The following is a 55,247-nucleotide window of genomic DNA, read 5'->3' as shown; positions in this document are numbered from 1 at the left end:
AGCGGCAGGCATCATCCCCGCCGTCCTCAAGTACTACGTCGACTTCGTGCCGGGAGCGGACGACGACGGCGTGGTCCGGTTCCTGCTCGCCGCCACGGCGATCGGCTCCCTCTTCAAGAAGAACGCGTCCATCTCCGGCGCCGAGGTCGGGTGCCAGGGCGAGGTCGGCTCGGCATGCGCCATGGCGGCAGGTGCCCTCGCCGAAGTGCTGGGCGGCACGCCCGAGCAGGTGGAGAACGCCGCGGAGATCGGGATCGAGCACAACCTCGGGCTCACCTGCGATCCCGTGGGCGGTCTCGTGCAGATCCCGTGCATCGAGCGGAACGCCGTCGGGGCGATGAAGGCCATCACCGCTGCCCGCATGGCGGTGCGCGGCGACGGGCAGCACCACGTCTCGCTGGACGTCGCGATCAAGACCATGCGGGACACCGGCGCGGACATGATGGACAAGTACAAGGAGACCGCGCGCGGCGGCCTGGCCCTGAACGTCGTGGAATGCTGAGGACGGTCGGCACGCTGTGACGGTCCTGCCCCTCCGCGTCGAGGTGATCCCCGGGGAGAACCTGGTGGAGAAGCTCCGCGCGTACCTTCCCGCCCCCGCTACCGTCACTGTCACCTGCCTGCCCCAGCACGGTCCGCGGGCAGCAGTGGACCTGGCGGTCGGGCTCGCCGCTGCCGGGTACACGGCCGTCCCGCACCTGGCCGCGCGGTCGGTGGCGGATCGGACGGAGCTCGGCGATCACGTGGACCGGTGCCTCGACGCCGGGATCACGGACGTGTTCGTCATCGGCGGTGACGCCCCGGTGGCTGCGGGCCCCTACGCCTGGAGCGGCGCCCTCATGGAGGAGGTCGCGGAGCTCTCGGGCGGTGCCCTGCGCATGGGGATCGCCGTCTACCCCGAAGGGCACCCGGCGACGGCGAAGGACGACCTCCTGGCCACGCTGCGGTCCAAGCAGGATCTCGCTTCCTGGTGCGTCACGCAGCTCTGCTTCGCGCCGGACACGATCCGGACCTTCCCCGCGAGGCTCCGCGCGGAGGGCATCACCCTGCCGGTATGGGCCGGCATTCCCGGTCCCGTGCGCATCAGCCGCCTGCTGCGCCTCGCGGGATCGATCGGCGTCGGGCAGTCGTTGGGCTTCCTCAAGCGCTCGGCCGGCGGGTCGAACTCCGGCTCGGTGGTGCGGCAGCTGGTCACCTCGGCCTCCTATGATCCGGCACCGCTGGTGGAGGCCCTGGACGGCGCCGGCTATGCGGGGCTGCACCTCTACAGCTTCAACGACCTCGCGGAACTGGCCGATTCGGGTCTCGTGGAACCCGTCGCACCGGGTGCCTGAACGCGACCACCCCGCCGAACAGCTCGGCGCCCGTCGGTACGGAGCCGAGGCGCAGGGAGTACCCTCGGGCCCGCCCGCTCCGGGTGGCGGGTCCGAGGTCGTCCGGGACGGGGGGCGCGAGTCCGCCGCGGCGAGGAGACGGAGTATCGCGGACGGCGACCGTCCTGCCGGCGGATCCGGGCAGCGTCAGACGGCGGTGGTCGCGCTCCCCGCGGATCCGGCCGACAGGTCCTGGAGCCCTGTCACCCGCAGGAGGTCCAGCTTCGCCTCGTCCTCGCTGCCGGGCACCGCGGTGTAGACGACGATCCGCAGGTCCCCGCCCGGTACCGTCAGCACATCGCAGTCCACGGTGATGGGTCCCACGGACGTACGGGTCACGGTCTTGCGGCTGGCGCGGTGCTCGGCCACCCGGGCCTCCGCCCACCGCCGCTCGAACTCGGGCGACGTGGCCCGCAGCCGGGACACGAGGCGCTGCAGCCCCCGGTCCTGCGGATACCGGCCCAGGGCGGTGCGCAGGTCGGCCGTGAGGTCGGCGGAGAAGTCCTCCTCGTGCTGCTCGTCGAACTCGATGCCGTCGTGGCCGGTGGTGAAGTGCCGCCACACCAGGTTGCGCTCCATCCCGACGAGCCGGGAGGGATCCCCGGCGAGCGCCGCCCAGAGCGGATTCCACAGGAGGATGTCGTGCGTCGCCGTGAACACCGCCATGGGCACGTCGCCCAGCCGGTCGATGATGCGGTGGACCCCGGGCGTGATGTGGTGCGGTACGACGGCGGGTGACGGCGGTGCCGCGCCGGCGGCACGGTAGAGGTGGTCGCGCTCGCCGGAGTCGAGGCGCAGCGCGATGGCCAGCGCGTTGAGGAGATGGGGGGACGGATGGGTGGCGCGCCCCTGCTCCAGCCGCACCACGTAGTCCACGCTCACGTTCGCCAGGGCGGCGAGCTCCTCCCGCCGCAGCCCCGGGCTGCGACGGCCGGACCCCGTGGGCAGTCCGACCTCTGCCGGGGTCAGCCGGTTGCGCCACGAGCGGAGGACACTGGCGAATTCACTCATGCGTCCATCCTCCCGCGTGACGGTGCGGGAAGGGTGGTACTGCCGGTCCTACCGTCGAGCGGTACCTTTGCCACCGGCCGGCGCCGGCAGAGCCTTGAGACATGACAACCACACTGATCACCGGGGCCAACAGAAGCCTCGGACTCGAGACCGCCCGCCGCCTCGTCGAGGCCGGCCACACCGTCTACGCCGGGATGCGGGACACCGCGACCGGCGCGGAGGCACGCGCCATCGGCGCCCGTCCCGTCCAGCTCGACGTCGACGACCAGCAGAGCGTCGACGCCGCCATCGCGTCCCTGCCCCGCCTCGACGTGCTGGTGAACAACGCCGGGGTGCTCGGGACCTCCTTCGGGGTGGAGGACCTCTCCGCGGAAGCCCTCCGCACCGTGCTGGACACCAACGTGGTGGGACTGGTCCGCGTGACCCAGGCCGCCCTGCCGCTCCTCCGTGCGTCGGACGCCCCCGTCATCGTCAACGTGGCCTCGGGCGTGGGCTGGCCGCGCCTGCTCAGCACCGAGGGCACCGACGAGTTCGGCGTCCGGGCCATCCCGTATGCGGCGTCGAAGGCCGCGGTGATCGCCCTGACCGTGCAGTACGCGAAGAACCTGCCCGGCTTCCGCATCAACGTGAGCGACCCGGGCTACACGGACACCGACTTCAACCACCACAGTGGCCACCAGACCGTGACGGAGGGTACGGACGCCACGGTGATGCTCGCAGGCCTCGACGCCTCGGGCCCGACGGGGGAGTTCCACAACCGGCACGGGCGGATCGACTACTGACCGACGGTGACCACACTCCACGGTGGGCGGTCAGCCCGGACCACCAGGGGTGACCGCCCGCCGCGCGCGTCCCGTCAGTCGGTGCGCGCCTCCCCGGCGACGTCGAGGATCCAGGTCACGCCGAAGGAATCCGTCACCATCCCGAAGCCCGGGCTCCAGGCCGACGCCGCGAGGTCCTCGACGATCGTCCCCCCGACCGTAAGCCCTTCCCAGTAGCGCCGGACCTCCTCCAGCGAGTCCCCGCGCACCGAGACGAAGAACGGCTGGTCCGTGTAGGTCATGCCGTTCGAGCGGGTGGTCGAGCCGGCCGTCGTCGTCGTCGAGGCTCCCGACGCCCCAGGGACGTCATAGGCCATCAGGCGGAAGCCGCCGGGCGCCTGCACCTGCCCGAACACCACGCGTCCGGCATCGGGTGCATCGGCGGGCATCCCGAGGTCGCCGTAGGTGGTGAGGGTGCTCTCACCACCGAAGACCGAGAGGTAGAACTCCAGGGCCTCGCGGGCCGTGCCGTGGAGGTTGAGGTGGGTGGTGACGGTGATGCTCATCGTGGAACTCCCTGTGTCGAGGGTGCCGGGCCTTTCCCGGTGACACCACCGTCGCAGCAGTGCAGGACGGCTTCGGTCCTGCACTCCCTCTACCCTCGGAGCATGGCCACGACCAGTTCCCGCCTCCTCACCCTCCTCTCCCTGCTCCAGACCCGGCGGGACTGGCCCGGAGCGCTGCTCGCCGAACGTACCGGCGTCAGCCATCGCACGGTGCGGCGGGACGTCGACCGGCTGAGGGAGCTCGGCTACAGCATCAGGGCGACCATGGGGCCGGACGGCGGGTACCGGCTCGACGCCGGCAGCACCCTGCCGCCCCTGATGTTCGACGACGACCAGGCCCTGGCGCTCGCCGTGGCACTCCGGAGTGCGGCGTCGTCGCAGCCGGGGATCGGCGAGGCCGCACTGCGGGCCCTCGCCACCGTCCGGCAGGTCCTGCCTGCACGCCTGCGCCCGCGGCTCGACGCCCTCGAGTTCACCGCGCTGCCGCCCAGCGGCAGGGACGTCCCCGATCCTCCGTCTCCGCAGGTGCTCCTCGCACTCTCCTCCGCGGTCCGTGCGCAGCAGGTCCTCCGCTTCGACTATGCAGGTGCCGCCTCGGTGGCTCCGCAGGGGAGCGACGGCCCGCGCCGGGTCGAACCGCACCACCTCGTGACGCACGGCGGACGCTGGTATCTGGTCGCCTGGGACCTCGAGCGCTCCGACTGGCGTATCTTCAGGGCGGACCGGACCATACCGAGGCTGCCGACCGGGCCCCGATTCACACCGAGAGAGCTGCCGGACGGGGGAGTCGCCCGGTTCGTGTCCCGACGCTTCACGGGGTCGGCGGACGGTGGCGGCTGGCCGTGCGTCGGTACGGTGGTCCTCGGTCGATCGGCCGGTGAGGTGCTCCCCTTCGCAGGAGACGGCGTCGTCGAGGACCTGGGGCCGGCATCCTGCCGCCTGCGCGCGGGTTCGTGGTCCTGGGTGGCGCTCGCAGCGTCCCTCAACCGCTTCGACACGGACGTGCAGGTGGTCGGGCCGCCCGAGCTCGTCGCGGCGTTCCGGGTGCTCGCGGACCGGAACCGGGCGACGTCCGCCTGAGCCGTGCGCCGTCTCCCGGCGTCGTCTCCATCCGATCGCCGGGCGGCCACCAGCCCTGCGGGACCGGACCGGCCCTGTCGCTGTTCCGTCGGGCCGTCGCGCGCGAGGGATCCTAGGTCGAGAAGTGGGTCTCGGCGGGCGAGCTGGAGATACCGCTGACCATCCGCTCCGCGATGTCCCGCACCTTCACGTTCTGCGCGTTCGAGGCCCGCTTGAGCATGTCGTAGGCCTCGGTCTGCGTGCAGCGGTTCTGCCCCATGATGATGCCGATCGCGATGTCGATGGTGGTCCTCGACTCCATGGCGGCCTTCAGGTCCGACGACGTGTTGGCGTGCTTCGAGACCCGGAGCACCATCTGCAGCGCCTTGGCGGCCTGGGCCGCGAAACCCTCGGCGAGCTCCTGCGTGCTGCTGGTGAAGGTGCTGGGGGTCGCTGCGTAGAAGTTCAGAGCCGCACCGCTGTCGGGGCCGAGGACCAGGGGCACGCCCATCATGGCGTAGTACTCGTGGTTCGCCACCGCTTGGAAGTAGTCCGGCCAGCGGCCGTCGGTGCGGACGTCGTCGACCACCACGGTGCTGCCGGAGCTGATCGCGTGCAGGCAGGGACCATCACCGAAGCCGTACTGGATCTCGTCGAGCACCCTCGCCTCGTCGCTGCTGCATGCGACGGTGGTGGCGAGTTTCCGGTGCTGGTACGTGACTCCGCACTGCACCTCCACCGATCCGCCGAGGATCCGCGAGGAGAGGCCTGCGAGGTCCTCGAGGAACTGGTCGACGCTCTCGTTGCTGAGCATGAGGTCCTGCAATGCGGAGGCGGCTGCTGCCGCCGTTCCGTGCTGATCGTCGTTCACCGGGTCAGTTTACGACAGATGGCTAGTCTGTCTAGCTATCTCGGAGGCCTTCTCGGGCCAGCTCCCTGACACCGCGGCCCGCTGTCACGCGGCAGCGGCTGTGCTTCCGCGTGGACGACGGCAGAACGGCCGCCCCGAGGGGCGGCCGTTCTCCGTTCTCTTGAGAAATCTGCGGGACTCCCGGGTCAGACGACGGCTGCTGCCGGCTTCTGGCGCTGCGGGGCGAGTTCACCAATGATGCCACGAAGGAGGCTGCGGAGCTCGAAGGATTCCAGGCCCTCCCCGACCATCAGGGTGCGTTCGATGTCCTCGGCCTTCGCCAGGGCATCGATGCCCTCCGGGGTGATGGTGATGCGCTGGCTGCGGCGATCGATGCTGTCGCGGATGCGGGAGATGAAGCCCTGCCGCTCGAGCTTCTCGATGGTCTTGCCGATCGTCTGGGCCTGCACGTGGACGGCGAGGGCGAGCTTGGCCCCTGTCATGGTGCCCTGGCGGGAGAGGACACCGAGGGTCGTGTAGCCCGCGTGGGTGATCCCGATGTCGAGCAGCCTCTCGTTCCACGCATGGTCGACGAGACGTGCTGCCGTGGTGAGCAGGCGGCTGGTTGACCACTCTTCCAGTTCAGACATGCGATGTTCCTCCAGAAGCTTTGGAACACCCGGCCGGTACTGCTGACCAGCGCCGGCCGGGTGTCGTGTCGTTGCAGGCGGTCGATGAAACAGGACGGGACCAGCTGCAATACGTCTACTATGCGCTTCGATCTTCAAGTTTTCCCATCGAGCCGCCCGAAGCTTCCGGCAAGATCGGTTCGGCCACGGGCAGTGGAGGGCGTACGAACGCCACGATCTCCGCGGCCACCCGGTCCGCCGCGGAGTGCTGCACCACATGGGGCTCCCCGTCGATCTCGACGAAGGCGCCGTCCTGCGCACGGTCGGCGAGTTCGTGGCACCACCGCCGTCGGGCTACCGGGTCGCGGCTCCCCCTCAGGACCAGCACGGGGCATTCCAGCCGCTCCACGGCGCGCTCCAGCGGGTATTCGAGCATCGGTACGAGCTGGCGCACGTACCAGCGCAGACCCGTCCTCAGGTAATCGGCGAAGACCATCAGATTCGCGCCCGCGCTCTCCCGGAGGGTGTCATGGCCGAGTGACGCTGCCTGCTGCAGGACAGTACGTCGGCGTCGGTCGACGACCGGCCCCATGAGGACGACGCCCCGCACGGACGCCGGTGCACGCAGGCCGGCGGCTGTGACGAACTGCACGCCCATCGAATGCCCCACCAGGATGCAGGGCGTGACGCCGAGCAGCTCCAGCGTCTCGACGATCAGGGCCGCATGGTCCTCGATGCCCAGCCGGGTACGGGGGCGCGGGTCCCGGCCGTAGCCGGGCAGGTCGACCGAGTGCACGTCGGCGTCCCCGGCGAGTTCCGCGCGCAGGCGGTCGAGGTAGCGGTGTGTCATGCCGAGCCCGTGCACCAGTACATAGGGGGATCGCGACCGGGCCGTACCGGCGGGGCCCGGCGTCGTCCGCACGGTGATCGTGTGTCCGCGGATCTGCACCGTACGGAGAATGGTCGAGGGCATCCGACGATTCTATGGCGGCACAGCGGCCGTCATTGCACCGCGCCGCGGAGACAGTCGGGCACATCGTCAGGCAAATCGCCGGACTCGTCCTCCGCGGAGCCGATCTGTGGAATTCTTGGATCATGTCCGTTCCCCCGTCGCAGCGTAGCGCGCTCATCGTCGAGGACGATCCGGACATCCGGGAGTTGCTCGCCGTCACGTTGCGCATGAACGGTTTCACCGTCATCGAGGCCGCATCCGGGCACGCGGGCCTGGCGGCGCTGAAGGAGCACCGGCCCGACCTCATCACCCTGGACCTCAACCTGCCGGACCTCGACGGTGTCGAGGTGTGCCGCCAGTGCCGCGCCGTGAGTGATGCCTACATCGTGATGGTGACCGCGCGGCAGGACGAGATCGATCGACTGATCGGCCTCGAGACCGGTGCGGACGACTTCATCGGCAAACCCTTCAGCCCCCGGGAGCTCTCGGCGCGGGTCTCCGCGATGTTCCGCCGTCCCCGGACGGGCCCGTCCGCCGTGACCGAGATCGCGCCACCGGCGCAGGAGCCGGACGGCAACGAGATGCTCCGCCACAACGACCTGCTGATGGACGTGGAAGGCCGCGTGGTCACGCTCGACGGCCAGGAACTCGCCCTCACGCGGATCGAGTTCGACCTCCTCGAGACCCTCATGACCGGCGCCCAACGCGTGTGGACCCGGGAGGCGCTCCTCAACCGGGTGTGGGGGGACGGCTGGAGCCAGGACCACCACCTCGTCGAGGTGCACATCCGTAACCTGCGGAAGAAGCTCGGCGAGGACATGAGCAGCCCCCGCTTCATCCGCACGGTGCGGGGCGTCGGCTACCGGATGATGCCGAGCGATCCCCAGCGCTGACGGGGCCGGCGCCGATCCGGCCGTCCTGCTGCCCCGTCCATGGGTGGAACACTGGAAGGGTGGCTCACCTCGACATCTCCGGTATCGACTACTTCCTCTCCGACGGCAGGCAACTGCTCAACGGCGTGGCCTTCAAGGTCGGCGACGGGCACAAGACCGCCCTGATCGGCCCCAACGGCACCGGGAAGACCACCCTCCTGCGCATCGTCGCCGGCGACCTCACCCCGGACGAGGGCTCCGTGAGCCGCTCCGGGTCCATGGGCATCATGCGGCAGTTCGTCGGGCAGGTGCGCGACGACACCACGGTCCGCGACCTCCTCGTCTCGGCCGCACCGCCCGTCCTCGCGGCGGCGGCGAAGCGGATCGACGACGCCGAGCTGGCCATGATGGAGGCCGACGACGAACCCACGCAGATGGCGTACGCGCAGGCGATCGCCGACTGGGGTGACGCCGGGGGCTACGAGCTCGAGACGACGTGGGACGAGGTCACGATGGCGGCCCTCGGGGTGCCGTTCGATCGCGCGCAGTACCGGGCGGCGTCGTCCCTCTCCGGCGGGGAGCAGAAGCGGCTGGTGCTCGAGGCCCTGTTCTCCGGTCCGGACGACCTGTTGCTCCTCGACGAGCCGGACAACTACCTCGACGTTCCCGGCAAGCGCTGGCTCGAGGCGAAGCTCCGTGACTCGAAGAAGTCGGTGCTGTTCGTCAGCCACGACCGCGAACTGCTCGCCAACGCGGCCACGCGGATCGTCACGCTGGAACCCGGGGCGCTCGGCGCGTCCTCGTGGACACACGGAGGCGGTTTCGAGACCTACCTGAAGGCGCGCGAGGACCGGAATGCGCGGTTCGAGGAGCTGCGCAAGCGCTGGGACGAGGAGCACATCAAGCTCAAGGAACTCGTCAACATGTACAAGAACAAGGCGGCGTTCCGCTCCGACATGGCCAACCGCTACCACGCAGCGCAGACCCGGCTCGCGAAGTTCCTCGAGGCCGGGCCGCCCGAGGCCATCCCGCTCGAGCAGAACGTCTCCATGCGCCTAGCCGGTGGTCGTACGGCCAAGCGCGCCGTCGTCGCGCAGAAGCTCGAACTGACGGGCCTCATGAAGCCCTTCAGCACCGAGGTCTGGTTCGGCGACCGTGTGGGCGTCCTCGGCTCCAACGGTTCCGGAAAATCGCATTTCCTCCGCCTGCTGGCCGGTGGCGGCTCGGATCCGGACAAGGAGCACCTGCCGGTGTCCGACGTCGACATCAAGGCCGTGCCGCACGAGGGCTCGGTGAAGCTCGGGGCGCGGATCCGACCGGGCTTCTTCGCGCAGACGCACTCGCGCCCCGACCTCCTCGGCCGGACGCTGGTGGACATCCTGCATCGCGGGGACGAGCACCGCTCAGGGCTCGGGCGCGAGGCAGCCTCGGCCGTCCTCGACCGCTACGGACTGGCTCCGCAGGCCGAGCAGCCCTACGACTCCCTGTCCGGCGGACAGCAGGCCCGCCTGCAGATCCTGCTGCTCGAACTCTCGGGGGCCACCCTGCTGCTGCTCGACGAGCCCACCGACAACCTGGACCTGCACTCGGCCGAGGCACTGGAGCGCGCCATCGATTCCTTCGAGGGCACGGTCATGGCCGTGACGCACGACCGCTGGTTCGCGCGGAGCTTCGACCGCTTCCTCGTCTTCGGTTCCGACGGCAAGGTCTACGAGACCAAGGAGCCGGTGTGGGACGAGAGCAGGGTGGTCCGGGCCCGGTGAGGCCCCGCCGTCCACAGGCGCGCTCCCTGCTGTGAGCCGGCACCGGTCCCCCAGGTCCCACCCGTCCACACGCTGTCCACAGGGTTGTCCACATTCGGTGGATAACCCTGTGCGAATCCGCCCGGCGCCGGGCTTTCCGATGGCTTTCCGGGCCCGGCGGCGCTCCCTTGTACAGTGAACGACGGCGCCGTAGGGCGTCGCAGCGGACACGGGGGCGAGCGACGATGGACACGGGGACGACGACGCCTGCACCCGACGCTCCCACCCCGGGTACCGCGGTGGAGGTACCCGGGCGCGCCCGGCGCCTGCGTCCTCCCCTGATCATCGGGGCGGCCCTCCTGCTCGCGGTCGTCGCGGCGGTGATCGGCGTCGCCCTCGTCAACCACACCGTCCTCGGACCCGCCCGGGCCGTGGAGGCCTATCTGGATGCGCTCGTCGCGGGCGAGGCCGAGAAGTCCCGCACCCTGATCGGTGACGGTGAAGGCGCCCCGGCGATCCTCCTGTCCGACGCCGTCTACCGCTCGGCCGAGGACCGGTTGACGGGGTACGAGGTACGGGACGTCACGGTTCTCGGGGACACGGCGACGGTGGCGGTGGAGCTGATGCAGAACGGCGCCGCGACGCGGTACGCCTTCGAGCTGACGCGCACCGGAAGGACAGCCTTCGTGCTCGACGAATGGAGGCTCGACGGCCCGGAACCCCTCCGGGACATCCGCGTCCTGGTGGACGAGGGGCTCGGACTGCTCACCGTGAACGGCGTCGGCCTGGCGCTGCCCCCCGGCGGCGCTGCTCGATACCCCGGTCTGCGGTCGGTGACGCTGCCGGCCCTGCCCGGCCGCTATGTCGTCTCGCCGCCCGCGCCCTCCGCCTATCTGTCCTACGGCAGCGAGCAGCAGGTCGTGGTTCCGGTGGATCCTCGGTCCGCGCCCAGCGGGGTGCTGCTCGAGCCGGCTCCGACACCCGCCGCGGAGGCGGAGGCGGTGGACCGGGTCGAAGCGCTCCTGGACGCCTGCATCGCGAGTTCTGACGCCGCTCCGGCAGGATGCCCCAACCGGTCCTTCCTGTTCGGCGACCCCGAGGACGTCCGGGCTCCGCGCTGGACCCTCGACCGTGTGCCGACCTACTCCCTCGAGAAGGGCTACGACCCCGGGGTGTACCGGCTGACGGGCCACGACGCGCAGGCCACGTTCTCGTACGAACGCAACATCGAGTTCGGCCGCGGGGAACCGGCGCGATGGACTCGCGAGGAGGATCCGCAGCCGCTGCTGATCACCGCCACCGTGACGGTGTCCGCCGATGAGCTCGACGTGAACCTCGATCCGGACGCCGGATCCGGCGGCTGACGGATCCTCCGGCACCCGTCACGCCGCCTACGTCCCGTTTGTGGCTCGTGACCCTCCCGCCTACGGTTGATCAGGTGAAGCCCGCCGTCCGATCCGCCATGTTCGCCACCTATGCCATCTTCGGACTGAACGGACTCGTCTTCGCGAGCTGGGCCGCCCGTATCCCCGCAGCCTCCACCACCCTCGGCCTCGCCTCGGGCCAGATGGGTGCCCTGTTGCTCGTGGGCGCCGTCGGCTCCGTCCTGTCCCTGCCGCTCGCGGGGATCATCGCTGCACGCTTCGGTACCGCCAACACCGTCCGCATCGGGGGAACCGCCGCCGCGCTGGCCGCCGGCGCCGTCGCGCTGGGTCTGTTCATCGTGTCCGTCCCGGTCGTCGCCGTCGGCCTGTTCCTGTTCGGGTGCGGGATCGCCCTGTGGGACGTGGGGCAGAACATCGAGGGGGCCGCCGTCGAACGTCTTGTGGGCCGCACCATCATGCCGCGCTTCCACGCGGCCTTCAGCGGTGGCGCCTTCGTCGGAGCGCTCGTCGGCGCGGGCCTCTCCGCGCTCCAGGTGACCCTGTCCGCGCACCTCGTGGCGGTCGCGGTCCTCAGCCTCACGGTCTCCCTGTGGACGCCACGCTCCTTCCTGCCGGAGGAGGCACCGGACGCCACGGCCACGGCGCCCGACGGCGGACGTCCGCGCGGTTTCGGGGCCTGGGGGGAACCCCGCACCCTGCTGATCGGCCTCGTGGTCCTCGGCGCCGCCCTCACCGAGGGCGCGGCGAACGACTGGGTCGCCAAGGCCAGCGTCGACGGCCTCGGCACGTCGGAGAGCACCGGAGCCATCATGTTCGCGGTCTTCGTCGCGGCCATGACGGCGCTGCGGTTCGTGGGCGGTCCCCTGATCGACCGCTTCGGACGGGTGCGTGTCCTCCAGGCGAGCCTCGGCTCCTCCCTCGCCGGGCTCGCCCTGTTCGTCCTCGCACCGAACGTCCCCCTCGCCGCGGCCGGCGCCATCCTGTGGGGTGCGGGTGCCGCGCTCGGTTTCCCGATGGGCATGTCCGCTGCCGCAGACGAGCCGGAGCGTGCCGCCGCGCGCGTGTCCGTCGTCTCGACGATCGGGTACACGGCGTTCCTCGCCGGACCACCGCTCATCGGATTCCTCGGTGACGTCGTCGGGATCCGGAATGCCCTGCTGGCGGTGGGCGTGGCGGTCCTCGCATCCTTCCTCGTCGCCCCTGCGGCGCGGGAGCGCAGCAGAGAGGACGGAGACCCCGAGCACGAGGATGCATTGCGGACAGCTTCTGACCAGCACCCCTAGGAACAGGGCGGGCGTCGCCCTACCCTTCATGCATGGCAATCATCGAGGCAGAAGGTCTGAAGAAGACCTATTCGTCGAAGAGCGGGCCCGTCCATGCTCTCGACGGTATGAATCTCTCCGTCCCCAGGGGACGGTCAAGGCCCTGCTGGGCCCGAACGGTGCAGGCAAGACCACCGTCGTCAAGATCCTGACCACCCTCATCCAGCCGACGGCGGGGACAGCGCACATCGACGGCATCGACGTCCTGCGCGAGCCGAAGGCCGCACGGCGCATCATCGGCGTCTCCGGCCAGTACTCCGCGGTCGACGAGAACCTCACCGGCTTCGAGAACCTCGAGATGGTGGGGCGGCTCTACCACCTGGGCGCACGTGGATCGAAGCGCAGGGCACAGGAGCTGATCGAGCAGTTCGAGCTCACCGAGGCCGGCAACCGGCCGGTCAAGGGGTTCTCCGGTGGCATGCGCCGCAGGATCGACCTGGCCGGTGCGCTCGTCATCAACCCGAAGATCCTGTTCCTGGACGAGCCCACCACCGGGCTCGATCCCCGGAGTCGCCTCTCCCTGTGGGGGATCATCAAGGACCTCGTGCGGGACGGCACCACGCTGCTGCTCACCACGCAGTACCTCGAGGAGGCGGATCAGCTCTCGGACGACATCGCCGTGATCGACGGCGGGAAAACGATCGCGGAGGGCACGGCGGACCAGCTGAAGGCGCAGATCGGCGGCCACCGCGCCGTGGTCTCCCTGGTCCACTCCTCCGACGCCGCCTCCGCCCGTGAGATCCTCGGGCGGCACGGTGACGGCGAGCCGCTCGTCGGCGACGACGGACGGAGCATCGAGGTGGCCGTGAGCGACGGCCCGCGGGCCCTGCAGTACATCCTGTCGGACCTCGGCGAGAGCGGTATCGAACTGCACGACGCCGGCATGCGGCGGCCCAGCCTCGACGACGTCTTCCTGACACTGACCGGTCGGCGCGCGGAGGACTCCGACACCAAGGACGCATCGACCCAGAAGGAGGCGGCAGCATGAGTGTCCTGGCACCCGAGGGCCGGCAGCCCGAGCACCAGCAGGCTTCACCGTCCGGTTCCCGCGTGGAACCGCCGTCGGAGCTCGCCATGTGGTTCTCCGACGGCTGGACGGTGACGAAGCGCAATCTCACCAAACTCAAGCGGTCCCCGGACATGCTGGTCTTCGCGATCCTGCAGCCGATCATGTTCGTGCTGCTGTTCAGCCAGATCTACGGCGGATCCATCGAGGTGGAGGGCAGCGACTACACGCAGTACCTCATGGCCGGCATCTTCGCGCAGACGGTGATCTTCGGCTCCACGTTCTCCGGCTCGGCGATGGCGCAGGACCTCAAGGACGGCATCATCGACCGTTTCCGCACGCTGCCGATGAGCTCGTCCGCGGTGCTGATCGGCCGCACGAACAGCGACCTCGTGCTCAACGCACTTTCGGTGATCATCATGATGGGCACGGGCCTGCTGGTCGGCTGGCGGGTGAACACCTCGCTGAGCAGTGCACTGGCCGGGATCGGGCTCCTCCTCCTGTTCTCCTATGCGTTCAGCTGGGTGATGGCGCTGCTCGGCATGTCGGTGAAGTCGCCGGAGGTCATCAACAACGCGTCCTTCATGATCCTGTTCCCGCTGACCTTCATCTCCAACGCGTTCGTCCTGTCCTCCACCCTGCCCGGTCCCCTGGAAGCCTTCGCCAACTGGAATCCCGTCTCCGCGCTCGTCCAGGCGGTGCGCGAGCTGTTCGGGAACACGGGGACGGTCCCGGTGCCGGATGCGTGGCCCATGCAGAACGCCGTGGTCACGGTCATGATCGGGATCGTCCTGATGCTCGTCATCTTCGTCCCCCTGTGCATCCGGAAGTTCGCCTCGATCAGCTCCCGCTGACACGTCGCCGTCGTCCGAAAGGGGTACGGCGCACTCCTCGGTGATCATCCCTGGGGCCGGTGATTCGTCACCGGCCCCGGCCTACTGTTGGTTGTACCGGGCCCGCGTCTGCGGCTCCCGTGTCGTCACCAGTCGAAGGAAGAACCATGATCGAGGCACAGGCCCTGTCGAAGCGGTACGGAGCGAAGGCTGCGGTGGACGCCGTCTCCTTCACCGTGCATCCGGGAAAGGTCACGGGCTTCCTCGGCCCCAACGGTGCCGGCAAGTCCACCACCATGCGCATGATCATGGGCCTGGACAACCCCAGCGGTGGCCGGGTGACGGTGAACGGCCGGCCCTACGCCCAGCACAGGGCGCCGCTGCGCGAGGTCGGTGCCCTGCTCGACGCGAAAGCCGTCCACACCAAGCGCTCCGCCTACAACCACCTCCGGGCGATGGCGGCCACCCACGGCATCCCCGACAGCAGGGTCAGGGAGGTCATCGAGCTCACCGGGCTCGGGTCGGTCGCCAAGAAGCGTGTGGGCGGGTTCTCCCTGGGCATGGGGCAGCGCCTCGGCATCGCGGCTGCGCTCCTCGGTGATCCGCACACGGTGATCCTCGACGAGCCCGTCAACGGACTCGACCCCGAGGGCGTGCAGTGGGTCCGCCATCTGGCAAAGGGCCTGGCGTCGGAGGGCCGCACGGTCTTCCTCTCCTCGCACCTGATGTCGGAGATGGCACTGACAGCGGATCACCTGATCGTGATCGGGCGGGGCCGCATCATCGCGGATGCCCCGATCCAGTCGATCATCGACGGGCAGGGCAAGGCCCGGGTCCGTGTCCGGGTCGATCGCCCGCAGGACCTCCTCGGCAGTCTCGCCGGCGAAGGAGTGACCTCGCAGGTCCTCGAACCGGAACTGGTCGAGATCACCGGCGTCGAGCCCCGCCGCATCGCGGAGATCGCGCTCCGGGAACGCGTCCTCGTCTACGAGCTGACACCCCTGCAGGTGTCCCTCGAGGACGCCTACATGCAACTGACCCAGACCGAGGTCGAATACCAGTCACACGACCTGCCCCTCACGCCGGCGACGCCGGACGTGCAGCAGGTCCCCGCACACATGGAAGGGCGCTGATCATGGCAACGTCGACCTCACAGGCTCCCGCCCAGCAGCGGGCACGCCAGGAACAGCTCTCCGGCGTCACCTTCGGCCGTGTGCTCAAGTCCGAGTGGATCAAGGTCACCACGGTGCCCTCGACGGTGATCCTGATCGTGACGACGATCGTCGTCATGGTGGGCATCGCAGCACTCCTCGCCTGGCAGACCACCTTCCTGTTCGACGCCCAGAGCAACCCCGACATGGCTGCGCAGATGCAGGCGCAGGGGGCGCCGGATGCCGCGGAGATCTCCCGTGACATCCCCGGGTCGGGACTGATCTTCGGTCAGCTGCTCATGGCCTCGTTGGCGGTCGTGCTGATCGCCTCCGAATGGGGGACCGGCATGATCCGGTCCACCATGGTGGCCGTGCCCAACCGCACGTCCGCCCTGCTCGCCAAGCAGCTGATCATGGCTGCGGTCTCGTTCCTGGTGGGTGCAGGTTCCGCCCTGATCGGGTACGTCATCGCGCAGCCCATCCTGGACACCGCAGAACTCGGCTTCAGCCTCGACGCCGACGGTGCGCTGCTGCACATCATCAACACAGGGTCTGTCCTCGCGCTCGTATCGGTCTTCGCCATGTCCGTCGGCACACTGATCCGCAACACCGCGGGCGGTGTGGTCACGTCGATCGGCGTGCTGCTCGTCCTGCCCATCCTCGTCGCCATCTTCGGTGGCGGGACCGAGTGGGTGGCTGACGCGGCACGGTTCCTCCCCAGCTCGGGTGGCGAGCAGATGGTCGCCACGACCATCCAGGACGGCGATCTGAACCAGTGGCAGGGCTCCCTGGTCCTCGGCGGCTGGGCGCTCGTCCTCCTGGCGGCGTCCCTCCTGGTGACCAAGAAGCGGGACATCTAGGACGATGACCGTCCCACCTCATGACGTCCGGTCATGAGCACTAGCCCCTCGGTGAGGGAGACCGCGGAACGAACGGCCGCGGTCTCCTTCACCGAGCTCAATGCCCGCCGGTTGGGTCCCGTCCGGCGGTTCTTCCGCAGGCATCCGCGGGCCATGGACACCGTCGTGGTCCTGGTGTTCGTGGCGATCACCCTGCCCAGCGCGCTCTTCCTGATCGTCGACCGGGCGTCATGGCTCGGGATGCCCGGGCTGGTCCTCGCCGCGACGGCGCTCGCCTTCCGACGGGATCGGCCCCTGGTCGTCCTCGCCTTCGTCTCCGTCCTCGACGTCCCCATCGGCATCCTGACCGTGGGTGAGGGCAGCAGTGGTATCGCCGCGATGTTCGCGCTCTACGCCGTCGCTGTCGCCTACCCGCTCCGCACCACCCTCGTCGCCGCGGTCTCGGCGACGATCCTCTCGGTCGGCTCGCTCTTCCTCATCCCCGCCGAGGCGTTCGCCGAAGCGCCGGGCGCGGTCTGGGTGATCAGCGGGTTCGTGGTGATCTTCCTCGGGATCGCCGTCGGGGTCGGCGTCACCGTCCGCCGTGACCGCGAACACGAGAGCGAGCTGCGCGAATGGGCTGCCCGCAACGCGGAACTCGCCTCGGCGGGGGAGCGAAACAGGATCGCGCGGGAGATGCACGACGTCGTCGCCCACTCCCTGACCGTCATGGTGGCGCTCTCCGACGGAGCAGCCGTCGTCATGAAGCGGGATCCGGACCGTGCCACGGCCGTGCTCAAGGAGCTGTCCGGCACGGGCCGGACGGCCATCGCCGACATGCGCCGGGTCCTCGGGGTCCTCCGGGCCGAAGCCGCGAGCGAATCCCTGCAGCCGCTGCCGGCGTCGAGTTCGCTCGCCCACCTGCTCGACGGCTTCCGGGCGGCCGGGCTGCCGCTGCGGGTGACCGCGAGCGGTCCGGGACTGCCGGACGACCCTGCCTTCCAGCTCACGGTCTACCGGATCCTGCAGGAATCCCTGACCAACGTCCTGCGGTACGGCAAGGGCGTTACGCTGGTGGACATCTCGATCGCCCGGGCGGGCCACCTGGTGTCACTGAGGGTCGCCGACGACGGCCGGGGCGCGATGGACCCCGCAGTGTCGCTCGGCTCCGGCCAGGGCATCGCGGGCATGCGCGAGCGAGCAGCCATCTACGGCGGATCGGTCGACGTCGGGGCGCGACCCTCGGGCGGCTGGATCGTCGAGGTGCAACTGACGGTTCCCGACGCCGACGGCGGTCCGGGGCATCAACGGGGGAAAGAGAAGGATGACGACGCAGCACAGCACGGAGGGCACGCCCATCAGGGTTCTGCTCGCTGACGACCAGCCACTCCTGCGCATGGGTTTCAGGCTCATCCTCGAGGGGGAGCCGGATCTCGAGATCGTGGGCGAGGCCTCCACGGGTGGTGAGGCCGTCCGGATGACCGCGGAACTCACCCCCGATGTGGTGCTGATGGATGTGCGGATGCCGCTCGGGGACGGCATCGAGGCGACCCGGCAGATCACGGCCTCGGGCTCGGGCGCGCGCATCATCATCCTGACGACGTTCGACCTCGACGAGTACGCGTTCGCCGGCCTGCAGGCCGGTGCGTCGGCGTTCCTGCTGAAGGACGTGGCGCCGGAGGAACTCGTGCACGCCGTGCGGGTGGTCGCGAGCGGCGATGCCGTCGTCGCCCCCCGCGTCACGCAGCGCCTCCTCGAGACCTATGTCCGGTCCCTGCCGCCCGCACACCCCACGAGGACGCCGGACCGGCGCCTGACCGAGCTGACACCGCGCGAGCGCGAAGTGCTGGAGGCGATCGCGGAAGGGCTGTCGAACGCGGAACTCGCGGGCCGGTTCTTCCTCTCGGAGGCCACCATCAAGACGCACGTGCGGAGGATCCTCACGAAGCTCGACCTGCGGGACCGCGTGCAGGCCGTGGTGTACGCCTACGAGAACGGGATCGTGGTGCCCGGACCGGCCTGACCCTCATCGCTCCGGTCAGGGGCAGGTGAGGACGCGCTCGAGGTTCTGACCGGTCCAGGTGCCGACGTTCGCGCGGACGCGCAACGTGTAGGTGCCCACGGTCGTGGACGCGCGGGTGATGGTCGTGGACCGCGGGCTCGCCGGCACCGCGTTGGTGGTGACCTGGCCGTTCGGGGCGGTCAGGGTGACGGTGTAGCCCGTGGCGCGGTCCACGGCACCGAAGTCGGTGAGGGTGACCGTCATGGAGAGCTTCGTCGAGGTGCAGTTGAAGGTTCCGGTGACGCCGCCGGGGGCCGGGATCGAATAGGTGCCCACACTCAGATCGGCGCGTGCCGCATCCGAGAACGCAGCCTGCGCGATCGTGGGCACCCAGGTGAGGACGACGACGGCGACGACCAGTTGCACGAGCAGCCGGATCCGGCGCACAGCGGTGCGGGTGGTGGTCATGGTCGTCCTTCCTTCGCGTCATGGGCGATGTGCCGCGTCGTCGTCCGTCAGTGCGTGATCCGCCGAGCGGCCGCGTGCCGCTCGGCGGGAGTACGGGGGATCCCGGCGTCCTGATGTGGGGACCAGGGCGCCGGGACGAAGGGTCAGCGGCTGGTTGCTGCGCGCTGGGTGGCGGTGAAGGCGAAGTTCACGGTGCTCGTGAGGCCCTGGAACGTGTTGTCCGCAGCGGTGGGCAGGGTGGCCGTGACGCGCAGGTTGTCGGCCTTGGTGCTGGCGATCGACTGCAGGTTCGAGAGGACGACGTCGGTGCCGATGATCTGGCGGGTCGGCAGGACGGAGGTGACGGTACCGGAGCAGGTGTACGTGTAGGCGGGGGCGGTACCGGCCTCGGTCCAGGGGACGCTGCAGGCGTCGACCGCCACCTGGAGGCCGTTGACGGCGTCGGTGGTGAGCTTGGTCGCGGTGCCCACAGCCGTGGTGCTGAGCGTGACTCCGCCGAAGTTCTGGTTGCCGGCGTTGGTGAGGGTCGCGGCGCGCTGGATGGTGTCCCCGGGGACGACGCCCGTGGCGGCGACGGTGAGGCGATTCGCGGCGGTGCCCGCTGCTCCGAGCTGGACGTCGACGGTGCCGGCGGTGACGGTCTCGCTCGCGGAGGTCGTCGAGGTGAAGGAACCGTAGGTGCCGAGGCCGGCCACCGACGCTGCCACGCCGAGCAGTGCGACGGAGGCGAGGACCTTGCCGGACGTGGACTTCATGCTGATGCGTGCGGAGCGAGCGGTACGTGCCATGGTGAGACCTTTTTTCTTGAGTGTGTCGGGTGTGGGTGTCTCCGGTCCCCCCAGTGGGTCCCGGTTCTTCTGGTGGAAACTCTGGTCGAGCAGGCTGAAGTGTGCCGTGTGGTGAGGGCGAATCTCGGGCGAAGGAAAACCGAAGCCGGTCGCAAGACCGAAGAACAGGTCAAGGCAGGCCGAAGCGTGCGCCTCCACGGCATCTGGTTGAATCGGGGGATGAGCCCTGCACCCGCACACATCTCCGATCTCGGCGCCTACGTGTCCGCGTCGCCGTCGAGCTTCCACGCGGTCGCCGAGGCCGGCAGGCGGCTCGCCGCAGCGGGATTCCGGCGCCTCGAGGAACAGGACGCCTGGGAGGGCGGGGCGGGCAGCTACTTCGTCCTCCGTGACGGAGCGCTCATCGCCTGGACCGTCCCGACGACGGCGGGACCCACGACGGGCTTCCACATCCTCGGAGCGCACACCGATTCGCCGTCGTTCAAGCTGAAGCCGAAGCCCACCACGGGCAAGTACGGGTGGCTGCAGGCCGGCGTCGAGGTGTACGGCGGTCCGCTCCTGAACTCCTGGCTCGACCGGGAGCTGGCGCTCGCAGGCCGGCTGACCCTGCATGACGGCACCGAGCACCTGGTGGCGACGGGGCCGCTGCTCCGCTTCCCGCAACTCGCCATCCACCTGGACCGCGCCGTCAACGATGGGCTGGCGCTCGACAAGCAGCGCCACATGAACCCGGTGTGGGGGCTCGGCGACCCCGCGGACGCCGATCTGCTGGGCCTGCTCGCCGCCCGGGCGGAGGTCGACCCGCGGGACGTCGGCGGGTTCGACGTCGTCGTCGCGGACACGCAGGAGCCCCGCGTGTTCGGCGCCGGGGACGAGTTCTTCGCGTCAGGACGGCTCGACAACCTGTCCTCCGTGCACGCCGGACTCACCGCCATCATCGAAGCGGCCGGACGCCCCCTGGCGGACGGTCCCATCGCGGTGCTCGCCGCGTTCGACCACGAGGAGGTGGGCAGCGGTTCCCGCTCGGGCGCCAGTGGCCCCTTCCTCGAGGACATGCTCCTGCGCATCTCGCTGGGTCTGGGTGCCGGCGCCGAGGAACGGCTGCGCGCGCTGGCGTCGTCGTTCTGCGTGTCCGCGGATGCCGGTCACGCCGTGCACCCGAACTACGCCGAACGGCATGATCCCGCGAACCTGCCCGTCCTGAACGGCGGACCGCTGCTCAAGATCAATGCGAACCAGCGCTACACCACCGACGCTCCCGGAGCCGCGTTCTGGGCCGCCCTGTGCCGGGACAGCGGCGTGCCGTACCAGGAGTTCGTCTCGAACAACGTCATGCCGTGCGGCTCGACGATCGGCCCCCTGACGGCGACGAGGCTCGGCATCAGGACGGTCGACGTCGGGACCCCGCTGCTGTCCATGCATTCGGCACGTGAGCTGTGCGGCGTGGCGGACCCCGGCCACCTCGCGACGGCGACGACCGCCTTCTTCCGTGGCGGACGCTAGCGGCCATCCACAGGGGTTCGTCGCTCCGCGTTCGTCCGGTATTATTGATCCGTCTGTGCCACAGCCGGGCGGCGGTACATACCGCCGACGGCGGCCGGACCAACGCTAAAGAACCTCCTGTTGCGGAAAGACCGCGACCGTTCAGCCCAGAGGAGGTGGGTTCACACATGCGTGCATATGAATTGATGGTCATCATCGACCCCGACGTCGAGGAACGCTCCATCGACCCGACACTCGAGAAGTTCCTCAATGTCGTCCGCAATGGCGGCGGCACTGTGGACAAGGTGGACATCTGGGGACGTCGGCGCCTCGCCTACGAGATCCAGAAGAAGACCGAGGGCATCTACGCCGTCGTCAACTTCACCGCGACTCCGGCCGTGGCTGCCGAACTCGACCGCCAGCTGAGCCTCAACGAGACGATCATGCGTACCAAGATCATCCGTCCCGAGGAGCAGAAGGTCTCCGCCGAGTAGTTTCGGCGTATTCCTCACCCATCCATCCCGCTCCGGCGGGTAGTGACTCAAGGAGGCACCATGGCAGGCGAGACAGTCATCACGGTGATCGGCAATCTCACCAACGACCCCGAGCTGCGGTTCACGCCGTCGGGATCGGCGGTTGCCAACTTCACCATCGCGTCCACTCCGCGTACGTTCGACCGCCAGTCCAACGACTGGAAGGACGGCGAAACGCTGTTCCTCCGTGCGTCGGTCTGGCGCGAGGCTGCGGAGAACGTCGCCGAGACCCTGACCAAGGGCACCCGCGTGGTCGCCCAGGGCCGACTCAAGTCACGTTCGTACGACACCAAAGAGGGCGAGAAGCGCACCGTCATGGAGCTCGAGGTGGACGAGATCGGTCCATCCCTGCGCTATGCCTCCGCGAAGGTCACCCGGACCCAGCGCTCAGGCGGCGGGAACGGTGGCGGCGGTGGCTTCGGCGGTAACTCCGGCGGGGGCAACTCCGGGTCGAACCCGCAAGCGGGCTCGGGCTGGGGCGGCGGCCAGCAGGCCCAGCAGCCCGCGGATGATCCGTGGGGCGCACCCGCCGGCGGCAACAACTCGCAGGGTTGGGGCAACGGCTCCGACTCCGAGCCGCCCTTCTAGGCTCTCCAGGCAGGGACCCGGTCCCGGGTCCCTGCCGAAGTCACGATCCGTGACTTGCACTTCCCATCCCGCAGAATCGTTCTGCGGGCTCCATCAGAAAAAGGAGCACCACGATGGCTAAGGCTGAACTCCGTAAGCCCAAACCAAAGTCCAACCCCCTGAAAGCCGCTGACGTCACCGTCATCGACTACAAGGACGTAGCCCTGCTGCGTAAGTTCATTTCCGATCGCGGAAAGATCCGTGCCCGTCGCGTCACCGGTGTCACGGTGCAGGAGCAGCGCAAGATCGCTCAGGCCATCAAGAACGCCCGCGAAGTCGCCCTCCTGCCGTACTCCGGCGCCGGCCGCGGCTAGGAAAGGGACACATCATGTCGAAGCTCATTCTCACCCAGGAAGTCACCGGTCTCGGTGCAGCAGGCGATGTCGTCGAGGTGAAGAACGGTTACGCACGTAACTACCTTCTGCCCCGCGGTTTCGCCCTGATGTGGAGCAAGGGTGGCGAGAAGCAGGTCGAGTCCATCAAGGCTGCCCGCTCCGCCCGCGAGCACGCATCGCTCGAGGACGCGCAGCGCCAGGCCGCCGCTCTGTCGGCGAAGCCCGTCACCCTGACCGTCAAGGCGGGTGGCTCCGGCCGCCTGTTCGGCACGGTCAAGGCGGACGACGTCGCCAAGGCCGTCGAGGCCGCTGGTCTCGGCAAGATCGACAAGCGCAAGGTCGAACTGCCCGCCCACATCAAGTCGGTGGGGTCCTACCAGGCCAACGTCCGTCTCCATGAGGACGTCGCAGCAGTCATCGACCTGGACGTCGTCGCAAGCTAGCCGTCCGGTTCGTCCGGGAAGCCTCCGCCGTCGGCGGGGGCTTCCCGTGCTTAACGGGCGGGTGCAGCGACCGATGCGACGTCGAGGGATGCTGTCTCGGGTGCTCGTCGTCCGGGTCGTCAGGGACGCTTCCGCCGGCGGCCGCGGTCTGTGCTCGACACGTCCCACGCCGGCCATCTCCGGGAACAGGACCCCTACGACGGCGGCAGGACCTCCCAGCGTCGAACGTACTCCTACCGTGATCCCTCGAACGCGCTGAGGCCTTGGACATGCCTCGATCGGCATACTCCCACGTGCCGATCGGCGCGGCGTGCATCACGCTTCGGCAATGCAGTACGGGACGCATCGCCGGGACCGCTAGGGGGCCTAGCGAAGTACTTTCGGTGGTGTTGTCAACAGCGGGCCTGTGGATGAACGCGGGCAGAAAATACTTTTCGTACACAGGGCGGGGACAACGTTTCCGCAGGTCAAATGGCTGTCCCGCCGGAATTATGTTCTTTGTCCACAGGGTTCTCCCCATCCTGTGCACAAGACACGCCGCGTAATCCACAGGTTATTCACACTTACCCACACCCCCTGTTGGTGGAGCGCTTTGTGCCTCGCGAGGCGAGGGCTACGGTAGCGGGAGATTCCCACTAGTGAGGGTGTCGGGTGATAGGTATGTCCTGTCGGACCCGGCCCGGGTGTCCGGTCGACGTCCCGACGTCGGCCGCTTCGACAGTAGGAGAAAGGCCCTTCAGTGTCCCTGGCACATGCAGACTCATCATCGGACACACGGTCACCGGAATTCTCCCGCACCCCGCCCCAGGACCTCGTCGCCGAGCAGTCCGTCCTCGGCGGCATGATGTTGTCGAAGGACGCCATCGCGGACTGCGTGGAAGTGCTCCGTGGCATCGATTTCTACCGCCCGGCCCACGAGAGCATCTATGAGGCGATCATCGACCTCTACGGACGGGGTGAGCCGGCCGACGCCGTCACCGTGTCGGATGAGCTCACCAAACGGGGCGAGATCTCCCGCATCGGTGGTCCTGCCTACCTGCACACGCTGATCCAGTCCGTCCCGACAGCCGCGAATGCCGGGTTCTACGCCGAGATCGTGCGCGAGAGGGCGGTCCTGCGCCGCCTGGTGGATGCCGGTACGAAGATCGTGCAGCTCGGCTACTCCAACGACGGCGAGGTGGACGACCTGGTGAACGCCGCGCAGGCGGAGGTGTACGCAGTGGCCGAGCGGCGGACGGCCGAGGACTACGTCGCGCTGAAGGACATCATCGAGGGGACCGTGGACGAGATCGAGTCCGCGGGACACAAGGGCGAGGGGATGACTGGCGTCCCGACCGGCTTCTACGAGCTCGACGAGCTCACGCAGGGCCTCCACGGCGGACAGATGATCGTCGTTGCCGCGCGCCCGGCCATGGGCAAGTCGACCTTCGCGCTGGACTGGGCGCGGTCGGCGGCGATCAAGCACAACATGACAACGGTCTTCTTCTCGCTCGAGATGGGGCGCAACGAGATCGCCATGCGACTGCTGTCCGCCGAGGCGACGATCGGCCTGCAGGACCTGCGTAAAGGGACGATCAAGGACGAGCAGTGGGGCAAGATCGCGACGACGATGGGCCGCATGAACGATGCACCCCTCTTCATCGACGACAGCCCGAACATGTCGCTGATGGAGATCCGGGCCAAGTGCCGGCGCCTGAAGCAGCGCCATGACCTGAAGCTCGTGGTCCTCGACTACCTGCAGCTCATGTCCTCCGGCAAGCGCGTCGAATCCCGCCAGCAGGAGGTGTCGGAGTTCTCGCGGGCGCTGAAGCTGCTGGCCAAGGAGCTCAACGTCCCGGTGGTTGCGCTGTCACAGCTGAACCGTGGATCGGAGCAGCGGACGGACAAGAGGCCCCAGGTCTCCGACCTCCGCGAATCGGGGTCGATCGAGCAGGACGCGGACATGGTCATCCTCCTGCACCGGGACGACGTCTACGACAAGGAGTCCGCACGGGCGGGAGAGGCTGATGTGATCGTGGCCAAGCACCGTAACGGTCCGACGAAGACCCTTGTCGTAGGCTTTCAGGGCCACTATTCGCGCTTCAACAACATGGCGGCGGACGGCGGCGGCTACTAGTCCTTCTTCGGCCCGAGTTCGTTGATGACGGTTGCCAGCCGATCACGCAGATCCTGTGATGCCAGGCCGTCCTCGGCCATCAGTTCGTGCTCGATGTTCTTGGCGCGCTCGAGGGCCTTCTGGCCGGCTGATGTGATGGTGATGCGCTGACTGCGGCGGTCTGCGGTGTTCCGGAGTCTCGTCACGAGTCCCCGCTTCTCGAGGCGGTCGAGGGTGCGGCCGACGGTCTGCGCCTGCACGTGCACCAGCTGGGCGAGGCGCACACCGGTGAGGGTCCCTTCGCGCTCGAGGACGCCCAGGGTCGTCAACCCGGCGTGGGTGATCCCGATGCTCAGGAGCTTCTCGTTCCATGAGTGCTCGACGATGCGGGCCGCGGTCGTTAGCAGGCGGCTGGTCGACCAATCGTTCAACTCCGGCACGATAGCGTGTCCTTCCCCTCGGTCCTACGCGGTGGATTCGCTGTTCCCTACTACTTACTCTAGACAACTTAGCCCGAAATAGACAGCAGGCTTAGCATCATTTCTGCACAGCGGGCAGAAATCGCCTGACCGCCAAGGGCGATACGGCTGGTCACCCCGAACGAGCAGAGGGCCCGGGGCATGGCCCCGGGCCCTCTGCTCAATCAGCGATCCTGTTTATCGGTTGTCGCCGCGACGGGTGTCATCCGCGCCGTCGACCTCGATCTCTTCCTTCCGGACCTCGCCGCTGACCGTCTCGTTGGACGTGACCGTCTCCTTGTCGAGGCGCACGCGCTCCACGGGAACGGCTTCCTTCTCCACGACCGGACGCTCGGCGTGGAGGGTCACTTCGTGCTCCTCCTCGCTGATGGCGGGGCCGTCGTAGGCGTCGCCACGGTTGGCGTCCGTGATGGGCTCGCGCTCCACCCGGACCTCCTCGCGGCTGACCGGAACGGTCTGCGTGACGTTCTCGGTCACGACGTACTTGCGCAGACGAGCGCGACCGGTTTCACGCCGCTCGGTCCCGACGTGCAGCTGCTCCTCTGAGCGCGTCATCGCCTCATCGGTCGTGGGGCCGGAGGTGTCGTGACCGACCGTGCCGTGCGTGTTGCCCGAGTCGCGGTCCGACGTGCCGAAGCCGCTGTCGCGTGAGGTGTCCGTATCGGTGAGGCCCGACGTGCGGCCCGAGGTGGTGTCGATGTCGACATCGCGGTCGCTGTGACCCGTGGTGCCGGTGGTTGTACCGGTGGTGGTCGTCGTGTCGGTGTAGCCGCTCGTTCCGCCGCCGATCTCGTAGTGGCGGTAGAGGCGGTCCTCCTCCTCGGGGCTGAGGTTGCCGTCGGACTCCACGCGGGGGGCGTCCTTCACCTGGTGCTTGGAGTAGGGGACGCGTACGTCGTGGCCCTCGACATCCGCACCCTGAAGGGGGACGAAGGACTCCGACGTCCCGAAGAGGCCCGTCTTCGCCGTGACCCAGCTGGGCTCGCCGGTCTGATCGTCGAGGTAGACCTGACCGATCGAACCGATCTTCTCTCCATCGGATCCGAGTACGTTGCCGCCGTTGCCGAGCAGGGTATCGATGTGGTCCTGAGTAATCATGTCCTTCTCCTTCTGAGTCATCTCACTGGTTCGGGATTCGGCTTCGCCTGGACCGGAGTCCATGGCTAACCACCGGCCTCTAGAGTAAGCACTCTTAGTACCCGATGGGAAGCCTGCTTAGCGTTTTTCCCGGAATCGCCTCGACGGGCAGGGTGCCTGAGGTCCCGGCAATGCCGCCTCGAGCTGCCCCCTGTCCGTATGATGGCCGTAAGGTCCCGCCACCGGCCTGACATCCTCCGACCCGGCGCCCGCAGGCGTCCGCGTCGCCAAAGACGATCCTCCGCGAGCGGCGGGGAATTGTTTGGCGTCGCCCGACGGGTTCCCGACCGGTCGCCTGCTGCATGCCAGGGTCTTCGAGCCCCGGAAGGGTTCCCATGCACGCTGCACGCCCCGCTGCCATCCACAACGTCATGATCGCCGCGGCAGACCTCGAGAACGCTGAATTCACACGGGACGCCCTGGCCCTCGTCTGCGGCGACGCGATCCGTCAGGCCCTCGCCACCGGCCTGACCCACCACGAGCTCGCCGAAGCCGCCGGGCTCTCCGAGGTGGACGTTCGCCGCCTCGCGGAGCAGCCGACGCTCCCGGTAGCGCCGCCGGCGGGAGTGACGTACATCGCGGGCTATCCGCTTCCTGACCTGGCCGCAGCAGGGCGTCCGTCCCTGCTGCCCGAGGAGTCGTTGGCCGGTGCAGCGGCTGCTGTCGCGCCCTCGCCCGGTGGCGAACGGAAGGAGCCGGATGCCGCGCGGTGAACGAGCGTTGGATGCCATGCCAGGCCGCGCGGCACTGCTGATCATCGACATGCAGAACGCGTTCTTCGAGGACGAGGTCCTCGAGCGCTCGCGTTCCTCCCTAGTGGCCGCGTGCAACGAGCTCATCGCCGCCGCCGACCGTGGCGGTTCGATCGTCCTCGTGGCGCGCACGGAGCACGAGACGGACCGCTCGACCTGGACGTTGTCGATGCTCGATGATGAGCAGGGCTTCATCTTCCGCGGGACCGCGCAGGCCGAGCCGGTGGAGGGGCTGCACGTGGAGGGGCTGGAATCGGTCACCAAGACCCGCGACAGCGCTTTCTTCGGCACCGATCTCGCAGAGCGCCTACGGCTTCTCGGGGTGCAGGACCTCGTGCTCGCGGGCGTCTCGACGCACAACTGCGTAGCGCATACGGGGGCGGACGCCTTCGCTGCCGACTTCCGCGTCACGTACGTGGCCGACGCCATCGGCAGCACGAATGAGCGATACGCGGAAGCCATGCTGGAAATACTGTCCGTCGAATACCGCCAGCCGATCGTGGGCCTCGCGACCGCCGTGGACCTGCTGGGCTGAGTCGCCCTTTGTGCGGTCCGTGGGGCCGGATCTGGACGACGATCCCGAGCGTCGATCACCGGGCGTCGTCGACCATCGGGTGTCGGGCGTCGTTCGACGATGGAGGGTAACGAGGGGAGCGGACACGAAGGAGGCCACCGGATGTATCCTGTGGCCTCCTTCACTGTTCATCGTGGGATCAGTGCTGCTGGACGTTCGACTTCGCGTCCTGCGCGCTGCCCTTGACGTCACTGGCAGCCTGCTGGCCCTCGCCCTTGACCTCTCCGACCGCGTGCTGTCCCTCGTCCTTCACGGTCTGCACCGAATCCGCTGCAGACTCCTTGACGGACTGCACGGCGTCCTGGACGGGCTCCCTGACCTCGGAGACGACCTGCTTGGCGGCGTCGGTGACCTTCTCCTTGAGAGGGGCAGCCTGCTCCTTGAGCTGCGAGGCGGCCTGCTGCTCCTTCTGGCTGGCAGGGATGAGGCTCGCCACAAGGAGGCCTGCACCGAAAGCGATCAGTCCGGCGGCGAGCGGGTTGCCGGCAGCCTTGTTGCTCAGCTGGTGCGGGGCGCCCTGGGCGGCCTGGCCCGCGCTGTGCAGCTTGTCCTTCGCGGTACCGGTGGCCGACTGCGCATGGCCCATGCCATCCCCTGCCCGGTCCTTGGCGTGTCCGGCCTTGTCGGCGACCGCGCCCTTCACGTCATCGGCCTTGCCGAGCACTGAATCCTTGACGTCCTCGGCCTTGCCCATGACGGTCTCCTTCACATTGCTGAAGCTGTGCTTGACCTTCTCGGTCTGGCGGTGCGCGATATTCGCGGGGTTCACCTTGTCGGCTACGGCGTCGACGTCGGTGCCGAGTTCCTGACGCGTGCGTTCGATGTCGGCGCGGATCTCATCTGGTGTCTGGCTCATCGTGTCTGCTCACCTGGTTTCAGTGTCGGCGGAATCTCTTTGACGGTCTCCGCGGTCTGCGGGAGGCCCTTGACCTTCTTCATTTCCTTCTTGCCCATGACGGCGAGGACTGCGGCGATGATCCCCCAGAGGACGGCCACGATCACGGCGGCCCATCCCAGGGGCATGAGGGCCCCGAGGCCCCACATCAGGGCGATGGAGAGGAACAGGAGGACGAAGTGCCCGCCGAGGGCGGCGCCGGCGAACATGCCGGCTCCCTTCCCGGCGTTCTTGGCCGACTCGGTCGCTTCGGCCTTCGCCAGGGCCACTTCCTGGCGCATGAGCTTGGAGAGGTCCTTGGTCACCTCCCCGAGGAGCTCGCCGACGGACGCATTGGCTGAGCGCTGCTCGGCCTCCGTCGGCAGGGGTGCGGCCGCCTGATGCGCGCCGCCGGTGTATGCCTCACTCATCAGCGCAGGCCCCCGTCATTCGCGCGGGTGCCGACCGGGGGCGTGCCCGGCGGGATGGTGGGGTAGTCGTCGGTGGGATCGACGAAGGCCGGGTTGGATCCGGCGACGTGCTGCCCGCGGGTCGTGTCGTCGAAGCCGCCCGTGGCGGGCGTGCCGCTGTAGAGGTCGGAGTCCGTCTCGGTGTACCCGGTGTAACCGGCGGTCGTGGTGCCGCCGGTCCCCGCGGTGCGCGTAGGCGCGGAACCCTGCCCCCCGGTGGCGCTGCCGTTGGCGGAGCCGGGATTGCCGGTCAGGCCGCGGGTCAGGCGCCCCACGACGAGCCCGGTGCCTGCGGCGATGGCCAGGAACGCTCCGGGCTTCCGGCGCGCGAAGCTCTTGACGTCCTCGAGGATTTCTGACGCGTCGCGGCCTTCGAGCCAGCCGGCAACAGAGTCCGTTCGCTGCGAGGCCTGCTGGACGAGGTTGGACACCATGTGGTTGTCCGACTTGTCGGCCATCGACTTCAGCTCGTCGGAGATCCCACGGATCCCTTCGGTGATCTTCTGCTGCTGCGAGCCTGCCTGGCTCTTGACCTCGGAGGTCACCGTGCCCAGGAGGTTCTTGGCCTGGGTGCCTGCCTCCGCAGCAACGCTCTTGGCCTCGGATGCGGCGGTCCCGGCGACGTTCTTCGCCTCGGACGTGGCCGTTCCGGCGACGTTCTTCGCTGCTTCCTTGCCGTCCTGGCCTACCTGCTTGGCCTGGTCCTTGGCGGCAGAGGCCTTGCCGTCGGTCTGGCCGGTGGTGCCGAGCTCGTGCGCTCCGAGGTCGGAGGTGGACGACTCGTTGCCGGTCGTGGAGGGAACCAGGGGATCCTGCGGCCAATTCTGCGTAGTCATGGTCATTCCTAACGTTGATATTGCCGTTTGAAGCGGACGCTCCACCGTGTTCTCGATGTGCTGGCCCGGCATCTCGTGCTGGACGTATCACTGAAGCTAAGCATGCTTACGTTTGTGATTGCAAGCCCTTTCTCCACTTCCCGCAACCTCAAAATAAGTAGCCTTAGCATCTTCCGAAAATCTTATGGTCGCCGTTAGCGTCGAATCAAGAGGACCTCCTGCGGCCGCTTCCAGAAGGAGCGGAACCCCTGGGGAGGCCCCGAGGTGGGGAGGTATACACCCGTGTTTTTCCACAAGCAAGAACTTCAGTACAAGGCGACGCCCGACAAGCCGGACGCCATCTATGCCCGGAAGCTCCAGGAGGTGCTCGGCGGCCAGTACGGCGAGATCACCGTGGCCCTCCAGTACAGCTTCCAGGCCTGGAATGCCCACATCCCGGGCAAGTACCGAGACCTGCTCTTCGGGATCGGTGCAGAGGAGATGGGCCACGTCGAGATGCTCGCGACCATGATCGCGCAACTGCTCGAGAAGGCTCCCCTGGGTATCACCGAGGACTCCATCCAGGCAGATCCGGCGGTGGCCGCGGTCATCGGTGGCACCGACATGCAGCAGGCCATCGTCGCCGGGGCAGGCGCCCGTGCGGCCGACAGCAACGGCAACCCCTGGCAGGGCAGCTACATCACGGCCAGCGGCAATCTGCTGGCCGATTTCACGGCCAACGCCAATGCCGAGATGCAGGGCCGCCTCCAGGTCGCCCGGCTCTACCACATGACCGACGATCACGGGATCCGGGACATGCTGTCCTTCCTGCTGGCCCGCGACACCATGCACCAGAACCAGTGGACCGCAGCCGCGCGTGAGCTGCAGGAGTCCAAGCTGGAGGAACTCCCCGTGCCGAGCAACTTCCCCCTCAAGAAGGAAGCGCGCGAGGTGTCCTACCAGTACCTCAACTTCTCGGACGGCAAGGCGGCCTCGGAGGGCAGCTGGGCGTCCGGCCCCTCGCCCGATGGCAAGGGCGAATTCACCTACCACGACGGCCCCACGACCAGCGCTCCCATGCCGCCGGCCACCCACCCGGACTCCCGGTTCTACGGGACCACCGAGATCCCGAACACCGTCGAGAAGATGGCGGGAACAGTGCAGGACAAACTGAACCGCGAGTAGGCGCTGGGCCCGCCCGCCGAGTTCATCGACCAGAAGGAGATTCTCATGACAAACACGAACAACCGCACGGTGGAGGGTGGGCGAACCACCCTGCAACGCGCCGCGCAGGCGGTAGGCGTCGTCTTCCTGCTCGTCGGCATCCTGGGATTCATCCCGGGCATCACGTCCGACTACGGCACCATGATGTTCGCCGGCCACCAGTCGGAGGCCATGCTCCTCGGGATCTTCCAGGTCTCGATCCTCCACAACATCGTGCACCTGCTGTTCGGTGTGGCAGGCCTCGCCATGGCCAGGACGGTCTCCGGTGCACGGTCCTACCTGCTCGGTGGCGGGATCATCTACGCGATCCTGTGGATCTACGGGCTGGTCATCGGCCAGGAGTCGGCCGCGAACTTCGTCCCGCTGAACTCGGCGGACAACTGGCTGCACTTCCTCCTCGCGGTCGGCATGATCGGCCTCGCCCTGGCGCTCGGCCGCGGCGCCCGCACCACCACTCCGCGCCGGGCCTGATCGGTCTCCGGGGCGTGGTGCGTCGCTAGCAGGATCCCGGCACGACGACGCCGGGTCGGCGTTCTCCTCGGGGGACACCGGCCCGGCGTCGTCGCGTCCCGGTGACCGGCGGCACGCGTCCTTCCTCCGGGTCGGTGGATCGGTGGACCCGAAAGACAGTCGTCCCACCGAAGGAGAAGCGAAGTACGCTTAGTGTCGGCGCACCGGCTCAGCGGGGCGTCGTCGAGAGAAGAGGTCCTTGATGAAGCAGCCCTCAGCCCGAGGGGACGTGAGTGCCCTCGTCCTCGCCACCATCGCCGCGACGGTCGAGTCCGCACAGGATGGTCTCGCCCGGCTCGGCGCCGTCACCCGAGCAGCGGTCGCCGGGACGCCGGACATCCTGCACGACGACGATCTGCAGCTCGCGCTGTTCTGCCTGTACGAGCTGCACTACAGCGGGATCGACGGGGCCGGCGACGACTGGGAGTGGAATCCCGACCTCCTCCGAGTGCGTCAGTGCATCGAGGCCGCTTTCGAGGCCCGGGTCCGGGACGAGGTGGACCTCGGTGACCTGCCGGGTACCACCAGCGAAGCCGTGTGCGCCGAGCTCTTCCGGTTGACCGGTGACGATTCCGGACCCAGTATGTCCCGCTTCGTCTCCAAGTCGGCGTCGAACGACCAGTTGCGCGAGTTCCTCGTGCACAAGGCGGTCTACCAGCTCAAGGAGGCCGACCCCCACACCTTCGCGATCCCGCGCCTGACCGGCCGATCGAAGGCCGCGCTGGTCGAGATCCAGGCGGACGAGTACGGCAACGGGTTGCCCGCACGGATGCACTCGGCGCTGTTCGCGCGGACCATGCGGGAGCTCGGCATGGACGACACCTACGGGGCCTACCTCGACGTGACACCGGCCATCACGCTGGCCTCGAACAACCTCATGTCCCTGTTCGGACTCAATCGGCGCCTGAGGGGTGCGATCGTGGGGCACCTCGCCGCCTACGAGATGACGTCGTCCCAGCCCAATCGTCTGTACTCGCGGGGTTTCAAACGGCACGGCTATGGCGAGAACGCCACCGAATACTTCGACGAGCACGTCGAGGCCGACGCCGTCCACGAGCAGATCGCGGGCCGGGACATGGCAGGCGGCCTGGTCGAGGAAGACCCCCGCCTCCTGCCAGACGTGCTGTTCGGCGCGGCTGCCGGGCTGGCCGTCGACACGCTGATGACGAGGCACATCATGGACGCCTGGGAGAGCGGTGGCTCCTCGCTGCGCCGCTCGGAGGCGATGGCCTCGTGAGTGCGGAGGCGGTTCCCGGACCCGATGGGCCGAGCGGGGCCGAGGGCCCCGAACGCTCGCTGAACTCCGGCGCAGCGTCGCCGGTCTCCGTGGTCGCCTGCCCCGATGGGCCGCTCCTGATCCGGGGGGACTTCGAGCTGGTGGGGGCGGACGGCCAGGAGCTGCCCCGCACGCGGCGGACGGTCGCCCTCTGCCGGTGCGGAGCCTCGGTGCTGAAACCCTACTGCGACGGGTCGCACAAGCTGACGGGCTTCCGCTCGGAGCCCTGACCGTGCAGCCGCCGGTGCGGAGATGATGCGCATCACATTCTGCCTCCGGGCCTCACCTCCGCGACTTCGCTCTTGTTAGGTTAGCCATACCTAACAGCAGCGGATGGATCCTCCTCCGCTCCGGAGAGAGGCCTCATGCGCGCCCCCACCATCATCCCGCCCGACTGCGCCGTCCGGCGGTCGACCACTACCCACCACCTGCTCAGCGATGCGTCACTCCCGGCATACCGGCAGCAGATGAGGCAGGCCGTCGACGCCGTCACGGAGGCCATCGCCGCCGCGGACCGGCCCTTCTCCGGCGTCGTTCCCGCCGATCTGCGCCCCCTGGTCGAGTCCATCGACCTGGACGCACCACTCGACAGCATGCCGGATGCCCTGCAGGAGGTGCGGGAGCTGTACCTCCGTGACGCGGTGTACTTCCACTCGCCGCGATACGCAGCGCACCTCAACTGCCCCGTGGCGATTCCCGCCGTCGTGGCCGAGGCCGTGCTGAGCGCCGTCAACTCCTCCCTGGACACCTGGGACCAGAGCGCTGGTGCCACCCTGATCGAACAGCGTCTGGTGCGCTGGACCGCCGCTCGGATCGGTTTCGGCGCCGGGGCGGACGGCGTGTTCACGAGCGGTGGCAGCCTCTCCAACCTGCAGGGCCTGCTCATGGCGCGGAACAACGCCGTCGAGGCGAAGGGGCTCGTGGGGCTGGCGTCGCTCCCGGAGAAGCTCGCGCCCCTGCGGATCTTCGCCTCCACGTCGGCGCACTTCACGGTCGAGAAGTCGGCCGGCCTCCTGGGGCTCGGGGCAGACGCCGTCGTGCAGGTCCCGGCCGATCCGCACCGCAGGATGCGAATCGACGCACTCGAGGCGGCACTGGCCGCACACGCCGACGCCGGGCTCGTCCCCATGGCCGTCGTCGCGACGGCCGGCACCACGGACTACGGGAGCGTCGATCCGCTGGCAGGCATCGCGGCGCTCTGCCACCGGTACGGTGCGTGGCTGCACGTCGACGCCGCCTACGGGGGTGGCCTGCTGGTCTCGCACCGCCACCGCGCCCTGCTGGACGGCATCGAGCACGCCGATTCCGTGACCGTCGACTATCACAAGACCTTCTTCCAACCCGTCAGCTCGAGCGCCGTGATCGTCCGGGACGCCACGATGCTGCGGCATGTGACCCTGCACGCGGACTACCTCAACCCGGAGGGCGGGGAGAATCCTAACCAGGTGGACAAGAGCCTGCAGACGACGCGGCGCTTCGACGCCCTGAAGCTGTGGCTGACCCTGCGCACCATCGGTGCGGACGGCATCGGGGACATGCTCGACGACGTCATCGACCTGGCACGTGCCACGGCCGAGGAACTGCGCCAAGATCCATCCTTCGAGCTCGCCGCCCCGGTCCAGCTGAGTACCGTGGTGTTCCGGCTGCTTCCGACGGGATGGGACGACGACACCCGGGTGGACCGGCTGAACGCCCGGATCCGGAAGTCGCTGTTCGCGGCCGGGGACGCTGTCATCGCGGGCACCACACTGCACGGCAGGTCCTACCTGAAATTCACCTTCCTCAATCCGGCCACCACACTCGAGGACGTCCGGGCCATCCTCGCGGCCATCCGCTCCGCCGCGGATCCGATGATCCTTGAAGGCGGCCCCCGTGGCTGAGCGCGTGCACGACTTCGTCGCGATCGGGGTGGGACCCTTCAACCTGGGCCTCGCCGCGCTGGCCGCGCCCATCACGGAGCTGGACGGGATCTTCCTCGACGCCCGGCCCGCGTTCGGCTGGCACCCCGGCATGATGCTCGAGTCCGCCCACCTCCAGGTGCCGTTCCTCGCGGACCTCGTGACCATGGCGGACCCCACCTCGCCCTACAGCTTCCTCAACTACCTCAAGCAGGCCGGTCGCCTCTACCCTTTCTACATCCGCGAGGATTTCTACCCGCTGCGCGCCGAGTTCGACGCCTACTGCCGCTGGGTCGTGGGGTCACTCCCCGCCGTCCGGTTCGGGCAGTCCGTCGAGGACGTCGCCTACGACGACGCCGCCGGCACCTACCGCGTGACCGCCACGAGCGCTGCGGGCAGCACCGTGCACCACGCCCGGCGGCTCGTCCTCGGGACGGGGACCACGCCCGCCGTACCGGAGCACTGCGCGGACCTCGTGGCAGAGGCGTCCTCCGACGTCATCCACTCCTCCGGCTACCTGGCGTCGAGGGGCGCACTGCTGCTGCGCGACGACGTCACGGTGGTGGGCAGCGGCCAGAGTGCGGCGGAGGTCTTCCACGACCTGCTGTCCGCCGACCGGACGCGCACCCTACGGTGGATCACGCGGTCCCCACGCTTCTTCCCCCTCGAGTACACCAAGCTGACCCTGGAGATGACGTCACCGGAGTACGTGGACTACTTCCACGGACTCCCGCCGACGGAGCGCGACCGCCTCGGCGCCGAGCAGAAGAACCTCTACAAGGGGATCGACGGCGACCTGGTGAACGCCATCTACGACTTGCTGTACCAGCGGAGTGTCGCCGGGGCGCCCGACGTCGAGATCCTCACCAACACGGCGCTCACTGCCGTCGAGCGCTCCGGCGGGGGACTGGAGCTCAGCCTGCACCACGAGGAGCAGGACCGGCGGTTCAGCCTGTCGACCGGCGCCGTGGTGCTGGCCACCGGCTACTCCTACCGCGAACCGGCGTTCCTCCGCGGTATCTCGGACCGCATCGCGCGGCTACCGGACGGCCGGTACGACGTCGACCGCGAGTACGGGATCAGCCGGCAGCCGGGGGAGATCCTGGTGCAGAACGCCGAACTGCATACGCACGGCTTCGCGGCACCCGACCTCGGCATGGGTGCGTACCGGAATTCCGTGATCATCGCGCGGATGCTCGGTCACGAGTACTACCCCGTGGAGAACCGCATCGCCTTCCAGCGGTTCGGCGCGCCGTCAGGCGCCCGTGCCGAGGCCCGAACGCACTGATGGAGGCTTTCACGCTGCGTCCGGTGGACCCGGTCGAGGACGCGCCGCTCATCCACTCCTAGCTCGTCCGGCCCTACGCGTCCTTCTGGGACATGCAGGACTGTACGCGCGACGACGTGGTCGGCGAGTACACCGCCGCGCTCGCCTCACCGCACCGCGAGGCGTTCCTCGGGCTCGGACCGGACTCCCCTGCGTTCCTCATGGAGACCTATGATCCCTCGCACGACGCCGTGGGTTCTGCCTACGACGTGCGGCCCGGCGACCGCGGGATGCACTTCATCACGGCTCCCGTGGTGACGCCCCGCTCCGGCTTCACCACCGAGGTCCTCACCGCGATCATGCAGCACCTGTTCGGTGACCCGGCCGTCACGCGGGTCGTCGTCGAACCCGACGTCCGGAACCTGCCGGTGCATCGCCTCAACGCGCGGGTCGGTTTCGAACCCGCCGCCACCATCGACCTTCCCGACAAGCAGGCGCTCCTCAGCTTCTGCACCCGTGCGGCCTTCGACGCCCGCCCCACCTTCCAGGAGGCCACCCCATGACCATCCAACTGATCGCCGGAGCCGGACCAGCTCTTTCCGGAGCGGGGCCGGACACCGACCCTGCGGCCGACTCCGCCGTCGGCCGGTTCCTGACACCCGACCGCTGGGCGCGGGCCAACCGCCACGTCACCGCCAAGGCCATCGCCGAGTTCGCTCATGAGCGCATCATCGCCCCGGAGCCGCTCGGGGCCGGCTGGTGGTCGGTGACCAGCGACGACGGAGCCCTGCGCTACGTCTTCGAGGCTCGGCTGGGGGTCCTCGACCACTGGCGCGTCCTGCCGGACTCGATCCGCGTCGAGGGCGGGGTCGAGATCGCGGACGGTCCGGCGGAGGCGGACGCGGTCCCCGACGCACTCCGCTTCGTCTGCTCGGTCAACCGCAGGCTCGGCATCCCTGCGGAGCTCCTTCCCGTCTACCTCGAGGAGCTGACGAGCACGCTCTCGAGCGCCTGCTACAAGGCGGCGACCGAACGGCACGGCGCGAGGGAGCTGGCGTACGGCGTGACCGGCGGTTCGGACGTGGCAGCCGACTTCCAGGCGATCGAGGCCGCGATGACGGAGGGGCACCCGTGCTTCGTGGCCAACAACGGCCGGCTCGGCTTCGGCTCGGGGGACTACGCGACGTACGCACCGGAGGCCGCAGTGCCCGTCGCCCTCCACTGGGTGGCGGCGCACCGGGATGCTGCGCGGTTCGACGCCGTGGACGGATTCGACCACCGCAGGCTGCTGGAGGCGGAGCTCGGCACCCAGTTCGGGGAGTTCCAGGGCCGGCTCCGTGCGCTGGGCCTCGACCCGGAGGACTACCTCCTGGTACCGGTGCATCCGTGGCAGTGGGAGAAGCGGCTGTCCGTGACCTTCGCGGCAGACGTGGCACGGCGGGTGCTGGTGCACCTCGGCCCGGGGCGGGACACCTACCAGGCGCAGCAGTCCATCCGGACGTTCTTCAACCGCTCCGAGCCGACGCGCTGCTATGTGAAGACAGCCCTGTCCATCTCGAACATGGGCTTCCTCCGAGGGCTCTCAGCTCACTACATGCAGGCGACCCCTGCCATCAACGCGTGGCTCGACGGCGTGATCCGGGCCGATCCGCTGTTCGCGTCCGTGGGCTTCGGGCTTCTCCGGGAGACGGCTGCCGTCGGGGTGCGGAGCGCCCTGTTCGAGTCCGCCACGGAGCCCGGATCCCCCTACCGCAAGATGCTTGCAGGCCTCTGGCGTGAGAGTCCGCTCACGATGATCGGCGATGCGGAGCAGCTCGCCACCATGGCCTCCCTCCTGCACCGTGACTCCGCCGGCACGTCCGTCGTCGGACAGCTCATCGAGCGCTCGGGCCTCCCGGCCGGGGACTGGCTCGCGCGCTACCTGCGGGCGTACCTCGTCCCCCTCCTCCACTCGCTCTACGCCTACGAACTCGCCTTCATGCCGCACGGTGAGAACGTCATCCTGGTGCTGCGCGACGGCGCCCCCGAACGCATCCTCATGAAGGACATCGGCGAGGAGATCGTGGTCATGGGGGACCGGACGGCCGTGCCCGAGGAGGCCTCCCGGGTGATGGCCGACGTACCCGAGGAGGAGCGGGTGCTCGCGATCTTCACCGACGTCTTCGACTGCTACTTCCGCTTCCTCGGGGCCGTCCTGGAGGAGGACGGCATCCTCGCCGCGGACGGATTCTGGGACGTGGTGGCGGACGTCGTGCACGGGTACCAGGACTCCCAACCGGACCTGGCCGCGCAGTTCACGCGCTACGACCTCTTCGCGGAGGACTTCGCCCTGTCCTGCCTGAACCGCCTGCAGCTGCGGAACACGCGGCAGATGCTGGACCTCTCGGACCAATCGGGAGGCCTGCAGTTCAGCGGGCGTCTCGCGAATCCCCTGTTCGGGAGGTGACGGAAGGCCGGTCATGGCGGCACGAGTGCGATCTACACCGCAGGCGAGAGCCTGGTCGCCGTCGAGGACGAGTGCCGCGTGCAGCCGTCCCGGTACCATCCGAGCACCGTCCCGGCACCGTTCCGGCTTGTCCCGGCTTGTCCCGGCGTCCCACGATGCGGGTCCCGCTGCGCGCGGTCGGTAGGCTCGATGCACATCATCGATCGAGGAAGAAGGCGATACCCATCCGTCGTCGATCCATCCGGGGGAGTACCGCCCTGATCGTCGGGTTGCTGCTCGCCCTGACAGGCTGCACCGCGCCACAGCCCCCGTCCGCCGCGGAAACCGCGGCACCGTCCGCCCAGCCGGAGTCGGCCGTGGTCCTCGCGCATCGCGGCGCGGACGTCAGGGAGGTGCTGGCCGGACCGCCTGCCGGCGCGTCCCTCGCGACGAGCCGCTCCCTCTTCGAGCAGTCTCCCGTTGCCGTGGTGGTCGCGGCCGCCGGCGACGTGACGGCACCTGCGCTCGGCGTGGCGGCGACCGCCGCGGTGGGCCTCGGCGTGCCCCTCCTGACCGTCGATCCGCAGGTGCCGGTACCCGGGCCCGTGATCGAGGAGCTGGACCGCCTCGGCGTCCGGACGATCATCGCCTACGGTGATCCCACGGCCGACTGGGCGGGCCTCGGCGCGGACCGGGAGCTCCTCGCAGGTCCGGTGACGGCGGACGGTTTCTCCTCCGGCCTGGGTCTCCGGGCTTCCCAGCAGATGGTGCCGGCAGCGGATCTGGTGGCCGCCATCGGCGCCCTCGATCCGGACCGGCTGACGCTCGTGACCGTCGACGCGCCACAGGACCCCGCGAGCGGGAGCACGTCGGCTCCCTCGACCGGACCGGAGGGCGGAGCCGGACTGGAGGGGATCGCGACCACGGACACACTGCCCGCGATCACGGCTCCGGAGGGACATGCGGACGCGCTCGTCCTGGCCACCGAGGCCTCGCCCGCCGCATCCGTCGCCACGGCGCGGGCGGCACAGGCGGACGTGACCATCCTCGCGGACGGCGACCCGAGGTCGACGCCGGCGGGCGTGTCGGCCGTGCACGCGCACGCGGACGGGCCCGTCTACGGAATCGGCGCCGACTTCGGCGACGCAGCGGGTTTCGCAGCCCATGTCGAGGTCGCGGCCACGGGCGTGGAACTCCCCGGCGGTGGACAGACCGTGTTCCCCGGCCGGCGCATGGTGGCCCTGTACGGGCATCCCAGCGGCCCCTACCTGGGGGCACTCGGTGAGCAGGGCATCGACGCGACGATGGATCGCGTGAAGGAACTCGCCGCGCAGTACCAGCCGTTCAGCGACGAGCCGGTGATCCCCGCGCTGGATCTGATCGCCACGGTGGCCAGTGGCGAGCCCGGGCCCGACGGTGACTACTCCGGTGAGACACCGGTCGAGGTCCTGGTGCCCTGGGTGGATGCCGCGGAGAAGGCGGGAGTGTACGTGGTGCTCGACTTCCAGTCGGGCCGCACCGATTTCCTCTCCCAGGTGACGCGGTACGAGGAGCTGCTGGCGCGCCCGTCCGTCGGGCTGGCCCTCGATCCGGAGTGGCGGCTCGCGCCGGGTCAGCGGCCGCTCGAGCAGATCGGGACCGTCGGTGCCGGCGAGATCAATGCCTCGTCCCGGTGGCTGGCGGACCTGACGCGGGACAGGGCCCTCCCACAGAAACTGTTCATGGTGCACCAGTTCCGGTTGGACATGATCAGCGACCGCGACACGCTGGATACCTCACGCAGCGAGCTCGCCGTCACCCTGCACGCAGACGGGCACGGGACGCCGGGGGAGAAGCTGGAGACCTGGGCGGTCCTGCAGGACGCCATGCCCGAAGGGGTGTGGCCGTCCTGGAAGAACTTCTACGACGAGGACCGGCCGATGCTGACCCCCGAGCAGACCTACTCGCTCGTCGCTCCCCGGCCCTGGCTGGTGACCTACCAGTAGCGGACGGGGACACGGAGATTGTTGAACAATTCACGTGGCTGATGCATGCTGGAGGAACACTGAGATGGAGGTCACGCATGACGATCGACCTGAACAGCGACGTCGGCGAGTCCTTCGGCGCCTGGACGTTCGGTGATGACGCACGGATCATCGAGTCCGTCTCGAGCGTCAACGTCGCCTGCGGCTTCCACGCGGGGGACCCCACCGGCATCCGGGCCACCTGCGCCGCTGCGGCTGCCGCCGGCGTCAGTGTCGGCGCCCACCCCGCGTATCGCGACCTCGCGGGCTTCGGCCGTCGTTTCATCGATGTCGAGCCCGCCGAACTGACGAACGACGTCGTCTACCAGATCGGTGCGCTCCAGGCGCTCGCCCGGGCCGCCGGTACCACGGTGCGGTACGTCAAGCCACACGGTGCTCTGTACAACACCATCGCGGTGCACGAGCGGCAGGCCCGGGCGGTGGTCCAGGCAGTCCGGGAGGTCGACGCAACCCTTCCGGTGCTCGTGCTGCCGAACACGGTCATCGAGTCGGAGGCCCGCAGTGCAGGCCTGCGCACGGTGGTCGAGGCGTTCGCGGACCGGGCCTACACGCCCGACGGCGCCCTGGTCTCCCGGCGTGAACCCGGCGCCGTCCTGCACAGCGAGACCGACGTCGTCGAGCATGTCCTGCGGATGGCGACGGAGAGCGAGGTGCTGGCCGTCGACGGCTCGCGGATCCGCATCGAGGCCGAGAGCATCTGCGTCCACGGGGACACACCCGGAGCCGTCGCCATGGCTGCGGCGGTTCGCCGGGCCCTCACCGCTGCGGGTGTGGGGATCGGTGCCTTCGCCTGAGCGGCCCGGCCCGGCGGGTAGGACCGGGATGACGCTCCGAGCCGTCGGGGACCGCGGACTGCTCGTCGAACTGCCGGGCCTGACCGAGGTGCTCAGCATCCAGTCCCAGCTGCAGGCCAGGCCGGCCGACGGACAGGTGGACGTCGTCGCGGCGGCCTGCACCGTGCTCGTGACCGTGCGTGACGCGGTACACCTCGAGGCGCTCGCGGAGCGCCTGCGCACCACCGATCCGACGCTTCCCGTGGAGGTCGAGGACACGCTCGTCACCATCGAGGTGCAGTACGACGGCGAGGACCTGGCGGAGGTGGCGCGGCGGACGGGTCTCAGCGAGGACGCCGTCGTCGCTGCCCATTCCTCCCGTCCCTGGACCGCCTCCTTCGGCGGGTTCGCGCCGGGCTTCGCCTATCTCACAGGCGGCGATCCCCGCCTCGAGGTGCCACGGCGCGACTCACCCCGCACCGCCGTGCCCGCCGGGTCCGTGGCCCTCGCTGGAGCCTTCTCGGCGGTCTATCCGCGGGAGTCACCCGGCGGATGGCAACTGATCGGCCGCACCGACGCCGTCCTGTGGGACACGCACCGCGAGCAGCCGGCGCTCATCCGGCCCGGGAACCGCGTCCGGTTCGTCCCGGTGCGGCACCGCGTCCAGGTCGGCGCGTCGGCGGGATCACCCGGACGCAGTGCACCGCCCGCGGAGCCGGCGGAACGCGGCGCCCCCGGCGAGGCGGCCACGAGCGGGGAAGCGCCCGCATGCCCGGTCGACGTCGGCGCAGCACACGCGATGGAGTCGCCGCACCTCGTGGTGGTGCACCCCGGCCTCTCCAGCACGCTGCAGGATCTCGGCAGGCCCGGGCTCATGTCCCTCGGGGTGGCGGAGGCAGGCGCGCTGGACCGGTCGGCCGCCCGCCAGGCCAACCGTCTCGTGGGCAACACAGCGGGTGCAGCGGTCATCGAGAGCCTCAACGGCGGGCTGGCCCTGGAGGCCGGGACAGATCAGGTGCTCGCCGTGACGGGCGCCGACGTCGGCCTGACGATCGCGATGCCCGACGGCCGCGAGCGGGAGCCGCTCGCCTGTGCACCGTTCCTCCTGCGCGCGGGCGAGGTGCTGCGGCAGTCCGCCCCGGCGACGGGTTTCCGGTCCTACACGGCGGTCCGTGGCGGCTTCGCCGCGGACGAGGTCCTCGGCAGTCGCTCCACCGATTCGATGTCCGGGCTGGGGCCCGAACCGCTCGCCACGGGCACGCCGCTCGCCGTGGCTGCGCAGGCGTCCGCGTCCCCGGTCGGCGATCCCGAATCACTCCGGCGTGCCGCCTCGCCCGAGGTCCTCCGCATCCGGCCGGGCCCCCGGGACGACTGGTTCGGTGCCGAGGGTCTCGAGCGCCTCTGCTCGTCCGACTGGACGGTCAGCGCCCAGTCGAACCGGATCGGACTCCGCCTCGACGGGCCGGCCCTGCAGCGGACCCGGGAGGGGGAGCTGCCGAGTGAGGGCACGGTGGGCGGCGCCCTCCAGGTGCCGCCGTCGGGCCTCCCGGTCCTGTTCCTCGCCGATCATCCGGTGACCGGCGGGTACCCCGTCATCGCCGTCGTGGTCTCCGCCGACCTGGACCGGGCGGCCCAGCTGCCGCCAGGCTCCACCGTGCGGTTCCTCGTCGCAGACCCCTGATCGGACCGGATACCGGGCGGGCGGGCCCGGTTAGGGTGGGACCATGACGTTCGACGACGCCCTGGCGGCCATGCGTCGGCTCTCCAGCGGAGCGCGCCACGCCCATACGGGGCAGTGGGTCGCGGGTGCGCTGAGGACCCGCATCGCCGAGGGTGACCTTCCGCCCGGGACGAAGCTCCTCGAGGAGGCGCTGGGGTCCGCGCTCGGGGTCTCCCGGAACACGTTGCGGGAGGCCTTCGGCATCCTCGCCGCGGAGAACATCGTGACGAGGGTCCCCAACCGGGGAGTCTTCGTCGCCCGCCCCACAGCTGAGGACATCGCCGAGATCTACCGTGTCCGCCGGTACCTGGAACCCGCGGCGCTACGGTGGGGCGGTGCCGACTCCGGGGCGGCAGCGGCCGAGCGCGACGCCGTCATCGCCCGGGCCCGCTCAGCGCGGGACGCAGGCGACGTCGCCGCCATGGCGGACGCCAACCAGGACTTCCACAAGGCGGTGGTGGCGCGGGCGGGCAGTGCGCGGTTCGACGCCATGATGTCCGAGGTGCTGGCCGAGATGCGCCTGGTGTTCCACGGCATGGGTGACGATCCGGCGTTCCACGCCCCCTATGTCGAGGCCAATGCGGACATCGCAGCATTGCTGCGGGCGGATCGGGCGGACGAGGCAGCGGAGGGCATGCGCGCCTATTTGGACCAGGCGGAGTCCCAACTCCTCGCGGCGGTGCGCCGGGAGCGGGATCGCTGACGTTCTCGATGCCGTCGGGCCCGAATCGCACCACGTCCGTCCCCTGGGGTCCCGTCCTCCGTCGGACCGGTGTATCGTCCACCGCAGTCCACGCTGTCCCCTCCCCTGCAGTTCCCTCGAAGCCTATCCGTCGAAGTGCGTGCGGACGGGGCCCTGTTGGCCCAGCGACGCCAGGACGGAGGCCGCGAGGTCGCGGAGTTTGACGTTCCGGCCCTGCGAGGCAGCACGGAGGATCCTCACGGCGTCCTCCTGCGAGCACCGGTTCTGCGCCATGATCGCGCCCACGGCGAGGTCGATCATGGTGCGCGACTCCAGCGCTGCCCTCAGGTTGCCGGCGTCGTCGGTGAGATGCGCGATCCGGACGGAGAGTCGCAGGGATCGGGAGGCGTCCCGCGCAATGCCCTCCGCCACGGTGATGCTGGTGTCGGGAAAGGCATGCGGCCTGGTCGAGTAGAAGTCGAGCCCGGCGCTGGCGCCGGCGTCGAGGCGGATCGGTATGCCGAGAGCCGAGCGGATCCCGTGGCCCGCGATGGCCTGCCGGTACTCGGGGAAACGGTCCTCCGCGAGGAAGTCAGGGATGTGCACGGTGTAGCCCTCGCGGGCGGCCCGCAGGCAGGGGCCGTCATCGAACCCGTACTGCACCTCGTCCATGACGCGCGCCTGCTCGCTGCTGCTGGCGACCGTGGTCATGGACTGTGGCCGGAGGAGCGTGACCCCGCAGAACACCTCGCCGTGCTCTCCGGTGAACGCCCGGGATGCGACCTCCACGAGCCCGTCGAGGAACTGCTGCACGTCGTCGCTGTCGAGCACCATGTCCTGCAGCAGTGCGGTCAGGCCGTCCTCGGCGGCCTCGACGGCTAGTTGCTGTTCGTCGGGCACGCCGCCGTCCCCCTGCCCGTGCGGAGGTCGCTCGTCGCGAGGAAGGGATGGGACGGGGACTTGCGTGACGTCATGGGACGGATCCTTCGGGGAGCGCGCTGGATGATCTCGGCTCGCTTCTGAACCCCGTCGACTGGTCGACGGGGTTCATCCTACCCACCCGGTGCCCACTGAGCCCGCCTGCCGGTCACCGGCCAGGCGCTCCGCGGTGGAGGGCTGTGGGATTCCCGGCACAGGGATGTTCGCGGCCGGAAACGCGGCGGAAACCGCCGGTCCGTAGCGTGAGGGAGAACACCCCGTCCACAGGAGGCTGCCGTGCAGACGCTGAGGGTTCGACAGGTCCCCTGGACCAACCCCGTGGCCATGGGGCTGCGGGAGGCGCTGCGTGCGGAGTCCGGGAGCGGGCATGAGCCGCCCGTCCCCGTCGCGGCCGACGACGGCTCGGACATCGCGGTGTTCCTCATCGCGTACGAGCTGGCGTCGGGACAGCCCGTCGGGTGCGGTGGACTCCGCCTGATCGGCACCGCTGCCGAGGTGACCGACGTCTATGTCGTGCCCTACGCCCGGTGGTCGGGGATCGCGCGGGCCATCACGGAGGAGTTGACCTCCTGGGCGCGTGTGCACGGCATCGCCTCCGTCGGGCCGGACGGGGCACTGGCCGGGCTCGATGCCCTGCGGCTCTGATCGCGAGGAAGTGCACCGGGCACTCGCGGGGCCGACGATGCGCGGGCGGCTTCGCGCGCTGGAGTACGCGAGGCCGGGCGATCTGCGAGCCGACCCGTCAGGGACTCGCGGCGCGACGAATCGTGGAGCGTGCGGGCTGCTCGGACACCCGCGGATCGATCTGTCAGGGGACGAGGTAGTCGCTGTCGCGCGCGTCGGTGACCAGCATGTGGCCGGGTGCGTGGCCGATGGCCAGGCCCGGCCGGGACTCCATCACCGCGGCCTGGGGCGTGACCCCGCAGGCCCAGAACACCGGGACGGTACCGCGGGGCAGGTCCACCGGATCACCGAAATCGGGTGAGCCGAGGTCGGCGATCCCGAGGGCCGCCGGGTCCCCCACATGGACGGGAGCGCCGTGCACGGCCGGGTAGCGCGAGGTGATCCGGACGGCGTCGGCGATCCGGTCCGGGCTGACCGGCCGCATGGAGACGACGAGCGGTCCGGCGAGACTCCCTGCCGGACGGCACCGGCGATCGGTCCGGAACATGGGCACGTTCACGCCCTGGTCGATGTGCGCGATCGGGATGCCGCCGGCCCGCAGGGCCGACTCGAAGGTGAAGCTGCACCCGATGATGAAGGTCACGAGGTCTTCCTGCCAGACCTCCAGCAGGTCCGTGGGCCGTTCCACGGGGACTCCGTCGCAGTAGACGACGTACCGCGCGGCATCGGTGCGGATGTCGCCGTCGGGCAGGAGGCGCCCGGTGACCTGTCCCGCGTCGAGGACGTCGAGGACGGGGCAGGCCTTCGGGTTGCGCTGCGCGAAGAGCAGGACGTCGTAGGCGAGGTCCGCGGGGACGATCAGCAGGTTGGCCTGCGTGTAGCCGTCCGCCCAGCCCGCGCTGGGCGCCACAATGCCACGGCGGAAGAGGGCGCGCGCCTCGCCAGCGGTGAGGCGGGATGCATCGGGTGGGGCCGGTACCCCTTCGGCGGTCATGCCCACAGCTTCGCGAGACCGCTGAGCGACTGGTAGCCGAGGAAGAGGGTCAGGAGCCAGGCGAGGACCCCGACCACCAGGAGCCACTTCGGGTACACGTACCCCGCCAGGAGGTCCCTCCGACGCCAGGCCACCCACAGGATCACGGCGAAGCCGACGGGCAGGATCAGCCCGTTCACGGCGCCCGCGGCGATGAGCAGCGTCGTCGGCGCCTGTCCCACGAGCAGGTAGATCACGGCGGAGACGGCGATGAAGACGCAGGTGTAGATGTTCCGGCGGCGGGGCGCAGTGGCGGAGGAGGTGATGAAGGAGATCGACGTGTAGGCCGCCCCGATCACGGACGTGATGGAAGCGGCCCACAGGATGATGCCGAACAGCCGGAGTCCCACCTCCCCAGCGGCGATCTGGAACGCCTCCGCGGCCTGGTTCTGGCTCGCGAGCTCCGCACCACCCGCGACGACTCCGAGGATGGCCAGGAACAGGAGTACGCGGATGACGCCTGTCACGATGATGCCGAGCACGGAGCTCTGGGTGATCTGGCGGACGTTCGCCGGCCCGACGACGCCGGAGTCGAGCATGCGGTGCGCTCCCGCGTACGTGATGTAGCCGCCGATCGTCCCGCCGATCAGGGTGGTGATGACGAGGAAGTCGATCTGGTCCGGGATGACGGCATTCCTGATCGCCAGCCCCACGGGTGGCTGCGACACGACGGCCACGTACCCGGTCAGCAGGATCATCAGGGCACCGAGGACGACGACGATCCGGTCCAGGGCCGCGCCCGCGCGCTTGATGAGGAACACCGCGATGGCGATCACGGCGCTGACCACTCCGCCGATCTTCGCGTCCACCCCGAGCATCGCGTTCAGGCCGAGCCCGGCGCCGGCGGTGTTGCCGATGTTGAACACCATGCCGCCGAGGAAGATCAGGGCCGCGAGGAACCAGCCCACGCCCGGCAGCACCAGGTTCCCGAGCTCCTGGGCGCGGCGACCCGTCACACCGATGACGCGCCACACGTTCAGCTGCACGGCGATGTCCACCAGGATGGAGACGAGGATCGCGAAGGCGAAGGCGGCCCCGAGAGCCACGGTGAACGTACTGGTCTGCGTGATGAAGCCGGGCCCCACCGCGCTGGTCGCCATGAGGAACATGGCTCCCAGCAGTGCGCCCCGTTCGGGGCGCACTGCCACCGGTGTCCTCTTCTTCGCTGCCCTGTCGGCCATGGGATTCCCGTCATCGGTTCAGCAGGTGGCGTGACGGGCGTCACGCCTCGAACGGGAGTCTACAGATTGTTCAACAATCTGCGCAAGGCTTACGGACGGGGTGCTCCGAGGTCCACCGGATCCTCGTCCGTCAGATAGGCGAACTCGGAATGGGCCGCGATGTCGATGCCGCGGATCTCGTCCTCCTGCTCGATCCGGAGCCCGATGGTCCGCTGCAGGACCTGCGCGATCACCCAGGTGACCACGAAGGAGTAGGCGAGGACGGCCACGGTCGCGAGGGACTGGATCCCGAGCAGCTCGAAGCCTCCTCCGTAGAAGAGCCCCGCCACGCCGTTCGGCGCGTCCTCGGTGGCGAACAGCCCGATGAGCAGGGTGCCGAGGATGCCGCCGACCAGGTGAACCGCGACGACGTCGAGCGAGTCATCGAAGCCGAGACGGAACTTGAGCTCCACGGCGAGCGAGCAGACGGCCCCGGCGATGGCGCCGATGGCGAGGGCGCCCATCGGACTCACCGCACCGCAGGCGGGGGTGATCGCCACCAGGGCGGCGATCAGGCCCGACGCCGCACCGAGGCTGGTGGCCGCACCGTTCCGGATCCGCTCCACGAGGGCCCAGGCGAGAAGGCCGGCGGAGGCCGCCACGGCCGTGTTGAGGAACACCACCGAGGCGGACTGGCCGGCGGAGAGCGCCGATCCGGCGTTGAAGCCGAACCAGCCGATCCACAGCAGGCCTGCCCCGACGAGGATCAGGGGACGGCTGTGGGGCTTGGCGTGATCGACCGTCGGCCAGCCGTGGCTGCGACCGAGCACGAGCGACAGTGCCAGGGCCGCGATCCCGGCGTTCATGTGCACGGCGAGGCCTCCGGCGAAGTCGATCGCCCCGAGGTCGTTCGCGATCCAGCCGCCCACCACGGAGCCGTCCTCCGAACTGAAGGCGAAGACCCAGTGCGCGATCGGGAAGTAGACGAGGGTGGCCCAGACACCCGCGAAGATCATCCAGGCACCGAACTTCATGCGCCCGGCCGCGGCCCCGGCCACCAGCGCCGTGGTGACGCAGGCGAAGAACAGCTGGAAGGCGGCGAAGAGGATCGGCGGGATGGAGGCCGCGGGGTCCTCCGCGAGCAGCTGGCCCATGCCGGCGTACTCGGCGACATCACCGATCAGGCCGAGCCCGCCGACCGAGTCACCGAACGCCATCGAGTAGCCGAAGAGCGCCCACAGCACCGCGACGAGGCTCGCCCCGCCGAAGCACATCATCATCATGTTCAGGATGCGCCGGGAGCCGACCATCCCACCGTAGAACAGGGCCAGAGCCGGGATCATCAGACAGACGAGCGCAGAACTGGCGAGAATCCAAGCGACGTTTCCAGAATCCATGGGAGTCCATTTCCGTGACAGCGCTCCTGCGTGCCGGAGGGGACAGGGCCGGGTCCCGTACAGGGGGTGGGGTACGGAACCCGGAGGGCACGCCGCGCTGAGCCATGGTAGACAGCACCACGTTTCCGCGTCCGGCGGCCGCCGTTAACTCTGTGTTACGCCGCGCCCGGTCCCTAGCCGCCGGCCACGGACTGGATGATCATGACGGTCACCCCGGGAGGCACGGGCGTCGCGAGGCCGTCGAGGCGAAGTACGTCCTCACCGTCCACGTAGATGTTGACGTACCGCCGGAGCGCCCCCGTCTCCTCGCGGATCCGCTGCTCGAGCAGGGGGCGCCCTTCGCCGAGCCGGTCCAGCAGTGCGGCGACGTCGCCGCCGTCGGGCACTGTCATACCGACCTCTGTGTGTCCCTCCACGTACGGTCGCAGCAACGTGGGGATCAGCACGGTGACGTCACCGGCCGCGGCCCCGGGCGGGATCTCCATGGGTTGCACCGGCTCAGGCGGGGACCACGGCGGCACGGACCGAGAGGACGTCCGGCAGGTGGCTCGCCACTTCCCGGAACGTGCGGCCCTCGTCGGCGCTCGCGTAGACGCTTCCGCCACGCGTCCCGAAATACACCCCCGCCACGGCGTCGTCGTCCACGCAGGCGGCGTCGCGCAGCACCGCGTTGTACTCGCCGCGCGGCAGTCCGGCGTCGGACGCCTGCCACGTGGCGCCGCCGTCGTCCGTCCGGTGCACGGCGAGGTGCCCGCCGGGCGGGATGCGCTCACCGTCGGCCTTGAGCGGGATCACCCAGGCCGTGCCGCTGCGGTGCGGGTGCGAGAGCATCACGAAACCGAAGTCCGCCGGCAGGCCGTCCGCGATGGACTGCCAGGAATCGCCCCGGTCCGTTGTCGCGTAGACGCCGTGGTGGTTCTGGGCGAAGAGGCGGTCGGGGTCGACGGCGTCGCGTGCCAGTTTGTGGACGCACTGACCGAACTCCGGATCCGGGTCCGGCATGAAGTAGGCGCTGATGCCCTTGTTCCTCGGCTGCCAGGAGGCTCCGCCGTCGTCGGAACGGTACACGCCTCCGGTGCTCATGGCGACGTGGAGGGTCTCGTCCGTCGGGCTCGGCAGGACGGTGTGCGCCGCCGCACCGCCGAAACCCGCGCCCCACTCGCTGCGGTGGGGGTGGTCCCAGAGGCCCCGGTTCAGCTCGAAGGTCTCGCCGTGGTCGGTGGACTTCCACACCGAGATGGGCTGGCAGCCGGCCCAGACCACACCGGGGCGGTTCTCGGCGTCGGGCTGGATCTGCCAGACACGCTCGAGGGCGGCGCCGTCCTCGGGTGCGAAGCGGATGCTCCCCTCCTGCGGCTCGGTCCAGGTGGTCCCCAGATCGTCCGAGTGCGCGATGCAGGGGCCGAAGTGCCAGGACATGCGTCCTGCGAACAGGCGCGTGGTGCCGCCCCGGGTGTCGATGCCGACGCTCGGGATCTCCTCCATCAGGAAGAGGGGTTCGGAGAGTGTCCAGGTCTCACGATCCGTGCTCGTCGCGAGCCACAACCCCTTCTTCGTCCCGATGGCGAGAAGAACGGTCTTCCGTGCTGCTGACATGGCTGCCCCCGTTGGCGTCCTGGCGGCTGTCGGGCCGTCTCCTGGTGCGGATCACTTGGGACGATGCCACTCGCCACTCGTTTTGTACAGGGCCGACTACCCGCTTCTGTCCGGAATGGCGACAGGGCCCGCTGCACCGTGCCAGAGTGGGTTCATCCGGACGCTGGGGCGCGGACCTACCCACCCCTGGAGGCACCGCGTGAGTCAGATCGTCCTCGGAAGTCCAGCACCGCTGCGATCCTGCCCGGCTGCCTCGACCATCTTCCCCGCACCGCCCTGCCGCTTCTGCTCCGGCTCGTTCTGCTTGCGGGTCGAACCGCGTCTGCTCTCCCTCTGGTGGGCGCCCGGCGCCGTGCTCGGCCTCACGGACGTGGCCGGCGCCGCCGAGGTCATCCGCGATGTGTCCGACGGCTACCGGCTCCCGCTCGTGGTGCACCTGCAGGGCATGGTCGGCATCGCTGCGGCGGCTCGGACCCTCATCCTCGAGAGTTCCCTCTCCTCGCGCATCGCCTACGTCGGCACCGGGCCCGTGGACCAGGTCATCGCGGCGTTCCTCGACCAGGGGCTGTCCGAGACGCGGTACTTCGAATGCCCGCGGGCAGCCCAGGAATGGGCACTGGGCGGGCGGGACGGCTAGTCGAACATCGGTGTGAGGAAGCGGCGCTCGTAGCGACGGATGCAGCCGCTGTCTTGCGCGAGGCGGTACGCCTCGATGCACTCCTGATCCGTCCGGGACTCCGTTCGGTAGCGCTCGTAGTCCGCCAGCGAGGGGAAGGTGAAGAGTGCGTAGGCGATGTCGCTGTCGCCCTCGCCCGGGAGGAAGTACCCGTGATGGTTGCCGCCGAGCTTCCCGACGAGCCGGATCCAGCGGCGCCCGTACTCTTCGAAGTCGGCGATCCTGTCCGGGTCGATCTCATAGCGCAGGTGCACGGTGATCACCCGCCTACCTGCTCTCGTCCGCGGTTCCGGCACGATCCGCGTCCGCCGGGGAGGCGGCCGGCCGTTCGTCGATGACCGGTGGGAGCCCGAAGTCGTCGAACAGCTCGGGGTACAGGAAGTTGTGGTGCCCGATGATCCGGCCCCCTGCGGTCTCGATGACCTGGATGGCCCAGGGCTTCCAGAGGCCCGGCTCCACGAGGTGGTAGTTGGCGAAGCCGCCCGCACCGTTGACACCGAGCGGGAGGAGGCGGCCGCCCTCGCAGACGCTGCCCTTGCCGACGAACCAGGCGATGACGTCGTCCGGGCCGCTGAGCCAGAGGTCGAACGGCGGCATCGACAGCACGACGTCGTCGCGCAGCAGTGAGACGAGCAGGTCCATGTCGTAGGACTCGAAGGCGCGCAGATACTTGGCGAGGAGGTCCCTGTGCGCGGGGTCCTCGAGCGGCATGCCGGCGCTCGGCTCGTACCCGGCCATGGTCTTGCGCGCCCGCTGCAGTGCGCTGTTGATCGACGCCGTGGTGGCATCGAGCAGGTCGGCCACCTCGGCGGCGGACCAGCGGAGCACCTCGCAGAGGATCAGCGCGCTGCGCTGCAGGGGCGGCAGGTGCTGCAGGGCGGCGATGAAGGCGAGCCTGACCGTGTCACGGGCCTCGGCGACGACGGCGGGGTCACCCGAGGTGTCGATCACCCGATCGTCGCGGATGGGCTGCACGAAGGTCCCCTCGGTGAGTGGGGCGCCCAGCACCGCGTCCGCAGTCCGCGTGGAGGGCCCCAGGTCCATCGGCCGCGCGCGCCGCTGCGGGCTGCGCAGCATGTCGACGCAGACGTTGTGCGCTATACGGAACAGCCAGGTCCGCAGGGAGGACTGGCCGGCGAAGGTGTCCCTGCGGGACCATGCCTTGATCATCGTCTCCTGCACGGCGTCCTCTGCCTCCGAGGCTGCCCCGAGCATGCGGTAGCAGTAGCCGGTGAGCTCCCGGCGCGAGGCCTCCAGGAGATGGTCGAACGAGGCGTCGGGCCGCACGGGGCCGGATGCGGCGTCCCTGCGTGAGGCGGCGGTGGCGGGCTGCATGCCTCGAGCGTAGCGAGGGCGGGCGGTGTTCGGGAGGAATCAGGCCGGAAAAATGGGCGAGGGTCGATGACTCCGGGCCCTCCGTGACGTCTACTGGGGGACAGCAGCATTCGACACAGACCGGAGCACCCCATGCGCAGACTCACAGCAGGCCTCTTCTCCTCGGTGGACGGAGTGGTGGAGGACCCCCATCTCTGGCAGCTCGACAGTTTCGACGATGAGCTCGGAGCCGGGATGGGAGCCATGATCAGCAGGGTGGACACCGTGCTCCTGGGCCGCCACGGCTACGAGGAGTGGGCGCAGCACTGGCCCGCGGCGGAGGCTGCGGACCCCTTCGGCGCCTTCATCAATCCCGTCGAGAAGTTCGTCGCCTCCCGCTCCCTGTCCGGTCCGCTCGGCTGGACGAACGCGTCCCTCATGGGCCAGCCGCTCGAGGACTTCGTCCGCGGTCTGAAGCAGACGGACGGCGGGGACATCGCCGTGTGCGCCAGCATCTCCCTGGTCCGCCAGCTCATGTTCGCTGGGCTGCTCGACTCACTGACCCTGATGATCCACCCGGTGGTGGCGGGTGCGGGCCGCCACCTGTTCGAGGCGTCGGACCCCGTCACGAGACTGGAACTGCAGGAGGTCACGACGACGAGTCGTGGCAACGTCCTCGCGTCCTACGGTCTTCGTACCGGATCGGTCGGGGAGTAGACATGTCCTTCCAGGCATACCTTGATGCGATCGAGTCGAAGACGGGGCTCACGCCGCGTGAACTCGTGGCGCAGGCGAAGGAACGGGGGTTCGACGGATCGGGCGCGAAGGCCGGCGAGATCATCGCCTGGCTCAAGGAGGACCACGAGCTCGGGCGCGGTCACGCCATGGCCCTCGTCCATGTGATCAGGAACGGCACCACGATCAGCGAAAAGCATGTCGGTACCGGCGGGGCACACAGGGACGCCTCCACCGAGTTGTGGCTCGACGGCGCGGCGACGCGGCCCGCTCCGTGACGGACGGTCATGGGCCGCACCTAGACTGCTGCCCATGGCCGTCCTCATCGATCCTCCGTCCTGGCCGGCGCACGGCACGGTCTTCTCCCACCTGGTGTCGACGTCGTCCCTGCGGGAGCTGCACACCTTCGCCGAGGCCGCGGGCATACCGCGGCGCGCGTTCGACGAGGACCACTACGATGTGCCGGTGCGCCGGTACCGGGAGCTGGTCGAGCGCGGTGCGGAGGAGGTCGGTGGCGCCGAGTTGGTGCGCGCCCTGATCGCGAGCGGTCTGCGGATCCCTGCCCGACGGCGGGGCCCGAAGCTCCGTGCGGCTCTCGATTCCCGCTGGTCCTCGGTGCTTCCGTCCGATCCTGACCTGGGCGCCGAACTCCTGGACCGCTGGGGGGAACAGCACCGGCGCTATCACACCCGGACGCACCTCCTCGCCGTCCTGGAGGCCCTCGACCTCCTGCTGGAGGACGAGGATGACGCCCTGCGCCGGCCGGTGGTCGTCGCGGCCTGGTTCCACGACGCCGTGTACGAGGCAGTGGCGGGCGATGACGAACAGGCATCGGCGGACCTCGCCGTCGAACGCCTGACCGGGCGGGTCCCTCCGGCCGAGGTGCGCGAGGTGGAGCGGCTCGTGCTCCTGACGGCGGGCCACGATCCGGCGGAGGACGACCGCGCCGGACACCTGCTGTGTGATGCGGACCTGGCGGTCCTGGGCGGCTCCGAGGCGGAGTACGCGCGGTACACCGCGGCCGTCCGCGAGGAGTATGCGCAGGTCCCCGATACTGACTTCATCGAGGGTCGCCGGGCGGTGCTGACGCGGCTGATCGCCCTCGATCCGCTGTTCCGCACGACGGCGGGACGGGAACGCTGGGGTGACCGCGCTTCGGACAATCTGCGACGCGAGCTCCGGATGCTCGGCTGACCCCGACCAGGCGGCAGAGCGTGGCCCTGCGGTCGACCGCGCGTTCTCCTAGAGTGGAGTCATGCCCCGATCACCCGAGACCTCGTCCGACTCCGACAGACCCGGCACCCGGCAGGTGCCGGGTCAGCCCGCCGACCTGGGGCAGCGATGAACGGGGAGCTGATCCTCAACATCGCGCTGGTCATCGTCTTCGTCCTGATCGGCGGGGTGTTCGCCGCCACCGAGATGGCTCTGGTGACCCTGCGGGACAGCCAGGTCAACGCCATCGCCCAGCGCGGCAGGCGGGGCGAGAAGGTCGCGGCGCTCGCGCGCAACCCGAACACGTTCCTGTCCGCGGTGCAGATCGGTGTGACCGTGGCGGGCTTCGCCTCCGCAGCCTACGGAGCATCCTCGATCGCCCCTTCCGTCGCTCCGCTGCTGGTCGCCTTCGGGCTGGGCGAGCAGGCCTCGCTGACGCTCGCCACGATCCTGCTCACGCTGGTGGTCGCCTACCTGTCGCTCGTCCTCGGTGAACTGGCGCCCAAGCGGCTCGCGATCCAGCGCAACGCGCAGTTC

At 69.3% G+C, this 55,247-nt stretch carries 60 protein-coding genes (2 of these 60 cut by a window edge); 40 read left to right on the top strand and 20 right to left on the bottom strand.

From position 1 onward, the window contains the following. Together FNH21_RS07565 and FNH21_RS07560 are read left to right on the top strand one after the other, a co-directional pair. Positions 1-502 carry the end of an L-serine ammonia-lyase gene (locus tag FNH21_RS07565; protein ID WP_191931694.1) on the top strand. Its footprint begins 872 nt before the window's first position, so only the last 502 of its 1,374 coding nucleotides appear in the window; its start codon lies off the left edge, out of view; the stop codon is at positions 500-502. A 16-nt stretch (positions 503-518) separates the two neighbouring features. After that, on the top strand, positions 519-1,334 hold the full coding sequence (locus tag FNH21_RS07560; protein WP_152813509.1) for a methylenetetrahydrofolate reductase: 816 nt from the start codon (positions 519-521) through the stop codon (positions 1,332-1,334). Between the two features lie 186 nt (positions 1,335-1,520). On the opposite strand, the gene FNH21_RS07555 is transcribed toward FNH21_RS07560, so the two are convergent. Continuing rightward, positions 1,521-2,384, bottom strand: a complete 864-nt coding sequence (locus FNH21_RS07555) for a helix-turn-helix domain-containing protein (protein ID WP_152813507.1) — start codon at positions 2,382-2,384, stop codon at positions 1,521-1,523. 101 nt (positions 2,385-2,485) lie between these two features. Here FNH21_RS07555 and FNH21_RS07550 point away from each other — a divergent pair, with 101 nt between their 5' ends. After that, positions 2,486-3,166, top strand: a complete 681-nt coding sequence (locus FNH21_RS07550) for an SDR family NAD(P)-dependent oxidoreductase (protein WP_152813504.1) — start codon at positions 2,486-2,488, stop codon at positions 3,164-3,166. A 74-nt stretch (positions 3,167-3,240) separates the two neighbouring features. Here the strand turns inward: FNH21_RS07550 and FNH21_RS07545 are convergent, their stop codons facing one another. Continuing rightward, positions 3,241-3,711 carry a VOC family protein gene (locus FNH21_RS07545; RefSeq protein ID WP_152813502.1) on the bottom strand — a complete coding sequence of 157 codons (471 nt, stop codon included), beginning with the start codon at positions 3,709-3,711 and terminating at the stop codon, positions 3,241-3,243. Between the two features lie 102 nt (positions 3,712-3,813). On the opposite strand from FNH21_RS07545, the gene FNH21_RS07540 reads away from it, so the two are divergent. Next, positions 3,814-4,791, top strand: a complete 978-nt coding sequence (locus tag FNH21_RS07540; RefSeq protein WP_152813500.1) for a helix-turn-helix transcriptional regulator — start codon at positions 3,814-3,816, stop codon at positions 4,789-4,791. Positions 4,792-4,903: 112 nt separating this feature from the next. On the opposite strand, the gene FNH21_RS07535 is transcribed toward FNH21_RS07540, so the two are convergent. The 3 genes from FNH21_RS07535 to FNH21_RS07525 all read right to left on the bottom strand — a co-directional run bounded on the left by FNH21_RS07535 (position 4,904) and on the right by FNH21_RS07525 (position 7,222). Further along, the gene (locus tag FNH21_RS07535; RefSeq protein ID WP_152813498.1) at positions 4,904-5,641 is read right to left on the bottom strand and encodes an ANTAR domain-containing protein; all 738 of its coding nucleotides are present in this window, start codon (positions 5,639-5,641) and stop codon (positions 4,904-4,906) included. A gap of 185 nt (positions 5,642-5,826) precedes the next feature. Further along, entirely contained in the window at positions 5,827-6,270 is a 444-nt protein-coding gene (locus tag FNH21_RS07530) for a MarR family winged helix-turn-helix transcriptional regulator (protein ID WP_055766305.1), read from the bottom strand. A gap of 118 nt (positions 6,271-6,388) precedes the next feature. Next, complete coding sequence (locus tag FNH21_RS07525) at positions 6,389-7,222, bottom strand: alpha/beta fold hydrolase (protein WP_152813496.1); 834 nt, start codon at positions 7,220-7,222, stop codon at positions 6,389-6,391. A 122-nt stretch (positions 7,223-7,344) separates the two neighbouring features. Here FNH21_RS07525 and FNH21_RS07520 point away from each other — a divergent pair, with 122 nt between their 5' ends. From FNH21_RS07520 to FNH21_RS07475, 10 genes are all read left to right on the top strand, one after another. Further along, the gene (locus FNH21_RS07520) at positions 7,345-8,094 is read left to right on the top strand and encodes a response regulator transcription factor (protein ID WP_152813495.1); all 750 of its coding nucleotides are present in this window, start codon (positions 7,345-7,347) and stop codon (positions 8,092-8,094) included. 59 nt (positions 8,095-8,153) lie between these two features. Next, positions 8,154-9,836: an ATP-binding cassette domain-containing protein gene (locus FNH21_RS07515; RefSeq protein WP_191931693.1), complete on the top strand. Its 1,683-nt coding sequence runs from the start codon at positions 8,154-8,156 to the stop codon at positions 9,834-9,836. A 224-nt stretch (positions 9,837-10,060) separates the two neighbouring features. Continuing rightward, positions 10,061-11,179: a hypothetical protein gene (locus tag FNH21_RS07510; protein WP_152813489.1), complete on the top strand. Its 1,119-nt coding sequence runs from the start codon at positions 10,061-10,063 to the stop codon at positions 11,177-11,179. A 98-nt stretch (positions 11,180-11,277) separates the two neighbouring features. Continuing rightward, a complete protein-coding gene (locus tag FNH21_RS07505) occupies positions 11,278-12,483 on the top strand; it encodes an MFS transporter (RefSeq protein ID WP_152814205.1) in 1,206 nt (401 codons plus the stop codon). Positions 12,484-12,511: 28 nt separating this feature from the next. Continuing rightward, positions 12,512-13,510, top strand: a complete 999-nt coding sequence (locus tag FNH21_RS07500) for an ATP-binding cassette domain-containing protein (protein ID WP_338403183.1) — start codon at positions 12,512-12,514, stop codon at positions 13,508-13,510. Between the two features lie 86 nt (positions 13,511-13,596). After that, positions 13,597-14,382, top strand: coding sequence for an ABC transporter permease (locus FNH21_RS07495; RefSeq protein ID WP_152814202.1), 786 nt, complete (start codon positions 13,597-13,599; stop codon positions 14,380-14,382). A gap of 146 nt (positions 14,383-14,528) precedes the next feature. Further along, the gene (locus FNH21_RS07490) at positions 14,529-15,494 is read left to right on the top strand and encodes an ABC transporter ATP-binding protein (protein WP_152813487.1); all 966 of its coding nucleotides are present in this window, start codon (positions 14,529-14,531) and stop codon (positions 15,492-15,494) included. A gap of 2 nt (positions 15,495-15,496) precedes the next feature. Continuing rightward, complete coding sequence (locus tag FNH21_RS07485) at positions 15,497-16,372, top strand: ABC-2 transporter permease (RefSeq protein ID WP_152813485.1); 876 nt, start codon at positions 15,497-15,499, stop codon at positions 16,370-16,372. A gap of 33 nt (positions 16,373-16,405) precedes the next feature. Beyond that, the gene (locus tag FNH21_RS07480; protein WP_152813483.1) at positions 16,406-17,728 is read left to right on the top strand and encodes a sensor histidine kinase; all 1,323 of its coding nucleotides are present in this window, start codon (positions 16,406-16,408) and stop codon (positions 17,726-17,728) included. Next, entirely contained in the window at positions 17,676-18,374 is a 699-nt protein-coding gene (locus FNH21_RS07475) for a response regulator (RefSeq protein ID WP_152813481.1), read from the top strand. Before FNH21_RS07480 ends, FNH21_RS07475 begins: the two co-directional genes overlap by 53 nt. Before the next feature lie 15 nt (positions 18,375-18,389). Here the strand turns inward: FNH21_RS07475 and FNH21_RS07470 are convergent, their stop codons facing one another. Next, a complete protein-coding gene (locus tag FNH21_RS07470) occupies positions 18,390-18,821 on the bottom strand; it encodes a hypothetical protein (protein ID WP_152813479.1) in 432 nt (143 codons plus the stop codon). 143 nt (positions 18,822-18,964) lie between these two features. After that, positions 18,965-19,609 (bottom strand): TasA family protein, encoded by a 645-nt coding sequence (locus tag FNH21_RS07465; RefSeq protein WP_152813477.1) that lies wholly within the window; start codon positions 19,607-19,609, stop codon positions 18,965-18,967. A gap of 219 nt (positions 19,610-19,828) precedes the next feature. Here FNH21_RS07465 and FNH21_RS07460 point away from each other — a divergent pair, with 219 nt between their 5' ends. The 6 genes from FNH21_RS07460 (at position 19,829) to dnaB (ending at position 25,145) form a co-directional block, all read left to right on the top strand. Further along, positions 19,829-21,112, top strand: coding sequence for a M18 family aminopeptidase (locus FNH21_RS07460; protein WP_152813475.1), 1,284 nt, complete (start codon positions 19,829-19,831; stop codon positions 21,110-21,112). A 167-nt stretch (positions 21,113-21,279) separates the two neighbouring features. Then, on the top strand, positions 21,280-21,585 hold the full coding sequence (gene rpsF, locus FNH21_RS07455) for a 30S ribosomal protein S6 (RefSeq protein ID WP_055766343.1): 306 nt from the start codon (positions 21,280-21,282) through the stop codon (positions 21,583-21,585). A 60-nt stretch (positions 21,586-21,645) separates the two neighbouring features. Then, positions 21,646-22,212 (top strand): single-stranded DNA-binding protein, encoded by a 567-nt coding sequence (locus FNH21_RS07450; RefSeq protein WP_152813473.1) that lies wholly within the window; start codon positions 21,646-21,648, stop codon positions 22,210-22,212. A gap of 113 nt (positions 22,213-22,325) precedes the next feature. Next, a complete protein-coding gene (gene rpsR / locus FNH21_RS07445; protein WP_005273147.1) occupies positions 22,326-22,565 on the top strand; it encodes a 30S ribosomal protein S18 in 240 nt (79 codons plus the stop codon). A 14-nt stretch (positions 22,566-22,579) separates the two neighbouring features. Then, positions 22,580-23,029, top strand: a complete 450-nt coding sequence (rplI, locus tag FNH21_RS07440; protein ID WP_043442543.1) for a 50S ribosomal protein L9 — start codon at positions 22,580-22,582, stop codon at positions 23,027-23,029. Positions 23,030-23,768: 739 nt separating this feature from the next. Continuing rightward, positions 23,769-25,145 (top strand): replicative DNA helicase, encoded by a 1,377-nt coding sequence (gene dnaB, locus FNH21_RS07435; protein WP_055766349.1) that lies wholly within the window; start codon positions 23,769-23,771, stop codon positions 25,143-25,145. Here dnaB and FNH21_RS07430 read toward each other — a convergent pair. Together FNH21_RS07430 and FNH21_RS07425 are read right to left on the bottom strand one after the other, a co-directional pair. Further along, positions 25,142-25,564, bottom strand: a complete 423-nt coding sequence (locus FNH21_RS07430) for a MarR family winged helix-turn-helix transcriptional regulator (RefSeq protein WP_152813471.1) — start codon at positions 25,562-25,564, stop codon at positions 25,142-25,144. The two genes, dnaB and FNH21_RS07430, sit on opposite strands and share 4 nt — an antisense overlap. Positions 25,565-25,780: 216 nt before the next feature. Continuing rightward, positions 25,781-26,701 carry a DUF2382 domain-containing protein gene (locus FNH21_RS07425; RefSeq protein ID WP_152813470.1) on the bottom strand — a complete coding sequence of 307 codons (921 nt, stop codon included), beginning with the start codon at positions 26,699-26,701 and terminating at the stop codon, positions 25,781-25,783. Between the two features lie 374 nt (positions 26,702-27,075). Between FNH21_RS07425 and FNH21_RS07420 the strand changes: the two genes are divergently transcribed. Together FNH21_RS07420 and FNH21_RS07415 are read left to right on the top strand one after the other, a co-directional pair. Further along, positions 27,076-27,453 carry a hypothetical protein gene (locus FNH21_RS07420; protein WP_152813468.1) on the top strand — a complete coding sequence of 126 codons (378 nt, stop codon included), beginning with the start codon at positions 27,076-27,078 and terminating at the stop codon, positions 27,451-27,453. Then, complete coding sequence (locus FNH21_RS07415; protein WP_241742755.1) at positions 27,440-28,027, top strand: cysteine hydrolase family protein; 588 nt, start codon at positions 27,440-27,442, stop codon at positions 28,025-28,027. Before FNH21_RS07420 ends, FNH21_RS07415 begins: the two co-directional genes overlap by 14 nt. A 178-nt stretch (positions 28,028-28,205) precedes the next feature. On the opposite strand, the gene FNH21_RS07410 is transcribed toward FNH21_RS07415, so the two are convergent. The 3 genes from FNH21_RS07410 to FNH21_RS07400 are packed head-to-tail and all read right to left on the bottom strand — an operon-like array spanning position 28,206 to position 30,246. Beyond that, positions 28,206-28,922 carry a DUF3618 domain-containing protein gene (locus tag FNH21_RS07410; RefSeq protein ID WP_152813466.1) on the bottom strand — a complete coding sequence of 239 codons (717 nt, stop codon included), beginning with the start codon at positions 28,920-28,922 and terminating at the stop codon, positions 28,206-28,208. Beyond that, entirely contained in the window at positions 28,919-29,371 is a 453-nt protein-coding gene (locus FNH21_RS07405; RefSeq protein ID WP_152813464.1) for a phage holin family protein, read from the bottom strand. Before FNH21_RS07405 ends, FNH21_RS07410 begins: the two co-directional genes overlap by 4 nt. After that, a complete protein-coding gene (locus tag FNH21_RS07400) occupies positions 29,371-30,246 on the bottom strand; it encodes a hypothetical protein (RefSeq protein ID WP_152813462.1) in 876 nt (291 codons plus the stop codon). The genes FNH21_RS07405 and FNH21_RS07400 overlap by 1 nt, the downstream gene beginning before the upstream one ends. A gap of 282 nt (positions 30,247-30,528) precedes the next feature. Here FNH21_RS07400 and FNH21_RS07395 point away from each other — a divergent pair, with 282 nt between their 5' ends. The 12 genes from FNH21_RS07395 (at position 30,529) to FNH21_RS07340 (ending at position 44,045) form a co-directional block, all read left to right on the top strand. Beyond that, complete coding sequence (locus FNH21_RS07395) at positions 30,529-31,410, top strand: manganese catalase (RefSeq protein ID WP_191931692.1); 882 nt, start codon at positions 30,529-30,531, stop codon at positions 31,408-31,410. Positions 31,411-31,455: 45 nt separating this feature from the next. After that, positions 31,456-31,920 (top strand): DUF4383 domain-containing protein, encoded by a 465-nt coding sequence (locus tag FNH21_RS07390; protein WP_152813460.1) that lies wholly within the window; start codon positions 31,456-31,458, stop codon positions 31,918-31,920. Positions 31,921-32,161: 241 nt separating this feature from the next. Then, positions 32,162-33,196 carry an iron-containing redox enzyme family protein gene (locus FNH21_RS07385; RefSeq protein WP_152813458.1) on the top strand — a complete coding sequence of 345 codons (1,035 nt, stop codon included), beginning with the start codon at positions 32,162-32,164 and terminating at the stop codon, positions 33,194-33,196. Then, on the top strand, positions 33,193-33,465 hold the full coding sequence (locus FNH21_RS07380) for a CDGSH iron-sulfur domain-containing protein (RefSeq protein WP_422108749.1): 273 nt from the start codon (positions 33,193-33,195) through the stop codon (positions 33,463-33,465). Before FNH21_RS07385 ends, FNH21_RS07380 begins: the two co-directional genes overlap by 4 nt. A gap of 135 nt (positions 33,466-33,600) precedes the next feature. After that, the gene (locus FNH21_RS07375; protein ID WP_152813456.1) at positions 33,601-35,115 is read left to right on the top strand and encodes a pyridoxal phosphate-dependent decarboxylase family protein; all 1,515 of its coding nucleotides are present in this window, start codon (positions 33,601-33,603) and stop codon (positions 35,113-35,115) included. After that, positions 35,108-36,421 carry a SidA/IucD/PvdA family monooxygenase gene (locus FNH21_RS07370; RefSeq protein WP_191931691.1) on the top strand — a complete coding sequence of 438 codons (1,314 nt, stop codon included), beginning with the start codon at positions 35,108-35,110 and terminating at the stop codon, positions 36,419-36,421. The genes FNH21_RS07375 and FNH21_RS07370 overlap by 8 nt, the downstream gene beginning before the upstream one ends. A 92-nt stretch (positions 36,422-36,513) precedes the next feature. Next, a complete protein-coding gene (locus FNH21_RS07365; protein WP_241742754.1) occupies positions 36,514-36,963 on the top strand; it encodes a GNAT family N-acetyltransferase in 450 nt (149 codons plus the stop codon). Next, positions 36,960-38,846: an IucA/IucC family protein gene (locus FNH21_RS07360; RefSeq protein ID WP_152813452.1), complete on the top strand. Its 1,887-nt coding sequence runs from the start codon at positions 36,960-36,962 to the stop codon at positions 38,844-38,846. Before FNH21_RS07365 ends, FNH21_RS07360 begins: the two co-directional genes overlap by 4 nt. A 155-nt stretch (positions 38,847-39,001) precedes the next feature. Then, positions 39,002-40,810, top strand: a complete 1,809-nt coding sequence (locus tag FNH21_RS07355; protein ID WP_152813450.1) for a hypothetical protein — start codon at positions 39,002-39,004, stop codon at positions 40,808-40,810. A 77-nt stretch (positions 40,811-40,887) separates the two neighbouring features. Next, complete coding sequence (locus tag FNH21_RS07350; RefSeq protein ID WP_152813448.1) at positions 40,888-41,643, top strand: LamB/YcsF family protein; 756 nt, start codon at positions 40,888-40,890, stop codon at positions 41,641-41,643. Positions 41,644-41,671: 28 nt separating this feature from the next. Continuing rightward, positions 41,672-43,303 (top strand): 5-oxoprolinase subunit B/C family protein, encoded by a 1,632-nt coding sequence (locus FNH21_RS07345; RefSeq protein ID WP_152813446.1) that lies wholly within the window; start codon positions 41,672-41,674, stop codon positions 43,301-43,303. A 43-nt stretch (positions 43,304-43,346) separates the two neighbouring features. Beyond that, positions 43,347-44,045, top strand: coding sequence for a GntR family transcriptional regulator (locus tag FNH21_RS07340; RefSeq protein ID WP_152813444.1), 699 nt, complete (start codon positions 43,347-43,349; stop codon positions 44,043-44,045). A 123-nt stretch (positions 44,046-44,168) separates the two neighbouring features. On the opposite strand, the gene FNH21_RS07335 is transcribed toward FNH21_RS07340, so the two are convergent. Next, positions 44,169-44,924, bottom strand: a complete 756-nt coding sequence (locus tag FNH21_RS07335; protein ID WP_338403182.1) for a GAF and ANTAR domain-containing protein — start codon at positions 44,922-44,924, stop codon at positions 44,169-44,171. 315 nt (positions 44,925-45,239) lie between these two features. Between FNH21_RS07335 and FNH21_RS07330 the strand changes: the two genes are divergently transcribed. Next, the gene (locus tag FNH21_RS07330; RefSeq protein ID WP_152813442.1) at positions 45,240-45,608 is read left to right on the top strand and encodes a GNAT family N-acetyltransferase; all 369 of its coding nucleotides are present in this window, start codon (positions 45,240-45,242) and stop codon (positions 45,606-45,608) included. A gap of 163 nt (positions 45,609-45,771) precedes the next feature. Here the strand turns inward: FNH21_RS07330 and FNH21_RS07325 are convergent, their stop codons facing one another. The 5 genes from FNH21_RS07325 to FNH21_RS07305 all read right to left on the bottom strand — a co-directional run bounded on the left by FNH21_RS07325 (position 45,772) and on the right by FNH21_RS07305 (position 50,773). Further along, positions 45,772-46,581: a putative hydro-lyase gene (locus FNH21_RS07325; protein WP_152813440.1), complete on the bottom strand. Its 810-nt coding sequence runs from the start codon at positions 46,579-46,581 to the stop codon at positions 45,772-45,774. Next, entirely contained in the window at positions 46,578-47,801 is a 1,224-nt protein-coding gene (locus FNH21_RS07320) for an NRAMP family divalent metal transporter (RefSeq protein WP_241742752.1), read from the bottom strand. Before FNH21_RS07320 ends, FNH21_RS07325 begins: the two co-directional genes overlap by 4 nt. An 89-nt stretch (positions 47,802-47,890) precedes the next feature. Then, positions 47,891-49,177, bottom strand: coding sequence for an ammonium transporter (locus tag FNH21_RS07315; protein ID WP_152813438.1), 1,287 nt, complete (start codon positions 49,175-49,177; stop codon positions 47,891-47,893). Between the two features lie 173 nt (positions 49,178-49,350). Further along, positions 49,351-49,662, bottom strand: coding sequence for a MoaD/ThiS family protein (locus tag FNH21_RS07310; protein WP_152813437.1), 312 nt, complete (start codon positions 49,660-49,662; stop codon positions 49,351-49,353). 13 nt (positions 49,663-49,675) lie between these two features. Then, the gene (locus tag FNH21_RS07305; RefSeq protein ID WP_152813435.1) at positions 49,676-50,773 is read right to left on the bottom strand and encodes a WD40/YVTN/BNR-like repeat-containing protein; all 1,098 of its coding nucleotides are present in this window, start codon (positions 50,771-50,773) and stop codon (positions 49,676-49,678) included. A gap of 199 nt (positions 50,774-50,972) precedes the next feature. On the opposite strand from FNH21_RS07305, the gene FNH21_RS07300 reads away from it, so the two are divergent. Beyond that, positions 50,973-51,410 (top strand): hypothetical protein, encoded by a 438-nt coding sequence (locus FNH21_RS07300; RefSeq protein WP_152813433.1) that lies wholly within the window; start codon positions 50,973-50,975, stop codon positions 51,408-51,410. Here the strand turns inward: FNH21_RS07300 and FNH21_RS07295 are convergent. After that, positions 51,407-51,712 carry an NIPSNAP family protein gene (locus FNH21_RS07295; protein ID WP_191931690.1) on the bottom strand — a complete coding sequence of 102 codons (306 nt, stop codon included), beginning with the start codon at positions 51,710-51,712 and terminating at the stop codon, positions 51,407-51,409. The genes FNH21_RS07300 and FNH21_RS07295 overlap by 4 nt on opposite strands. Positions 51,713-51,716: 4 nt before the next feature. Next, the gene (locus FNH21_RS07290; protein ID WP_152813431.1) at positions 51,717-52,784 is read right to left on the bottom strand and encodes a sigma-70 family RNA polymerase sigma factor; all 1,068 of its coding nucleotides are present in this window, start codon (positions 52,782-52,784) and stop codon (positions 51,717-51,719) included. Positions 52,785-52,916: 132 nt separating this feature from the next. Here FNH21_RS07290 and FNH21_RS07285 point away from each other — a divergent pair, with 132 nt between their 5' ends. The 4 genes from FNH21_RS07285 to FNH21_RS07270 form a co-directional block, all read left to right on the top strand. Then, entirely contained in the window at positions 52,917-53,480 is a 564-nt protein-coding gene (locus FNH21_RS07285) for a dihydrofolate reductase family protein (protein WP_152813429.1), read from the top strand. Positions 53,481-53,482: 2 nt separating this feature from the next. Then, entirely contained in the window at positions 53,483-53,776 is a 294-nt protein-coding gene (locus FNH21_RS07280) for a DUF4287 domain-containing protein (protein ID WP_152813427.1), read from the top strand. A 34-nt stretch (positions 53,777-53,810) separates the two neighbouring features. After that, positions 53,811-54,692 carry a DUF4031 domain-containing protein gene (locus tag FNH21_RS07275; RefSeq protein WP_152813425.1) on the top strand — a complete coding sequence of 294 codons (882 nt, stop codon included), beginning with the start codon at positions 53,811-53,813 and terminating at the stop codon, positions 54,690-54,692. A 147-nt stretch (positions 54,693-54,839) separates the two neighbouring features. Then, positions 54,840-55,247 carry the start of a hemolysin family protein gene (locus FNH21_RS07270; protein WP_152813423.1) on the top strand. Its footprint extends 897 nt past the window's final position, so 408 of the gene's 1,305 nt are visible here — the first part of the coding sequence; its start codon is at positions 54,840-54,842; the stop codon falls past the right edge of the window.

This window comes from Arthrobacter bussei, assembly GCF_009377195.2.
Lineage (GTDB): Bacteria > Actinomycetota > Actinomycetes > Actinomycetales > Micrococcaceae > Arthrobacter_D > Arthrobacter_D bussei.
Note: the sequence above shows the minus strand (reverse complement) of the source record. Positions and strands in the feature narration are given on the sequence as shown.

Bases quoted from the DNA above. Each gene is read 5' to 3' on its own strand.
- FNH21_RS07555 (WP_152813507.1), bottom strand. From the start codon at position 2,384: ATGAGTGAATTCGCCAGTGTCCTCCGCTCGTGGCGCAACCGGCTGACC.
- FNH21_RS07550 (WP_152813504.1), top strand. From the start codon at position 2,486: ATGACAACCACACTGATCACCGGGGCCAACAGAAGCCTCGGACTCGAG.
- FNH21_RS07545 (WP_152813502.1), bottom strand. From the start codon at position 3,711: ATGAGCATCACCGTCACCACCCACCTCAACCTCCACGGCACGGCCCGC.
- FNH21_RS07540 (WP_152813500.1), top strand. From the start codon at position 3,814: ATGGCCACGACCAGTTCCCGCCTCCTCACCCTCCTCTCCCTGCTCCAG.
- FNH21_RS07530 (WP_055766305.1), bottom strand. From the start codon at position 6,270: ATGTCTGAACTGGAAGAGTGGTCAACCAGCCGCCTGCTCACCACGGCA.
- FNH21_RS07525 (WP_152813496.1), bottom strand. From the start codon at position 7,222: ATGCCCTCGACCATTCTCCGTACGGTGCAGATCCGCGGACACACGATC.
- FNH21_RS07520 (WP_152813495.1), top strand. From the start codon at position 7,345: ATGTCCGTTCCCCCGTCGCAGCGTAGCGCGCTCATCGTCGAGGACGAT.
- FNH21_RS07510 (WP_152813489.1), top strand. From the start codon at position 10,061: ATGGACACGGGGACGACGACGCCTGCACCCGACGCTCCCACCCCGGGT.
- FNH21_RS07505 (WP_152814205.1), top strand. From the start codon at position 11,278: ATGTTCGCCACCTATGCCATCTTCGGACTGAACGGACTCGTCTTCGCG.
- FNH21_RS07500 (WP_338403183.1), top strand. From the start codon at position 12,512: ATGCATGGCAATCATCGAGGCAGAAGGTCTGAAGAAGACCTATTCGTC.
- FNH21_RS07495 (WP_152814202.1), top strand. From the start codon at position 13,597: ATGTGGTTCTCCGACGGCTGGACGGTGACGAAGCGCAATCTCACCAAA.
- FNH21_RS07490 (WP_152813487.1), top strand. From the start codon at position 14,529: ATGATCGAGGCACAGGCCCTGTCGAAGCGGTACGGAGCGAAGGCTGCG.
- FNH21_RS07485 (WP_152813485.1), top strand. From the start codon at position 15,497: ATGGCAACGTCGACCTCACAGGCTCCCGCCCAGCAGCGGGCACGCCAG.
- FNH21_RS07480 (WP_152813483.1), top strand. From the start codon at position 16,406: ATGAGCACTAGCCCCTCGGTGAGGGAGACCGCGGAACGAACGGCCGCG.
- FNH21_RS07475 (WP_152813481.1), top strand. From the start codon at position 17,676: ATGACGACGCAGCACAGCACGGAGGGCACGCCCATCAGGGTTCTGCTC.
- FNH21_RS07470 (WP_152813479.1), bottom strand. From the start codon at position 18,821: ATGACCACCACCCGCACCGCTGTGCGCCGGATCCGGCTGCTCGTGCAA.
- FNH21_RS07465 (WP_152813477.1), bottom strand. From the start codon at position 19,609: ATGGCACGTACCGCTCGCTCCGCACGCATCAGCATGAAGTCCACGTCC.
- FNH21_RS07460 (WP_152813475.1), top strand. From the start codon at position 19,829: ATGAGCCCTGCACCCGCACACATCTCCGATCTCGGCGCCTACGTGTCC.
- rpsF (WP_055766343.1), top strand. From the start codon at position 21,280: ATGCGTGCATATGAATTGATGGTCATCATCGACCCCGACGTCGAGGAA.
- FNH21_RS07450 (WP_152813473.1), top strand. From the start codon at position 21,646: ATGGCAGGCGAGACAGTCATCACGGTGATCGGCAATCTCACCAACGAC.
- rpsR (WP_005273147.1), top strand. From the start codon at position 22,326: ATGGCTAAGGCTGAACTCCGTAAGCCCAAACCAAAGTCCAACCCCCTG.
- rplI (WP_043442543.1), top strand. From the start codon at position 22,580: ATGTCGAAGCTCATTCTCACCCAGGAAGTCACCGGTCTCGGTGCAGCA.
- FNH21_RS07425 (WP_152813470.1), bottom strand. From the start codon at position 26,701: ATGATTACTCAGGACCACATCGATACCCTGCTCGGCAACGGCGGCAAC.
- FNH21_RS07420 (WP_152813468.1), top strand. From the start codon at position 27,076: ATGCACGCTGCACGCCCCGCTGCCATCCACAACGTCATGATCGCCGCG.
- FNH21_RS07415 (WP_241742755.1), top strand. From the start codon at position 27,440: ATGCCGCGCGGTGAACGAGCGTTGGATGCCATGCCAGGCCGCGCGGCA.
- FNH21_RS07410 (WP_152813466.1), bottom strand. From the start codon at position 28,922: ATGAGCCAGACACCAGATGAGATCCGCGCCGACATCGAACGCACGCGT.
- FNH21_RS07405 (WP_152813464.1), bottom strand. From the start codon at position 29,371: ATGAGTGAGGCATACACCGGCGGCGCGCATCAGGCGGCCGCACCCCTG.
- FNH21_RS07400 (WP_152813462.1), bottom strand. From the start codon at position 30,246: ATGACTACGCAGAATTGGCCGCAGGATCCCCTGGTTCCCTCCACGACC.
- FNH21_RS07390 (WP_152813460.1), top strand. From the start codon at position 31,456: ATGACAAACACGAACAACCGCACGGTGGAGGGTGGGCGAACCACCCTG.
- FNH21_RS07385 (WP_152813458.1), top strand. From the start codon at position 32,162: ATGAAGCAGCCCTCAGCCCGAGGGGACGTGAGTGCCCTCGTCCTCGCC.
- FNH21_RS07375 (WP_152813456.1), top strand. From the start codon at position 33,601: ATGCGCGCCCCCACCATCATCCCGCCCGACTGCGCCGTCCGGCGGTCG.
- FNH21_RS07365 (WP_241742754.1), top strand. From the start codon at position 36,514: ATGCAGGACTGTACGCGCGACGACGTGGTCGGCGAGTACACCGCCGCG.
- FNH21_RS07360 (WP_152813452.1), top strand. From the start codon at position 36,960: ATGACCATCCAACTGATCGCCGGAGCCGGACCAGCTCTTTCCGGAGCG.
- FNH21_RS07355 (WP_152813450.1), top strand. From the start codon at position 39,002: ATGCGGGTCCCGCTGCGCGCGGTCGGTAGGCTCGATGCACATCATCGA.
- FNH21_RS07350 (WP_152813448.1), top strand. From the start codon at position 40,888: ATGACGATCGACCTGAACAGCGACGTCGGCGAGTCCTTCGGCGCCTGG.
- FNH21_RS07345 (WP_152813446.1), top strand. From the start codon at position 41,672: ATGACGCTCCGAGCCGTCGGGGACCGCGGACTGCTCGTCGAACTGCCG.
- FNH21_RS07340 (WP_152813444.1), top strand. From the start codon at position 43,347: ATGACGTTCGACGACGCCCTGGCGGCCATGCGTCGGCTCTCCAGCGGA.
- FNH21_RS07325 (WP_152813440.1), bottom strand. From the start codon at position 46,581: ATGACCGCCGAAGGGGTACCGGCCCCACCCGATGCATCCCGCCTCACC.
- FNH21_RS07320 (WP_241742752.1), bottom strand. From the start codon at position 47,801: ATGGCCGACAGGGCAGCGAAGAAGAGGACACCGGTGGCAGTGCGCCCC.
- FNH21_RS07315 (WP_152813438.1), bottom strand. From the start codon at position 49,177: ATGGATTCTGGAAACGTCGCTTGGATTCTCGCCAGTTCTGCGCTCGTC.
- FNH21_RS07310 (WP_152813437.1), bottom strand. From the start codon at position 49,662: ATGGAGATCCCGCCCGGGGCCGCGGCCGGTGACGTCACCGTGCTGATC.
- FNH21_RS07305 (WP_152813435.1), bottom strand. From the start codon at position 50,773: ATGTCAGCAGCACGGAAGACCGTTCTTCTCGCCATCGGGACGAAGAAG.
- FNH21_RS07290 (WP_152813431.1), bottom strand. From the start codon at position 52,784: ATGCAGCCCGCCACCGCCGCCTCACGCAGGGACGCCGCATCCGGCCCC.
- FNH21_RS07285 (WP_152813429.1), top strand. From the start codon at position 52,917: ATGCGCAGACTCACAGCAGGCCTCTTCTCCTCGGTGGACGGAGTGGTG.
- FNH21_RS07280 (WP_152813427.1), top strand. From the start codon at position 53,483: ATGTCCTTCCAGGCATACCTTGATGCGATCGAGTCGAAGACGGGGCTC.
- FNH21_RS07275 (WP_152813425.1), top strand. From the start codon at position 53,811: ATGGCCGTCCTCATCGATCCTCCGTCCTGGCCGGCGCACGGCACGGTC.